The organism is Clostridium sp. DJ247 (assembly GCF_014231265.1).
Map to the genome: position 1 here is coordinate 57,672 of NZ_JABAIW010000006.1, position 57,671 is coordinate 115,342.

Consider the following 57,671-nt stretch of genomic DNA (forward strand, 5'->3'; position numbering starts at 1 on the left):
ATACTTCTTTGTTGAATAATATTATACTATGATATATAATAATAATAAACTAAAAAAACGTTTTCTTGGCTATTTAATGGATTTAACAATATACCAAACCCTATATCCGAGGAGGTTTCGTTATGCCACGCAAAGCAAGAATAATTGCAGGATTATTCTTCATCATATTTACCTTTTTTTTTATATTTACCTATAATTTTGTAACTAATTCTAAATCTTACTCAAAGAGTAACTCCACTAGGAAAAAAACAATTGTTTTTTCTTATGGAGGCAATGACCACTTTAGCATTTTCAAAAGAAATGCAGCTCTTTTTGAACAGGCTAACCCAGATGTTAAAGTGGAACTAAAACAACTTCCTGCATCTACTGACGCCCAACATGATTACTATAAATTCATATTATCTTCTAACACAGACAATATAGATGTTTTTTTTGCTGATGTAATTTGGACCCCTGAATTTGCTTCCTTAGGCTTAGCACTTCCTTTAGATAAGTACTTTACTGAAGATATGCAAAAAGAGTTTCTTGAAAAATCAGTTCAAACCTGCTTGTACAAAGGACAAGCGTATGCAGTTCCAGGCAGAGCTGATATTCCATTGCTTTATTATAGAAAAGATTTAATTCCACATCCACCTAATACTTATGAAGAATTAATAGAAATGTCAAAAAAATACTCAAACAGCCCTGGAATAAAGTATGGTTATTTATTTCAAGGTCATTCATATGAAGGAATAGTCTGCAATGCCTTAGAATTTATATGGAATAACGGTGGGGAAGTTATTAAAGACAGAAAATCTGCAATTAATTCTCCTGAGGCATTAAAAGGACTACAGTCCTTTATAAACGTTGCAAATTTTAATACAAGCTCCTCAGAAACATTAAATTTTCAGGAAGATGACGGTTTAATGGCATTTCAGGATGGCAGTGCCTTATTTATGCGTAATTGTGTTTATATATATCATCAGCTATGTTCTAAAGATTCTAAAGTGAAAAATAAAGTTGGAATTGCTCCTCTTCCCCTAGGTCATAATGAGGAAAATAACATTGTTACCTTAGGAGGATGGAATTATATGATTAATAAAAAATGTAAAAATCCTGAACTTGCATGGCGATTTATACAATGGATGACTAGTTATGATTCTCAACTTGAAGATGCACTTATCGCAGGTGAAGTTCCTACTAGAAAAGATATCTACGATAACACTACTGGGAATAAGGAGGAAGATATTTTACTTAATAAGTGTAAAAATATCTTAAAGTCTTCAAAACTAAGACCAATGTCTCCCTATTATCCTTCTATTACAGAATCCATGCAAAAAAATTTCAAAGATGCTATTATCAATAAGGTTAGTGCTGAAACAGCTCTAAAAAATATTCATGATGATTTAAATTCTATTCTCTCTAAATCTGATAAATAATTTGTTGGGAGTATGTATATCATGTGGAAGACCTATATTTGTAAACCTTTTAAATGTATAAAGGATAGATATTATAACTATTCACTGAATTTACAAATTAATATAATTATTGGTTTAATAACATTAGTTGCTATTATATTTATTATTTCAATATATTACATAAGAACCCTAAATTATGCAGAAAAAACCTTTATTGATAACGGAAATATTATGCTTCAAGAAACTGTAGATAAAGTAAATTCAAGGCTAAAACTTGTTGAAAATACAGTGTATATGCTTTCTACTGATTCAAGAATCCAGGACTACAAAAAAGTAACTGAAAATGATATAAATAGCTATCTTAATAATTGTATTTACTTTAATAATTATGAAATACATCAAAATGGTATAAGTTCTGTAAATAATCTAATTGACGATATTATATTTGTTACAGATAAAAATACATTTATTGCTAAAAGACTTCACTTTACAGTTTATAATATACATAAACAATTAGAAAATCAGTGGTTTAAACAGGCTTTTAATAATAAAGAAACTCTAGTATGGACTAGTTGTTCTTATAATGAATCCACCGAGAGTATTTTGAAAATCAATGAAGGAGAATTAATTGCTAAATTAAATCAATTTATGTTAATACTTTACGTTCAAAATTATAAAACTTTTGAAAACATTGGTTATGTTGCCGCAAGCGTTAACTCTGAGAATATGTGTAAGTTAATTGACAATATAAAGTTTGGTGAAAAGGGTTGTTTATATATTATTGATGATAAAGGCAAAATAATAGCTAGTAAGGATAGAAATAAACTTTTAAAAAATATACACTTTGACTCCTATTCAGTTAACCAAATACTTAAAAATAATAATAATCAAGCCCATTTTAAAGGAAAGATTGATAAAGACAGTTATTTTATATTTGATGCTCCGTTATCTATAAATAATTGGAAACTTATTATTACTATCCCTGTTACTGAAGTTCACAGTTCCACTAAAGTTGTATTACTTTCAATTATCATTATAGGGATTATGTGCTTTCTTGTTATTATAGCTATTAGTACCCTAATTCTCAAGAATCTTTCTTTACCACTGAAAAAAGTGCTAAAATCTATTGAAGAAACAAGAAAAGGGAATTTTACACAAAAATTAGATATAAAGGGATGTTTTGAAGTGAATCAACTAAGTACAGAATTTAACTTTATGTTAGATAAAATTAATAATCTACTTAATCAAATTGTAGATAAGCAGAAGGCTGTTAACAAATCTGAATTAAAAGCTCTAAGAGCACAGATCAATCCTCACTTTTTATATAATACTTTAGATTCAATCAAATGGCTTACAATTTCAAGTGATACAGAAAAGGCATCGGAACTTACAACTGCACTATCAACCTTCTTCAGGATCGGACTAAGTGGTGGTAATGAAGAAGTCTCCATAAGAGATGAAGTAGAACATATAAGACAATATTTATTTATTCAAAAGCTAAGATGCGGTGAAAGGCTAGACTATGTCATAGACGTGGATTCAAATATAGAAAACATGAAGACTCTGAAGCTCATTCTTCAACCAATTGTGGAAAATGCCATTTATCATGGATTAGATAAAAGCGAAACTGGTGGTTTTATAAAAGTATTAATTAAGAAAATAAATAATACTACAATAGTCTATGAAATTTTCGATAACGGAAAAGGAATGAGTCCTCAAGCTCTAGAGTTACTTACAAAAAAGATTCAAGATCCATTAATCGAAAATACTGCTGATCATCATGGATATGCTATTAGGAATGTGAACCAAAGAATAAAGTTAAGTTATGGAGATGAATATGGTATAGTCTACAAGAGTAAATACGAAATAGGAACTAAGGTTATTGTTTCAATTCCACTTATTCAATAAAAATAATAATTGCTATTCAGAAGTATTCCAAGATATTAATAATTTAAAATAAACTAATAAAGACAGAGTTATTTTATAAAATAACTCTGTCTTTATTAGTTTATTTTGAACATTAACATAGGCATTCCAAGTATGGAATGCCTGAATAGTAATTTTTCATTTGCAGTTTTATTTTATATCAATTGAAAACTAATTTTTCCAAAGCTCAACATCATCTATCTGTAGATTTGTATTGCCAGGTGCAGAAATATAAAAGGCTATATTAACTTGTCCATTTGTAACATTTACAGTGCCTTGTATCTGCTGATATGTGCTGCCACTGCTGATATTTGTATATGCAGCTGAACCACCATAATTAGTTAATTCCATCCTACAAAGTGAAGGTGTTCCTGTATTTTGCTTAACCCAAGCACTAACTGTATAAACACCGTTTGAAAGACCAGTTACTGTCTGTTCAAGCTTCTGTGTATAAGAATTGGTATTAAAGAAATAAGCTTTAGAGTTACCACTATGAGCATCGGTTTGATCAACACCATAGGAAGAACCTGTTGCTGTCCATCCTGAACTAGTTCCATTTTCAAAACCAGAGTTTATAATAGTTCCTGTTGGCATTGTTCCGCCAGCTTTATTAATATAAATCATATCCCAGTATTGTAGTGTAGGAACTGTAAATGTAATGTAATTTCCCCCAATATCAGATCCTTTTGTAAATTGTACGTTATAAGTCTTTCCATTGTCGTAATCCGGTGAAGCAAAGGATACACTACCAACTGGATCTGTGTAGTAATACTTAACAGTAAAATTAGATAATGCAGTAGGTACTGGATAATCTGCATTAGTGTCTCTCCAAGAATTATTTGCTTCTCCTTGTAGGTTTATCAAATGGATAATCTCATAGTTTGAGTCCTTTTTAGTAAATGTCCATACTTTATTTGCCTCGCTGGTGGTGCTTGTAGCAATAGCTTGTGAATTTGAATCTTGTAATGAAACTGAATTTGCTGTATTGTATTGTCCATCACGTAGTATGTTTTCATAAGCAGTTAAAAAGTCATAATATCTACGTTCTTTTTGTTTTAAATCATCACTCATAATCATATTGCGATTTGGGAAATATTCACTACATAGCATTCTTGTGTCATCACCTAATTCTATACGGGATCCACCGCTGGCAAAAACTGCGGCATCAGTTAATAGTACTCCAGGTGTGTTCATATATCCAGGACTAGCTTCAGTATGTGTCTTTGCTGCATCATAATTCATATATGCAGGAACAATTAAAGATCTGCCATTTCCTTCATCCCTTGAAGTATCAACTGCACGCTTTAAATCATTGTAGGTTACAAAACCATCCCATGGCCATAGTTCTGCATATAATCCATCCGCATTGCTTGCAGCAACTTGATCATGACCTTTAAATCCAACTGGGTTAAATAAAAGCTTTTTACTACCCATTCTACTTTTTGCATAGTTTATAAAAGGTTTAAATGTATTTGTTATAGAAACTTCCTGACCATCTGTTGTGTATTTTGTTCCAAAATCTCCAACAGAGTCTTGATGCCATCCATCAAAAGGAAAGGCAGTAAATACATCCATTTCTCTGTTCAAAATATAGTTCTGCCAGTCTGGGTTTGAAGAATCAAAGAAGTATAAAGCCGGAGATGACCATCCTGGTGGCATAGCCATATCCCATTGTGAACCTCCTGGACTGTTAAGTAACGCCCAGTTGTAGTCTACTCCGCTTCCATCTTCACCATAACCAGCAGTAGCACCATAAATAAGGTTATATTGCATACCAGCTATGTTACTTGCATGACCAGCATTTAAATAGTCAATAATGGTTTGTCTGTATACGTCTTCGCCAGCAAGATTCTTCCAACTGGAGTCAGGATTTGTTGGACTTCCGCTAATAGGCATATGATGTTTATATTGCCAATCATAATATTGAATTGCATTTATGTGATAATTCTTTAACTGCCATATTACGTTGCTGCTGACATCTGCTGACTGTTGTCCATATTTTGTTATATATCCATAACGAGGGAACTTCAACCAGTCTGAGGATACATCCACAGCTGTATTCATATTATCGATTATGTTTCCTGCGGAATCTTTTGCCCAAGCTTCCACCATATACCCCTGATAGTCTGTGCTAGGAGGAGTCCACGTAAAGGTTAAGGCAGTTGTTGCACCTGGAGCAAGCGTAAACGTTTGTGTAGAAGATGTAGAAATTTCATTTTCAAGGTGTTTAAAATATAAAGATACTGATCCATTGTTTATGGATGCACCAGTGTTATTTTTAAGATCAACATATATTGTAACTACATCTCCCGGATTATACCTTGATTTGTCAGTATTAACATTTGTAACAATATTACCAGTACTAGCAGCTTTTACTACAGCCCTTGGTAAATATGGTACTGAAGAAGTAGCAATAAGCATAAAAGCTAGAAATAACCACATTATTTTATTATTAGTAATTATTCTATTCATAATTTATCTATACCCCCTGTTTAAATATTTACCTTTTTTTATTGTTATTACTTATAGGTGTATACACTATAATTCATGTTATATACATTGAAGAGCTTTGCAATTACCACAAACATAGATGACTCATAGAAAACATTTTCTCTATATACTAAGTTTAAAAATAGATGATGAATCTCTAAGATTTGTTTTAAGTTTTGCTCACTTATAGTAAATAGAAAATTTACTATTGAATGTGGTAATTACAATGTTTTGCAGAAACAATTTTCAATAAGCTTCGTTAACAGATCTAATAGACAACATGCTAAAATACTTAAAACATATATTATATAAAAGTTGGACTAATAACTTTCAGCACTGTATTTTTTCTAATATAAGTAGAGAACGTTTTCTTATAACTTATATTTAGATATCAGTTTGTAAGAAAACTACGTAAAATAAATGCTGACCTTATTCTATGGGAATATAAATTTATCTTGGAAAATGTCACAAATAGGAAGTGAAATATCGAATGAAAGTCTTAAAAATCCAACTGACTCTAATGCAACATATTGTATAAATTATGGTTATGATATAGGCTGTGTTGCTAATAATCTTATTGAAAAATGTTTATTACATACCCTAACGGGTGAAAACAGGTTTTTGTGGTTAACTATACGATTTAATACTACACTCCTTTCTTTTTAAAATATAAATGTATACGTTTCCGCACATCATTTAACATTTTTGGAAACGTATACATTTATTATATTATGAAATAAAAACAATGTAAATATATTTAATTACTATTTTTTGTTAAATACACATGCCGGTGTTTTTTATACTTAACTTTCACTAGTTAACATAATGGACTTTAATAAATATAAATTGAGTATGCATCTTAATAATTTTTTTCTTCAGTGGCCTCTTTTCTCAAACTCTTTATCAATTTAAATAACATGTTTCATTTATTTATAACATGTTATTTTTTTCATTGTAAATGTTTAAATAACGAAATATTTTTAGTAAAATATCAATATAGGTAATGATTATTTTTAAAACATAAACTAATAAAATCAATATTTTAAATAAGCTTACTATTTTTATTATATATAAATAAACTTAAAGTAAGAAATATTAATTTATATTTTTATAGGGGGTATTATAGTGTTAAGAAAGATTAAAGATTTTTTTCTAAATAAACAATCAGAAAAGCAAGTGGAAAACAATAGTTTTTTAATTCCTGTTTCTGGACAACTTATAAATTTAGACGAAGTTCCAGATGAGGTATTTTCTCAAAAAATAATTGGTGATGGTTTTGCCATAAATCCGGAAGATGGTGATGTTTTTTCACCAGTAGATGGTTTAATAACAGGAGTATTTCCAACAAAACATGCTATTTCATTAAAAGATAATTCTGGTGTAGAAATCTTAATTCATTTTGGACTAGATACCGTTACTTTAAATGGTAAAGGTTTTACTACCTATGTGGAGGAAGGAAGTATAGTAAAAGCAGGGGATCTGTTATTAAAGGTGGATATAGATGAAATAAAAGACAAGGTACCCTCTATAGTAATGCCTGTAATTTTCGTAGACCTTAATGGAAAAACATTTAAATATAATATTGGAAAAGTTGTGTCCAAACAGAATGGAATTGTAACTTTGCAATAATATTCATTTGTTCAACAATTATCCAAATATTGATATATATGCGGAACTTTTAAATTTAATTTATATAATATAGCATAATCTTGTAATATGCTACATGGAATAAATTAAATTTAAAAGTTCCGTACCTACATCCTCTTTCAAATAATGCTATTTATGTTTTTACTAATTTCAAGATTTGTTTTCAATTCTTTCTAAATATTCTCCTATCAAAAATTCAAATAACATTAAAATATTTGGATAGAAGGAATTAGACAGCTTACCACGATCATCCATAGTATGCATATCATATATTTTAAAATGTATATCTGACATCTTTGCTAATGTATTTTCTGATTCTCCTGTAAAGGAAACTATTTTTATTCCACTTTTCTTAGCTAATTCAGAAGCTTTTACTACAAAATCAGTTTCTCCAGACTTAGAGACATTTATAAACAACTTAGCTTTTATAGCGTTTACATCATAGCTTTCGTATGCTTCGGAATAAATACAATTGAATCCAAGCACTATTAATTTTCTAGTAAAATATTGTGCAATAGAATATGAAAATCCTAAGCCGCAAGTATATATAACTTCATTTTTATTTTCTATTAATAAATTTATGAAATCATTTATAGTTTTGTATTCTGTAAATGATAACAGTTCATCTATATCTACACTATGATACTTCCTATCTTTTTCTCTTGAAACATAGGATTTTTTATCTTTTAATATAAAATTTAAATTATAATACATATCTAAAAATCCAGAATAACCTAACTTTTTAGCTAGATTCATAATGGTAGTAGTGGAAGTATAATGTTCTTTTGCTATACCTCTTACACCTATTTCTTTAACGTTTTCTATATTGTTAATAATAAAAGTTAATATACTTTCTTCTATTTTACTCAACTGGTATTTGTCTACTAATTTGTAAATATCCAATTCCATAAAATCACCCTAACGTAATTAATCTGTTACTCTATTATTATAAAATAAGTTTTCTGATTTTTCCATAATACTCTTATTAAAATACATAAATAAGAATAGTCAGCAACCTTTATACTAATGTAATTATATGACAAATCATATTAGCATGAAGGTTGATGACTGTTAACATCAATAACTATATTATTTTATTATATATTATTAATGAAATCTTATTTCATTAAATAAACTCTTGCTTCATATGGTTTTAATTCAAGTTTTTCTAAGTCATCAGAATCTACATTATAATTACTTATTAAAAGTTTTTTAGTATTATATACTACATTGTTTGGCAACTGAAATATAGTATTGTTTTCTGTAAAATTACATATTACAAGTAGTTTCTCATTATCTCCAGTTCTAGTATAGGCATAAATATGTGGATGTTCTTCAAGTATTAAATCATAGTTACCATATACTACTACTGAATTTTCCTTACGTATTTTTATAAGTTTTTTATAATAATTAAATATAGAATCTTTATCATTTATCTGCAACTTAGCATTTATATTTTTATAATTTGGATTTACTTTAATCCAGGGAGTTCCTATGGTAAAGCCTGCATTTTCACTATCATCCCACTGCATGGGTGTACGTGCATTATCACGACCTCTATCATATATAGCCTTCATCATCTCTTTTGGATCTTTTCCTTTTTGATTCACTAATTCATCAAAGGCATTTATGATTTCTATATCCCTATAATCCTCTAGGGATTCAAAAGCTACATTAGTCATGCCTATTTCTTCTCCCTGATATACATATGGAGTTCCCTGCATCATGTGAATACAAGTTCCAAGCATTTTAGCTGATTCTTTCCAATATTTTTTATCATTTCCAAACCTAGATACTACACGTGGTTGATCGTGATTATTCCAATATAAACTATTCCACCCTATATTCTCTAATCCTTTTTGCCATTTACTCATTATCTTTTTTAAGTCAATTAAATTATAAGGTAGGTTACTCCACTTTCCATCTTCACCATCACCTAAACCCATGTGTTCAAATTGAAAAACCATGTTTAATTCTTTTCTGTTTTCCCCTACATATTTAATTGCTTCTTCCGGATTTACACAAGGAGTTTCTCCTACGGTCATTATATCATATTTTGAAAGAACATTTTCATTCATCTCTTGTAAAAATTCATGAACCCTTGGACCATTTATTGTAAAAGGTGTTTTATCGCCATATAAATCTTTTTCTCCCCTATACCCATCTGGGAAAGCCTGATCCTTTGAAATCATGTTTATTACGTCCATTCTAAAACCATCTATGCCTTTATCAAGCCACCATTTCATCATATCATAAACTTCAGTTCTTACCTCTTCATTTTCCCAATTTAAATCAGGTTGTTTTTTTGAAAACAAATGTAAATAATACATATCAGTAGAGTTATCATACTGCCAAGTAGAACCACTAAAGAAAGATCCCCAATTATTAGGAGGTTGTCCATCTACTCCATTTCTCCATATATAATAATCTCTATATTTGTTATCAATAGATTTTCTGCTCTCTACAAACCACTTATGTTCATCTGAAGTATGATTTACTACTAAATCCATAACTATCTTTATATTTCTTTTATGGGCTTCACTCAATAGTTCTTCAAAATCTTTCATTGTACCAAAGTCATTCATTATATCTCTATAATCACTTATGTCATAACCATTATCATCATTAGGTGATTTATATATTGGTGATAGCCATACTACATCTATACCTAAATTCTTTAAATAATCTAGCTTTTCAATAATTCCTCTTAAATCCCCAATTCCATCACCATTACTGTCCATAAAACTTCTTGGATATATTTGATATATGACACTTTCTTTCCACCATTTTTTTTTCATTTCTACTCCTCCTCTTATTTAACCTTAAATTTTTCATAATCATATTATTGATCTTTTATTTATTAATTTATTAAAAATTCATATATGTTCAAATTTTATTTAGAAAAATTATTGTTTAACCGCTCCGCTAGTGACACCATTTATAATCCATCTTTGTGCAAATACATATACTATTAATATTGGTAATAATGCCAATAAATATGATGCAAAGGCTAAGTTATAGTTTGTACTAAACTGTGACTTAAATACGTATTGCACTAAAGGTAAAGTTGCCATTTCTTGTTTACTTAAAATAATCAGTGGTAACATAAAATCATTCCATGTCCATAGACAAGTTGTAATAGCCACCGTTGCATTTATAGGTTTTAATAAAGGGAATATTACACGATAAAATACCTGCCAACTAGATGCCCCATCGATTATAGCTGCTTCCTCAAGTGACATGGGAATGGATTTAATGTAACCTGTATATAAAAATATATTAAAAGGCAAACCAAATACCACATATAGGAAAATAATTCCTATGATATTGTCCATATGGAAATCACTTACCTGTTTAACAAGAGGAAGCATTATTATTGGAAATGGTACAAACATAGCGCTTAAAAAATAATAATAAATAATATTAAAAAACTTTTTATTTCTATTTCTAGCTATGGCATATGCTACCAATGAATTTGTCAATATAGTTAAAATCAACACAAAAAATGTTATTATAAAACTATTTTTAAAGGCTCTAAAAAAGTTTGTCATTTTAATTGCTTCACCAAAATTTTCAAAATGTAGTTGTTTTGGAAAAGCTAATGCCGAAGGAATCATTTGATCTGGTGATTTTATTGAAACTAAAACTGTAATATATAGTGGAACTCCAATAGTTATCAACGCAACAATTATTAATATTATAGTTAAGGGCCAATTTATCTTATTTTTATCCATTACATATTAGCCTCCCTTTTCTCAAGAACTTTAAGTTGGAATAAGGATATTGCCACAATTACAATAAAGTAAATTACAGAGTTTGCAGATTGATAAGCAAGTTTTCCATTTTGAAATCCTCCAATATAAATTATATATGATATAGATTGAGTTGCTGTTCCCGGTCCACCTTCAGTCATAGCCATAATTTGATCAAACACCATTAAGAAATTTTTCATACATAGAATCATATTTATTGTAAAAAAAGGAGCTATTAAAGGAAATGTTATATCTTTAAATTTTCTCCACGTATTAGCACCATCTATATCACAGGCTTCATATATATCAGTGTCGATAGTTTGGAGACCTGCCAGATATATTATAGTATTAAAAGCAATAGCCTGCCATGCAGCTACAAACACTATACCAAGCCAAGCAAGATTTTCATCACCCAAAATATTTTTACTCAAAGCAGCAATATGTAAATTTTGTCCAACTTGAGGAAGAATATGGGCAAATACAAAGTTAAATATGAAACCTACTATTAATACGCCTAATATATTAGGCATAAAATATATTGCCTTTAAAGTATTTTTAAATTTTATTTTTGCATTTAAGGCAACAGCTATAAAAAGACTTAATACATTTACAATAATTGTAGTAACAATGGCAAATTTAAAGGTGAAACCATATGCATTTAAAATATTACTATCCTTTACTACTCTTAGGTAATTATGCAAACCTACAATATGCCAATCTCCATATCCTCTCCAATCGGTAAAACTGTAAAATACCCCCTTTATAAGGGCCATTGTATGAAATATAAAGAATAGCAGCACTGCAGGTATTGTCATTAAATAAAATACTTTTTTATTTTTCAATTGATTCACCCTCCCTTAAGTTATTGATCATTAGCTCTGTCATATTCTATATCCATTTTCTTTAAAAATTCCATCTTATTCTTTCTAATAAATAATTCTTGTACTATAGCGGAATTATTAAACCCTGATGGATAATAATGGTCTTGAAATGTTTCAATTTGTTGATTTTTAAAGCTAGCTTGTACACTTTTAACAGTGGCATCTTGTTGAAAAACATCTTTAACAGCAGAGAAAGCAAACTGATCATTTATATATTTTTGAGCATTTTCTTTCTTAATCATATATAATATAAATTTTTTAGCTTCTTCTGGATGTTTAGACTTATTTGATATTGAAAACAACACATCAATACCTGATATTATTTTATTTTTAGATGTATCATTAGAAACTGGTAATGGAAACATATCTAAATTTATTTTAGGATTAGATTTTTTTATATCACTAATAGCCCAATTACCTTGTATATACATTACAGCTTTTCCTTGAGCAAACTTTGAATTACCATCATTATAATTTACACCTAATATATCTTCTTGACCATATTTTATTAATTCCAGTATTTTGTCCACTACCTCATCATGAGTACTTGCAAATGTTGTTTTACCATTTTTTCTATCCTTTGCAAAATCATTTGGCTGCAAATTACCAGCTAATACATTCCAAAAATTAGTAGCAACCCATAACTCTTTAAATGTAAAATAAAATGGTGTTTTACCAGCAGCTTGTATCTTCTTTGAAATATCTATTAATTCATCCCAAGTTTTTGGAATTTGTAGACCTAACTCTTCAAATAAATCCTTATTGTATAGGACACCATCAGCATTTGTAGCATATGGTATTCCATATAACTTGTTATCCTCTACAAGTTCCTTTGTCATATCAATATAAGGCTTTTGAATCTGATCTAAAAAATTTTCATTACTTAAATCAAGAAGTACCTTTGCATTAGACAAATCAGAATAACTAATATCTCCACCAAGACTTAATATATCTGGTATATCATTTTTAACAAGTCTAGTTTTTAATACGGTGCCCGCATTAGGCGGTGAACTAAAGGTAATTTTAATATTAGGATTTTCTTTTTCAAAACCATCAATCATTGATTGTAAAATATTTTGGTTTTCAGGTTTGTTTGAAAATATCTCTAGTTTAACCTTACCGCTGTCAGTTGAATTTTCTGCAGATCCACAACCAGTAAATAACGTAGACATTAATGTTAAAGCAACGGTAGTTATCAGTAATTTTTTTAATCTTTTATTCATTTTCATACCCCCTTAATTTACTAATCTATTGATTTTTAAGTAATTACAAAAGAATCTTAATTATATTTTATTAAAAATCTCATTAATTCAACTAATTGTTTACATTACCTCGCTGATCTTTTTATTTACACTAACCATTATGGAATTGAGTAATCATTTACTCTTATTTTTATTCTAAACAACATTAAATAATGTCATTTATTAACGTTATTTAATACATATTCATCCATTATTTATAAATATAAAATTCAATTTATTTTTAATATTATATGCATTCTTGATAAGCAAATACTTTTTTGAGTAATCGTTTAACCTAAAGTACAAAAAAAAGAGTAAAATAGGCATATAGTTTAGTTTAAAAATCTTTATATCTTTTTTACCGTAGATCTTTCAACAATTTTATGCATCATAATAGTACTTTCTACAGTTTCCCCTGTTTCTATAATACTCAAAAGTTTTTTTGTAGACTTCTCACCCATTTGATACAACGGCTGGGCTACAGTAGTTAAGGCTGGAATTGCCATTTCTGCAATTTGAGTATTGTCATAACCAACTATTGATATTTCATCTGGAACTTTAATTCCCTTACTATGAGCTACAGATAAAGCACCTACTGCCATTTCATCACTAGTTCCAAATACCGCTGTAAAATCCTGCCCCTCATCTAACAATTGTTCCATACACAGCTTTCCACTCTTATATGCAAAATCTCCATATTTTATTAATTTTTTATTTATTTCTAATCCATAATATGATAATGCTTCCATGTATCCATTAACCCTTGGTTCTCCTGCTATAGCATCTCCCCTACTCCCACTTATTATAGCAATTTTTTTATGTCCATTTTCTATAAGATATTGAGTTGCAGTATAAGCAGCCTGTCTATCATCTACCTTTACATAAGGCAATTGATACTTATAGGACATAGTAGAAACCAATACACAAGGTAATCTTAAATCAATAATTGTTTTATAGTATTCTTCTACTAAGGGTAAACTTGTAAGTATAATACCATCTACCTGTTTAGCTGATAAAACTTTTAAATACTCAAGAGTTCTTTTTCCATTTTCACCAGTGTTACAAATTACTACACTATAGTTATTCCTATGTGCAGTATCTTCTATTCCATTTAAAATTTCAGCAAAAAACACTGTTGAAACACTTGGTACTAAAACTCCTATGGTCTTAGTACTCTTAGTTATTAAACCTCTTGCTAAATCATTTCTTTCATATCCTATTTCTTTTATGATACTTAGAACTCTTTCTTTGGTTTCTTCTGAATATCTTCCATTATTATTTAATATTCTGGATACTGTTGCCACAGATACATTTGCTTTTTTTGCCACATGCTTTATAGTAGGTTTCATCATTTACTCCTTTCAAGGTAGGTAAACGTTTAATCTATATTTATAATTTATCACAATTTTTAAACTTTGTCTAGATGTCTTACATCTTTTAGAATTTATTCTTAATTTATTCCAAATACTTATATAGGAAATTCAAATAACATTAAATCATTAGGATAGAAAAAGTTAAACTGTTACTGGTTTCTTTTAGCTTCTACATAAAAACTTAATAACCACATTAAAAATATATTAATGTGGTCATCTTTTCATTATATCTACTCTACAACCTTATTACAATTTCTTCAGCCTTTTTAATGGTAAATTCAACAGTTCCTTCAGCTATTTTAAATTCAACTGACCTTTCATCCTCTAAAATCTCAGAAGGCTGAACATTATTTACTTTAAACTTAAATGCTTCGTAAGGTTTATTGAATCCATTATGAAGCTCCTTATTCTTAATAACAATAGCTTGCCCTTCATCTCCAAGAGTTTCAATTGAAAATTCATAAAGATTATAAGCTCCTTTTTTATACTCAAAGCTTTCTCCATCATCCTGATAATGTACATATATGCTTTCTTCATTTGCCTTTGGAGGATAGATATCTAAAGTTAACTCTTTAATTTCCTTTTCACCTATATAGCTTTGCACAGGATAATTAGGAATGATTGTTCCTTCTTTTACGTATATAGGACATATATCTAGTGGCGCTTCTTTGACAATATACTGTCCACCTTCATAAACTTCTTTTGTCCAGTAGTCCACCCAGTTATCTCCCTTAGGTAAATATACCATTCTACGCGTTTTTCCTTGATCTACAATTGGAGCCACTAGAATATTTTCACCGCATAAGAATTGGTCATTTAACTCATATGTGTTTTCATCTTCCTGATAATGAGTTATTAATGGTCTTATCATTGGAAGTCCAGTGTTTTCTCCCTTCCACATAATATCGTATAAGTAAGGAATCAATTTATATCTAAGTTTAATATATTTTCTATTTATACTTTCTGTTTCTTCATCAAAGGCCCATGGTTCCTGATCTCTTGTAAAAATAGCAGAATGATTTCTAAATAGCGGCGTAAAGCATCCTACTTGCACCCATCTTGACAAAAGTTCCGCAGTACAATCAAATCCAAAACCACCTACGTCAGTACCACAAAAGGATATTCCACTTAACCCTAAATTCATAAGCATTGGAAGAGACATACGCAAATGCTCCCATAAACTTTGATTATCCCCTGTCCAAACAGTGGAATACTTCTGTGTTCCTGCATAACATGCTCTAGTTATTACAAAAGGTCTTTTATTGGTATGCTTTTTAATACCTTGGTATGTTGCCTTTGACATATAATGTCCATAAACATTATGTATTTCTTTATGTTCTGCTATAATACCATCATTATTAAACATAACGTCATCTGGAAGAGGACCATTAAAGCTGGCTGGTTCATTCATATCATTCCATATACCTGCTACCCCATAATCCATCATAATTTTTTGATTTTCAGCCCACCATTGTCGCACAGGTTCATTAGAAAAATCAGGATAAAGTGAATCTCCAGGCCATACTTTATTTACATATGGCACTCCATCTTTATCTGTTGCAAAATAATTATTTTCTATGCCTTTATCATATATGTCATAACCTTTATCCTTCTTTACACCTGGGTCTATAATAGTTACTAGCTTAAAGCCTTTGGATTTTAACTCACTTAAAGTTTCTTTAGGATTCAGAAATTTATCTTTATCCCAAGTAAATACTCTGTAACCATCCATATAATCAATATCTAAGTACAATACATCACAAGGAATATCTTTCTTTCTAAAATTTTCTGCTATTTCCCACAATCTTTCCTCTGGTACATATGACCATCTGCACTGTTGATATCCAAGAGTCCAAAGCTGAGGTAGTGGTGTTTTACCTGTTAAGTAAGTATAACCTGAAAGTACATCTTTAATAGATGGACCATATATAAAATAGTAATCTAAATTTCCATCCACAGCTCCAAAATAATAGTACTCACTATTTTCTTTTCCCATATCAAAATGAGATTCAAAAGTATTATCAAAGAAAATACCAAAAGCTTGTTTTTCTTTTAAAGCAACAAAGAAAGGAATGGATTTATATAAAGCTTCAAAACTTTCTACATGCGGACTTGGATCGTCTGTATTCCACATTTTATAATGATATCCTTTTTTATTTAAATGACCTGTTTTATCACCTAATCCATAGAAGAATATATCCTTTTCCATCTTTTTCACTACTTGAATTTTGCATTTATTAAGTTCTGCTTGGATTTTATGTCCTTCCTCTGCAGCTACTTCCCATCCATCCTCACAACCTCTTCGTACAAAAGGTTCTCTCTCTTTTCTATAATCTTTACAAAGCACATTCCCATTTGAGTCATAAATATCCACCTTAAACTCATCAAAAATATTTACTATTAACTTATCCGTAGTAAGAATAATTTTTTCATCTTCCATTTTTACTTCAAAACTGCATTTTTCAATTTTTAAGTTTTCCACAGCTTTAGATAAGCGCTGCTCTCTTTTTATTGGAGCAAAGAAGTTAATAATAGAAGATGTAATTACTTCCATTATTACTTTTTTGTTTTCAAACTCAATAATTATTTTATTTGCTTCTTGTATATAATTTTTAACTCTACCAAACATTTTATCACCCCATATAATTATTTTTATTAGCCTTGTGAATAATTCACAGGCCTTCATTTTACTAGCACCATAGGGCTAAATTTTTTAATCACTCAAATATATGTAATAGAATTTTTTCGGAATTAATCTACTCTTTTTTAACTTTTATACAACTTTTTCTGCCTTCTATTCATTAATATTACAAATAATTTTATATCATTGTAGCAATATTTTCTTGTCAATAATTGCTTAGTTGTTCTCAAATATTGCTATCCATATATTCGTGGCAAGTATACTTCTACTTCTATAAGTGGAGGAGGAATTGCCATTTGCCCATGACTCGGGGTTTTCTGAAGTTAGTATTGTATTTTCTTTAATTGATTTTAAGATTTCAGAAATTGAATTTATTGTGATGTTTTAATTTTTTATTAAAATTACTTGCTACGAAACACCTGTTATATTATAGTCTTTCGTAGCTTAATTGAATTTTATGATATAATCATTTCTTATTTTATACTTCCTGCTGCTACAGATTTAATAATGTGTTTTTGAGCAAGGAAATAGAATATTATTACTGGTATTATATTTAAGACAAGTCCTGCTAAAGCCAAATTCCATTGTTTTGTATACTCACCAAAGAAGAAGAAAGTTTTTAATGGTATTGTAAGAGTATCTGGTTTATTTATAACTAGTGAAGGTAGCAAATAGTCATTCCAAATGGCTACTGTATTAAGTATAGATACAGTAATAGTAATTGGCTTTAGTAGTGGAAATATAATAAGCCAAAAAGTTTGAAACTTATTACATCCATCTAGCATAGCAGCTTCATCTAATTCCAATGGAATACTTTTTAAAAATCCATGGTATAAAAATATGGATAAAGACCCCATGAAACCAAGATACATAAATATTATTCCGCCCATATTTAGTAAATTTAATTTTCCCATTACTCTTATAAGCGGAAGCATTACAGCTTGAAAAGGAATAATCATAGATGCCACAAATAGCATAAATATAAAAGTACTAGTCTTAGTTTTTGTTCTTTGGAGCATCCAAGCAGCCATAGATGTAAATATAATTATAACACCAACACTTACAACAGTTATAAATAATGAGTGACTTAAAGATCTTATAAAATCTAGTCTATCAAAAGCTTCCTTATAGTTATCAAGAATTGCTTTGATTGGTAAAGCTAATGTGCTTGAAAACAGCTCTTTTTTTGTTTTAAAGGAATTTACTATAATTATATAGAATGGTGATAAAAATAATATTCCTAATAAACAACTAAATAAAATTCCAATTCCTTTTCCTACATTTATTTTTTTGTCGTATTTCATTATGCTTCCACCTCACCTTTCTTAGAAATGTATACTTGTGTTAGTGAAACTACTCCAATTAATAAAAAGAAAATTACTGCTTTTGCCTGGGCTACTCCCATTAAATTAAATTGAAATGCAGTATTATATATATTCATAGCTAACATTTCAGTTGCTTTAGCTGGACCTCCTGCTGTTAAAGATAAGTTTTGATCATAGAGTTTAAATGAGTTTGATAATGTTAAAAATATACTAACTGTAAACGCAGGTCTTACTAATGGTATGATAATACTTTTCATTCTTTGCCATGTATTAGCACCATCAATTTGAGCTGCTTCTAATAATTCAGGTGGAATATTTTGAAGTGAAGAAATATATATAACCATTAAGTATCCTGCCATCTGCCAAGACATTAATATAACAAGGCCATACAGTCCAGTTTGTCCATCAGATAACCATCCCGAAAGCGACTTTATTCCTGTAAGAGTACCTATGCTGGAGAAAACTTGAATAAATATAAACTGCCATATAAAACCTAAAATAAGTCCTCCAATTAAATTTGGCATAAAGAATATGGTTCTTAAAATATTGGCAATTTTTGACTCTTTTGTTACTACTAGTGCTAGTCCAAATCCTATTAAGTTTAATAGTATAATAGATAAAATTGTAAATTTTAGTGTAAATAAAAAGGAGTTAACAAAGGTTTTATCCTTAAACGCTGAAATATAATTATGTAAACCTACCCAATTAAGCTTATTAGTATTAATACCGTTCCAGTCTGTGAAAGAATAATATACTCCAAATATTAATGGTATAATTTGAATCATTATATAAGCAACAAGTATGGGACCTACAAAAGCCCAAAATGTTAGATTTTTCTTTTTCATTTATCTTACCCCCTATTTATAATTTTACTATTTTTAACAAAATCCTGGATTAGTTATTAAGCTTATCCAGGATCGGTTATTTTTTTATAAATAATCTAAAGTTTATTCAAAATTTATAATAATTATTTTCTTGAATCAGCCCAAGTATTTTTAGCATTCTCAACTAATTTATCCCAAGTTATTTCTCCATTAATATATTTTTGTATATCAGTACCTAATTTATTTTGTCCCCAGCCAGTTGGGTATCCCATAAACACCCATGAAATTGTATTCTTATCCTTTGAATATTTTACCATATCTTTTGCTAATGGATCACTAGGTTGTAAGTTTGATGCATCATAACCTTTTAGAGCAGGTATAAATTTAAAGTCATTTACAATAGCATCTTTACCTTTATCAGAAGTATATAACCAATTTAAAAAATCCTTAGCTGCTTTTTTAGTATCTGAATCTTTAGAACTGTTAACAGCCCAGTACATAGGAACTCCTACAGGAATTGCACCTTCTTTAACTCCATCTATTGGCATAGGTAATATTCCTATATTTTCAGCCAAAGTTTTATCTACACCTGCAACTGATCCATAAATCCAATTACCTTGTTGAATTATTGCAACTTTACCTAATGAGAATTTTTGTTCAACTGAAGCTGAATAATCTACGCTGTTTATGGATTTATTTGTTCCATCTGGCTTAAATCCGTATTGTATTTGTATATCTAAAAGCTTTTTAAGTCCATCAGCATATTTAAAATCAATATTTTTAGCTTTAAAAGCAGATACTCCATCTTTTAGTTCAGCTGCTAAAGCAACATTTGAAAGATGTAATCCAGTTATCCATGTTTCTTTTCCTGGTAATGCAAATACTGATTCAAGTCCTAAGTCTTTTTTCTTAGCATCTAAAGTTTCAACTGCTTTCTGTAAATCAGCAAAAGTTTTTATTGAAGCTGCATCAATACCAGCCTTTTTGAATATATCCTTATTGTATATAAATCCATATCCTTCTAAGTCAAATGGCATACCTACTACTTTTCCATCCAGCTTAGCCGCATCTAATACTCCGTCGTATGCCTTAGATATCCAAGGTTCAGATGATAAATCTTCAAGTTTATCTTTCCAGTCAAGTGCATCTTGTGGTCCCCCAATATTATATATAGCTGGTTCTTGTCCTGACGCAAATTTTGATTTTAATGCTGCACCATAATCTTGTCCACCACCAACACTTTGAACATTAATAGTGACATTTTTATGTTCATCCATATAAGCTTTTGAAGCTTTTTCAAGTGCATCTTTAGCTTCAACTTTAAATTGGAAAACGTCTACAGTAACCTTTTTACCTGAATCACTAGAATCTTGTTTTGCTCCACATCCTACTAATAATGTAGAAACTGTCATTGCTGAAATTAGTGCTATAGTAAGTCCTTTTTTAAACTTTAACATATCTTTTCCCCCTCTTAAAATATTATTATATTTTAATTAAATGACAAATCAGTTTTTATTTTGTCAATAATTAATAACTAGAATCATAAACTTACAAGAAGTAATTCTATTCACTTTAATGCAACCGGTTGAATTGATTGCTAAAAAAAAGCCGAAACGTTTCCACAAGCTATGTGTTAATTATACAACTTGAAAATAAATATTTCAAGTAATAAATCCACTTTTTATTCTTATCACACCCAAGATATACCTAATGCTTTAAAGTTTCTATCTTATTTTTTTTAAAATTTTCCATCTTTATACCTTTGTATAATTAGTTGCTTTGGAAATTCCATAAGTATTGATTTATCTAACCTTTTGGCCGTTAGGCTTTTATATTTTTCAATAGGTATCTGATCCTATAATAACAAAGACTATACTTTTTTGTATAGTCTTTGTATGAAATAGTTATAATATGTTATTAATAAACAGTAAATTCAGGTAATTGTATATTAGTTCCATTTACATTCAATTCACCTTGGTAGCTTCCTCTATCTAAAGTAGTTTGGAATTTACAAATTCCATTTTCTAAAATAGATTGATCTATATATTTGTAATTGCTAGTACCTTTTGAATATACTTTTACAGTAACATCACTATTTTGTAAGCTGTTATCTGTATAAGTTATTATTACATATGTTCCTTTAACCTCAACTAGAGGATTAGTACCAAACTTATTAGTTGAACTTCCTGAAGAACTACCTCCGCTGATGCTACCTCCACCACTGCTTCCATTAGTAGTCTTTGAAGGCTGCTGTGAGTTTTGTTTATCACCTATATAGTCTTTAACTGTCTCTTGAAGAGAATCTGGCAATACGGAACTTCCTCCAACTATAATAGCAGCAGTATTACTCTTAACATTTTGTTTAAGATAATCCCCTGTTACTTGAGGCATTGTACTGTAAGTTAATATCATTGGTGCTCCTTTTTGAGCTGCTAGGGCCGCCCCTGAAAGTGCATCTGCAAACTCTTTACCTGTAGGTCCTTCTCCTAAGGCTACAAACACATTATCAAAATTAATATCCTTTATAAATTGTTTTAGAACACTGATATTAGTTTCATATCTGTTACTTCCCCCAAGTCTAGTGGATGGATTAGCTTCTATCTTATTTAATTTATCCTCTACATTGTTACTTATAACTCCCTGAAGTCCAACTATATATGAGTTAGATATCTTTTTCCCTGAAATATATTTTTCCACACTATCAGGTAAGGCATCTTTGTCTGTCAATAGTATTGGTATTCCCTTAATTGCTGCTATAGAAGAGACAGATAATGCATCTGCATAGTTATATCCATAGGTTATAAAAGCTGAATCTACAGCCCCAAGCTCCTCGGCAACCTTAGCAGAAGTTTCAAATCTATCTTTTCCATATATTCTCCTTACATCAGGCTTATTACTTAAAGAGTTTGAAATAGTACTTAATGCCTGTGGCGAAACTACTGTGTCACCACCAACTATTATTACATGTTTACTCTTTAATCTTTCAAGTTCTTGTTTAGTAGCCTGTGATAAATTACCACTCTCTGTCAAAAGTACAGGTGCATTATACTTTTTAGCTAATGGTACTGAGCACAATGCATCCGCAAACTCTTCACCATTAGCAATGATGGCATAGTCTGAACCATCCTTCCATCCAGCTTTTGAAACATTAGCCGCTGTTTCATATCTATTCATTCCACTTAATCTTTCACTTTCAGGCGCTATGCTTTCATTTGCCGATACTATACTGTTCCCACCTACAATAGCTAAAAAGGCACATAATGCAGCTAATTTTTTTATTTTCATATTTCTTATCTCACTCCTTTATATATTAATCACTAAATCCAATTTTATTTAACTGGTATAGTACCTACTTGTGTTAGTGGCTTCATAGTATCTAAACTATCCCAAATGAAATATTTCACTGTATAGTTTCCATTAGAAGGTATATCGAATAATACCTGAAGCTGAACATCTTTTTTGGAATCAATAGCTTGTTGTGATGCTCCATAGTTTACCATATGATTATTGGTATCGAACAATCCTACGATTAGCGCAACGCTCTTGGCTTCTGAAGTAGTATTAGTAAGTTTTACTGTTACTTTTGCATCTTGTCCTAATGTGAAATGATCTACAGCATTTACATTTTCTATAGTAAAATCTGAAGTAGCTGGTACACCTGGATTATCAGTTTTATCTGGAACTACATATGAAGAATCATACGCATCTTTAAGCTTATTCATATTTACAGTTGAAGCTTTATAGTTAGTTAAAAGTACTGCTCCTAATTTTTCTGGAACGTTTAATGTCACTTTTCCACCTGAAACTGTATATTCTTTTCCGCTTATAGCATCTGTAAGTTCTGTACCATCTGCTACAGCACCATTAACATTTACCTCTAAGCTACTTATAGCACTTCCTCTATTTATAACAACCACAGCATGATCTTTAGTGTTATTTCTTGTAAATGCCATAATATCGCCTTTATTATTTGCTTCGCTAACAGAAACAGATTGGATATCTCCAGTTCTTAAAACTTCATTATTATCTCTTAGATTAGCCATTTCTGAGTACCACTCAACTATGTCCTTGTCTCCCTTACCCCAAGTCATTGCTCTTCTGTTGTCTGGATCTTTTGCTCCTACCATTCCAATTTCGTCACCATAGTATATACAAGGGGCTCCTGGATATGTCATTTGGAATAATGGTACAAGTTTTAATAATTTTTTAGCATTATCTGTAGATGGTTTAGCTAAAATGCCATCACTTGAATCCTTTATTACTCCATCTAAATGAGATAGAACTCTTTCTGTATCATGTGAGTCTACAAGATTAAGCATAGCGTCAAAAGCTTCCTTTGGATATTGCTCTCTCATAGCTTCTAGTGCATTAAATGAGTTATCTGCAGTGCTGCTTCCTGAAATATAATCTAAAACAGCACCTCTGAACCTGTAGTTCATTACTGAATCATACATATCTCCTAAGATATATTTTGATGCATCTGTCCAAATTTCTCCTATTATTACATTGTCTCCTTCGCTTTTTACTGCATCTCTAAAGTGTCTCCAGGTTTCATCTGAAACTTCATTAGCTACGTCAAGTCTCCAACCATTTGATCCTTTTTCTAACCACAATCTTGAGTTCGCATCTTTTCCGTCAATTATTTCATCATCCCAAGTTTTAACATTGTATTCTGAACCATTTAGAGCTTGGATTACAGGCATAGAGTCGTATCCATACCAGCCTTCATAATCATAATGTTGTGTTACTGCATTACCATCCTTATCTTTATCAATCTTATTATTTTTTACAATAAACCAATCTTTATAATGTAGATCTGTAATGCCTTGTGCTGCTAAATCGCTAGTTACTTTCTTTTCAGCATCTGCTTGTGACATACCTGAATTAGCATTCATAGCATCATAAACTTTTGACCAATATTGGTATCCACCTATTGGTTTACCTGCCTGAACATACTTTCCATATCTATCAAAGTATATAGAGTCGTCTGATACATGGTTAAACACACCATCTAGTATTACATGCATTCCTCTTTTCTTAGCTTCTGTAGTTAAGCTTACAAAGTTATCCATGTTTCCTAAAAGTGGATCTACAGTTTTATAATCTGTAGTATCATATCTATGATTTGATATAGATTGAGATATTGGATTTAGATACAGTACGTTTACACCTAATGTTTGTAGATAATCTAATTTATCTTGTATTCCTTTTAAATCTCCATCGTACATTTCATTGCACCATATATTGTACTTATATTCATCACCTACAGTTCCACCAGCAGTTAAATAATTAGGGTCTATAACAGGTGTACCATCAGCATTGTATTCTATTTGTCCATTTGCATCCTTTTTGTACTCTAAGCTCGGGTTTTCAGGTATAGCATACCAATTGTTATAGAATTCATAAGGAGCTATTCCTCTTGATGTTAATTGAGCTTTATCATTGGATGGATCCCCATTAAAGAACCTATCTGGGAATATTTGATAAATAACTGCATTTTTCATCCAATCTGGAGTCTTAAAGTCAGCTTTATATACATTTAAGTCATAAGTTTTAACTGCTCCAAGAGCACCAGCTAATCCAGATCCAAAGTATCCGTCGTCATCTCCATAAGACTTTACATCTGAACCATTGGATACTACAAAGTAATATTTATATAAACCTATTGTATCTGGAGTATACTTCACTGTCCATTTGTCATGAGCATCATCAAAAGCTCCATTTTTGTCCATAGGTAAGGTTTTCTTTGTACCATCATTTCCTGTAATTACAAGTTTAGCTGATGTAATATCATCTTTGGCAGCTTTTAAGTTAAAGGTAATTTCAGTGCCTTGTGGTGCAGCACCAAAAGGTGATTTGTACTCATTATCTCTTGAATTAAAGTAAAGTTCATTTAAATTTATGAATTTATTAGATGCATCGTTATATACTGTATCTGACTGAGGATCATAACTTATAGTTATTGTTTTACTATCTTCTGTTATATTCAAATCACCTACAGATAGCTTTTCATCTCCTACTGTAACAACTAAGTCACTATAATTTCCTTTATTTAAGGCTACTTTTGCGCTGTATATACCTGACAGAGTTTCATCTTTCATTACTATTTCATTGATGCCTGTCCCAGAAAGCTTAACATCTAGCACTTTGTATGATGCAGAGTCTAAAACATTGTGACTATCATCATTGTACCAGAAAGTTACATCTTGTGTAGTACCTACAACTAGAGGAATATTAGCTCCCCCTGATACTCCACCTTTTCCATAGTTTTCTGTCCAACTACCCATAGCTATTTTATATTCATAGCCGCCTGCTGGTACAGCTTTTAATGTAAAAGTGTAGTTTCCATTTCCACTGTAAGTAAATGTAGTTTTATCTGAACCTGGAGTCCAGCTAGCTTCTCCTGCAGCAGCTTGTATGGAACCTGCTAGTACTACTTTTCTACCTGTATATTTTGGAAAATCAAAAGTTGAGTTTCCTTCTCCATCTTTCTTGTCATTGGATGGATCTGTAACATAGCTACCATCTACTAAAAATTTATATGTCAAAGTTTGCGCATCGTCTCCTATTCTCTTCGTAATAGACCATATTCCATTCTTATCCTTAGTCATAAGTATCTTATTAGTTTCACCATTTGTCATACTACCAACTAAATAAACTGACTTAGCATCTGCATTTTTATAAGAAAAAGTTACAGTACCATTAGCATTTATAACTGGACTTGCTATTGTTTTTTCAACTACCTGGAAACCAAGGATCTCATCTATTTTATCCTTGTTATTTATAGAATCATAAATAGCTCTTCCTTTAGCATCAGCTATAAATACTACATATTTTCCACCTGCAGGCACTGTTAATGTTGTGTTACTATCAGTAGGTAATCCTTTACTATCCCAGGAATAGTTTTCAACAGCTTTATATTCGTAGCTTCCTTCTTTTAAAAACGCTGAATATATAAATTTACCATCTACTGTTAGAGGACTAAATTCGTATCCTTTAGCTGTTTGATCCCAATTAAGCTTATCATCACCTCTTACAGTTCCTATAACAGATACAGTTTCTGCAATAGTAGGATTAGCAATAGAATCTGTCAAAGCACCTTGTAGAACGTTTGCATTAAAAGTAACTTGTCCATCTTTATCTAATGTAAGTTTAGTATTGCCACCATTTCCATCTCCGATTTCTCCATTGTTCCAATCATGGTTGAAAGCAACCTTGTAGTCTAGGCTTCCTGCCTTTAAGTTAAAACTTTTTTGATAGAAACCACCACCAATGTAGTCCATATCAAAATTGCTATCTGAAGGAGTCCAATCCTTGCCACCTTCTGCAACTGCAGCTAATGATCCAACTAATGTAGCAGATTGTTTGAATTGAGCTGCATCATTTATTGAATCATAAACCTTCTCATTCTTTAAATCAAATCTGAAAGTTACTTTTCTCGGTGCAGCTACAGAAATAGATTTATTTCCATCTTTTCCATTAGGATCACCATAGGCCTTATCCCAGGTTCCATTTAAAACAACCTTGTAATTATAATCTCCTGTAGTCTTAAAATCTACAGTTAACTCATAAATACCATTTAAGTATTCTTTCATTATTGTAGCTTTATTTGTAGGTTGCCAATCATCACCTAAATCATTGGATTTGATAAAATCGCCTACTAAGGTAACCATTGTGTCTGATGTAGGACCATTGTCAGCTTTAACTTTTGTGTTGAGCGCAGGTATTAAACTTATTATGAATACAAAAATCACCACTAAGCTTAATCCCTTATAGTACTTTTTCATACAATATCCTCCTTAAAATGTTTTTGTTTAGCAATCGATTGCATAGATAATATATTCTATATTATTTAAATTTTACCTTCTAGATTTTTTGATTTTTTTTAAAGTTTAGAAACTTTTTATTAACTTAATAGTTTTGCTTTCCCGTTTATTAAATTTCTATAATATTGTAATATGGAATCTGGGTCTTGTATTTGGTTTTTAACATTTAATTGTGTTACGTCATAATTCTTACAAAGGCCATGCTCTCCCATTTCTTTGTTTTCCATCTCCAAAGCATAAGTATTCCTCTGATCCACTCATCACATGCAAAGGCTACCCACATCCCTACAAGTCCAAAGCCTAGCTGAATTCCCAAAACATAAGATAATGTTACACTTATTCCCCACATAGATAGCACTCCCATATAAACTGGAAACTTAACATCTCCAGCTGCTCTCAATGAATTTATAACTACAAGGTTAAAACAACGTCCTGGTTCAAGGAAAGCATCTGTAATAAGTACCATGCTACCTACTGCTAAAATAGATGAATTTTTTGTAAATAAGGACAATACTTGAATTCTAAAAACTGCAAATATAAGTCCCATACTAAAGGAAATAATTATAGCAAGTTTTAAGCTTTTAAGACAGGTTTTGTAGGCCTTCTCCTTTTCATCTGCTCCCACTAAATGCCCAATTAGTATTTCCGTCCCCTGTCCTATAGCTACAGAGAAGAGAAAAGCAAACATTACTATGTTTTGTACATAGGCCTTAGTGCTAAGAGCTTCATTTCCAAGAAAATTAATAAAATACGTAATTACAAGCTGTGAAATATTATAGGAAAGCTGTTCTCCTGCAGTTGGAATACCTATTTTTAAAAGATCTGTTAAAACCTTTTTGGGGAAGGATTTTATATGTTTAATACTAATTCCTCTTTCCACATTTCTAAATACCACATAAAGCATTACTATAAGACCTAAGATTTTACTAATGTTAGTAGAAATAGCAACTCCACTAACTCCTAATACAGGCAGTCCAAATGCCCCAAATATAAAAATATAATCAAGGATTACATGAATAATATTCATTATTAAGGTTACAAACATGGATATCTTAGTAAAACCATGGCTCCTAACTATAGCGGTACAAGTCATAAGTATTGACTGAAAAAATAAAAATCCACCTACAATTTGAAGATACTCCATCCCATATTTCATAAGTTCTGAACGTATGCCCATAGCACTTAAAATCCCATGAGCTGCAAAAAACATTATTAAGCTGAGAACAATCCCAAATAAAAAATTTATAATTAATGATACAGTTGCAACCTTTGAAGCTTCTTCTTTGTTTCCTGCCCCAAGATTTTGAGCTATTAGTATAGAAGTTCCTGTGGATAGAATACCAAACATTATATTCATCATTCCAATAAGCTGATTAGAAACTCCAACAGCAGCTACAGCATTATCAGAGTATCTGCTTAACATCAAGGTATCAACACTACCAAGAAGCATAAAAAGTAAAATTTCAATAAATATTGGCCAGGTCAACTTAAATACCGTCATCTTCCTTACAGAATTACCACTATATATCTTAATAACTATCACTCCTTTTGCTATTCTCAAGGCAGAAAAACTAATGAATCAAACATGCATAAAATTTAAATTACTGTCTTCTCTATGATTAATATACTTAAAAATAAAGCCTTCCTGTAGTAAACCATAAAAAGGAAGGCCAAAATTTATTATAATTTTATAATCATTCCTGATTTTTCAGGAATATCTATTGTAATCTTACCTTTTACTGGAGTGTATGTTTTATTGCTTATTAAATCTATGGCAGTCCTACTTACTTTTATCTCCATAGATTGAGATTTATCTCCATTATTAATATAGCCTTCTATAACCTCTCCATTTAACTCTCTCCTAAAACCGTAAATATTTGTTAACTCATCTGCAAGTACTGTAGTAAAATCACCATGAGTAAAGACTTTATTTTCTTTTCTTATTGAAATTAATTTCTTGTAGTATTCTTTTAAAGATTTATTTTGTTTTTCTTCATTCCAAATCATTCCTTTGCGGCAATCAGGATCAGCTGCTCCAGTCATACCTATTTCATCTCCGTAATAGATCATAGGCATACCAGTAAAAGTAAGCTGGATAAAAGCCGCTAATTTCAATTTTTCAACATCTTCTCCTACAATATGTAAGAAACGAGGAGTATCATGACTACCAATTAGATTCCATAATACATTATAGGCTGGAAGCTTATATAAGCCTCTTATAAACTCTAATCTCTCACCCAATTCTTTAGAACTGATTTTATTAAATACAACAAAGTCTTTTACTGCACTAGTAAATACATAGTTCATTACTGAGTCAAATTCATCTCCTTGAAGCCAAGAACTAGAGTCATACCATACTTCTCCTACTATTAAAGCATCAGGCTTGGCTGCTTTTACTGCCTGACGAAATTCTCTCCAGAAGTGATGATCTATTTCATCAGCTACATCTAATCGCCAACCATCAATATCTGCTTCCTTAATCCAATAAGTGGCAACATCTATAAGGTATTTCTTTGTTGCTTCATTTTTAGTCATTAATTTTGGCATATACCCTTCATAAGCAAAAGTGCTATAATCAGGATCAGCTTTCATTTCTACTGGAAATTTTCTAATATCAAACCAATCTTTATACTCTGATTTTTCTCCTTTCTCTCTTACATCCATAAAAGGCAAAAATTCTGTACCTGAGTGATTGAATACCGCATCCAATATTACTCTTATGTTTCTTCTATGGGCCTTTTTTACAAGTTCCTTTAGAGTTTCTAAGGTACCAAACTGAGGATCTATTTCAAAGTAATCATATGTATTGTACTTATGATTAGATCCTGCTTTAAAAATTGGAGTCATATAAATAACGTTTACCCCTAAATCCTCAATATAATCCAACTTATCAATTATGCCCTGTAAATCTCCTCCAAGCATAATTTCACCATCGACCTTTGAGTACCATGGTTTAACATTTTCAGGATCATTGGACTTATCTCCATTATGGTACCTTTCTGGAAATATTTCATATATAATAGATTCCTTCGCCCATTCAGGAACAATAAAAAGATCCTTTTCCGCCATTACTGGAAAATGAAATAATTCTGATCCATCATCAGGTTGTTCTGTTGAAAACAGATAATTTCCATAATATAAGACTTCCTGATCATCCATTAGTTCAAAGAAATAATTTACACTGATAAAATCATGTTGTATTGCTGCTTCATAGTAGTCAAACAAACTGTCTGAGGCTACCTTTTTCATTTTAGTAGTAAAGGTTTCTTTATTCCTGGAATATTTATATTTATCTAAATATATTAAATTTATCTTTTTTATATCATCTTTTTTTGTTCTTATTTTAATAAGTAAATCCTCCTTTGATAGAGCATAAGCATAGTCTGAATAAACTTTGTGATAAATAGCTTCTTTTAACATAAAATCATCCCTTCTTCATTGCGTTCCTTGTTTCTATTATGCATTTTTAAAAACCTTGCTTAATTCTAATCAATAGTTATAGTTTCTTTCCCTTAATCTCTTGATTTTATATTTGCAGCAAATTTTTCTTTTTCGGAAAGTACTGTTTCATATAAAACCCTCTTTATTAAATTAAGCAACCGGTTGCTTAACAACGCTAAAAAATTAATTATATTGTATCACAAAAATCTTCTTTGTTAATACCTTTGAACATATTTTGTAATACTATACAAAATTTTTGTATTTTGTTCTTTAATGTTATTGATAAGTCATAGTTACAATAGTCTTATACTATTTTCTATGATATAATGTCACTTATATGTATGCAAAAAGCGAGGATGAGGTTAATGAATGTTACAATTCATGATATAGCAAAAATAGCAAAGGTATCAGCATCAACTGTTTCAAGAGTAATAAATGATAATCCTTCTATATCTGAAGAAACCAAAAAAAGAATCCGTGCTATTATGAAGGAATTAAATTATACTCCGAATTCCATAGGAAAACAATTAGCAAAGCAAAGTAGTTTTACCGTAGGATTTTTAATTAATACTGAAAGCAATGATGTTGTTTTAGATCCTTTTTTTTATGATATTATAAACGGTTCCCAAAGTATCATATTACCTAAAAACTTTGATATTACTATCTGCGATATTACTTATTTGAAGCCAGATGAGAACATCTTAAGCAAATTTGTTTATAGTAAGAAAGCAGATGGCCTTATTATTCATGTTTCAATTATAAATAAAAAAATAATTGAACAGTTAAATGAGCTGAACTACCCATATGTTATCATTGGAAAACCTAAAGAAAATGCTAGTATTAGTTGGGTTGATGCTGACAATATCACTGCAGGAGAAATAGCAACAAAGCATTTAATTGAACAAGGATATAGGAAGATAGCATTTATAGGAGGAACGAAGAATGAACCTATATCTTCTAATCGAATTAAAGGATATAAAAATATACTTTCTCAATTAAATGTAAAACAAGATACTAAATACATAAAAGAAACCGTGGGAATTAAGATTGATGGATATGCTGACATGATGTCACTTTTAAATCTGGATAATCCCCCTGATTCAGTAATATGTATAAATAATTATGCTGCTTTTGGTGCATTAGAAGCGCTAAATCAAAAAGGGCTTAATATTCCTAAAGACATTGGTATTGTAACCTTTGATGACTTTCCACTTGCACCATATACAACACCTCAACTTACAGCGCTTCGCATCGATACTTTTGAACTTGGTAAGCTTGCCGGTGAAATTTTAATGAAAAAAATAGAAGATTCGAGAGTGAAATCTGAAATTAAAATTGTTCTTCCACAGCTTATTATACGGGAATCCAGCCTTAAAAATAAAAGTCAGTAAATGTTTTACTGACTTTTATTAAATTTATGGGTTAAATATATTAATATTTAATAATTACTGGTGATGTTGCAAGTCTCATTTCTCCATTTTTAACTTCTATAACTTTTCCATATATAAGATTTGTATAATTTCCATCTTCAATGTCTAAATTATATTGTCCAATTTTTTTCATTGATGTGATTTCTGACATAGACTGAATACATCATTTTATTTCTTAATTCTATTTTAGTATCTTTAGTCACATTTATTCTCCCTAAATAAAAGATTAAAATTATTTACATGATCAATGCGTTTTCATAAAATATTTTTATATGCTGATAATTAGTCTTTCAATTTAAATTAAAGATCACCAACATAATATTTGCTGGTGATCTTTAATTTATTTGTTTGAAGTAATCTTACTTAGTACTTAAGGAACTATTTATGCAGAAATTTCACTGAATCCAACCATTGTATAATCTTTACCATTAACAGATAAAGTTATATTTTTTTCACTTTCGTTAGTAATAACAACTTTATCCTTTTTAATATTTACTTTAAGTAATGCCCCTCTGAACATAACCTTAAAGGAGAATGATTCCCAGTTCTCTGGTATAAACGGATTTAAAGTAAGTTTTCCGTCTTTTACTCTCATACCACCAAAACCTTCAACTATGGACATCCAAGTTCCAGCCATACTAGTGATATGACATCCGTCTTCTGTATCATTATTGTAGTTATCTAAATCCAATCTTGCAGTTCTAAGATACATTTCATAAGCCTTTTCTTGTTCTCCTAATTTTGCTGCAAGAATAGAGTGTACGCATGGAGATAAGGATGACTCATGTACTGTTCTTGGCTCATAAAATTCAAAGTTTCTTCTTATTGTTTCTAAATCGTATCTATCCTGTAAGAAATATAATCCTTGTAATACATCTGCTTGTTTTATAAAGCATGATCTAAGAATTCTATCCCAAGACCAATTTTGATTTAGTGGTAAATGTTTAGGATCTAAATCTTTTACAAGAATTTGCTCTTTGTCCATATAACCATCCTGTTGTAGGAATATGCCTAGTTCTTCGTCTACTGGATAGTACATATTTTCAATGATATGGTTCCACTTAGTAACTTCTTCTTCTTTTAAACCTAACTTATTTACTAATTCTGCATATCTTTCTGCTTCATTATTTTTTAAGTAATCAATTACTTCTAAAGTATATTCCAATGTCCAAACAGCAATTCTGCTTGTATACCAGTTATTATTTACATTATTTTCATATTCATTAGGACCAGTAACCCCTAACATTACGTATTTTCCTTTATTTGAAGCAAAGTTAACTCTTTCTTCCCAAAATCTTGAAATCTCTACTAATACATCTAATCCATACTCTCCTAGATAAGCTTTATCTCCAGTATAGTTAACATAATTATATATAGCATATGCTATAGCACCATTTCTGTGGATTTCTTCAAAAGTAATTTCCCATTCGTTATGGCACTCTTCTCCGTTCATGGTAACCATTGGATATAATGCACCTTTTGTAAAGCCTAGCTTTCTTGCATTTTCCTTAGCCTTTTCTAATTGCTTATATCTATAAATTAAAAGATTTCTAGCAATACTTTGGTCAGCAGTACTTAAGTAAAATGGTAAGCAATATGCTTCTGTATCCCAATAAGTACTTCCACCATACTTCTCCCCTGTAAAGCCTTTTGGTCCTATATTTAATCTGTCATCCTCTCCAGTGTATGTTTGATTTAATTGGAAAATATTGAATCTAATAGCCTGTTGAGCTGAAAGGTCTCCTTCAATAACAATATCGCTTTCTTTCCATTTTTCTTCCCAAGCTGCTGCCTGTTCTTTGAGTAATACTTCAAATCCTTTTTCATAAGCTTTTTCTAAAGCTTCTTTGCCAACAATCAATAATTCTTCTATTTTGTAATCCCTTGAAGTTACATTAGAAACATATTTATAAACTACGATTTCTTCATTTTGTTTTACACTTAAATTAACTACATTACCTGCAAATTTTTCTTTTTCTATACATTCTGCATTGAAGTCTATTTTTTTATTATCCTGTATAATATCAAATTTCATTGAAGAACATACATAAAAATCAAGTTTTTTTGTCTTTACTGTTACAGATGATTGTCCTACATTACTTTCCTTTGAAACTTCATCCCAAAACTTTTCATCATAATTAGAATCTTTATTTTTTATATCACCATCTAAGTAGGGTGATATACTTAATGTACCTTCGGAGTTAAGTGGAGTGATAGAATATCTAATAGCACCTATTTCTCTTTGAACAATACTTACAAATCTTTTTGCATCTACTTTTACTTCCTTTCCACTAGGAAGTTTTGCTATAAAACTTCTATGCAAATATCCTTCTTTCATATTTAAAGTTCTTACAAAATCTCTAACTTCACATTTTGCAAGATCTAAAGCCTCTCCATCAATACTAAAATCTATTCCAATCCAATTAGTAGAATTTAATACTTTCGCAAAATATTCTGGGTATCCATTTTTCCACCAACCAACTCTTGTTTTATCTGGATAGTATACTCCTGCCATATAGCTTCCTTGAAGGGACTTTCCACTGTACTTTTCTTCAAAATTAGCTCTCTGTCCCATATATCCATTTCCTATACTAAAAATACCTTCAGATATTTCATGGTTATCTTCATCAAAACCTTCTTCTATAATATTCCATTCATCTACTTTTAAATATTGTTTCATATTCTAATCTCCTTTATAATAAATTTTAAACTCAACTTTTCTAATATTATAGATACCTATAGCCTAAATTCAACTTATACAGAGGGGTATATTACCAGTTCTGACGGCACATTTAAATACTTTTTTAATGAGTCTTAGCGATGGATTTTGGAAAAGCCTTAGAACTTTAGATATGGTTGAAAGCCTAAATGGCTTTCAACGAGCGACTTATCAATGGTAATTGATAAGTTGGTCCGGACTGAGTGAAACGAGTTTATCAAAGTTCTTAGGCTTTTCCAAAATCCAAGCTTTAGACTCATAAAAAAGTATTTATGGTGCCTAAGAACTGGTAATATACCCCGGTGGTTAAGTCAAGTTTCTGGGTTGGGTATCTATATTTCTATAAATTTAAGAATTTAATTTTTCCAAAGTCATTTCTTTTAAAGAAGAAACAACAATATTTGCTTTATTTAAAACCTTTGGGTCACCAATGCCAACACTATACATTCCAGCACGAATTGCTGCCTCAATACCTGCCTGAGCATCTTCAAAAACCACACATTGCTCTGGTGCTACCCCAAGTTCTTTCGCGCCTAGTAAAAAAACTTCTGGATCAGGCTTTGCATGGGTTACTTTGTTTCCATCCACTATAGCATCAAAATGATCAACTAGTCCTAAATTAGTTAATATAGTCATAGAATTTTTACTTGCAGAACCTAATGCAATCTTAGTACCGTTATTTCTTAAAAGCTCTAAGAATTCCTTTGCACCTGGTAAAATTTCATCTGGAGTCATCTTTGCAATATATTCACAATACCAATTATTCTTTTTTTCTGCTAACTCCATTTTTGCTTTTTCATCTAAGGTTAATCCCCCTACTTCTAAAAGTATTCTAAGAGATTCCATTCTACTTACACCCTTTAGTCTCTCGTTGTGTTCCTCTGTAAAATCGAACCCTAATTCCTTAGCTAACCTGTTCCATGCTAAATAATGATATTTAGCAGTATCTACAATCACACCATCTAAATCAAATAAACATGCCTTAATCTTTGCCATTGCTTCTACCTCCTAAAAATTTATCAATAATATTTATACTAATTCTAACTGCCAAACCATATGTATACTTTTGCTTTCGCCCGGCATTACGTCACTGATACCTCCAAGTATTTCAAGCTCAGTGTAAGGAAGTTTGTCATCCACATAAAATTCCACATTACTGCCGTGTGGGTATACTACTTGTCCTTCATATTCGAATTTTTGTGTAAATAAGAGAGTTTTATGCTTATATGCACTACAGTAATATTGTATTATGCCACTATCTGTCACTAAGCCTACTTTAAACTTTTCTTCATTGTTGCAATTTAATCTTAAAATTTTCCCATCTTCTTTTCTCACAGAATAAGCATTGCTTGAAGGTATATCAAAATCTTGATAAAAGGTTATTCCTCCTGTAAATACGTCAGAATTAAGTTTTATATCTGTATATCCAGGAGATAACGCTTGGGTAATACCCCAAACGGCCCATTGTGCAGGTTCTTCATTGAAGTTCACTATGGTCTCCTTTATATTTATATGATTACACTGATCTTCAATGACAATTTCTCTTATAAATTTAAGACCTATAGTATCTGATACAGGACTACTTAATGTAACTACTATGGACTTTTCCGATTTAAATATTTCATAGGAGAAAACATTTAAATCAATATCGAATATTGGAGGCCATGCCCACTTGGTTTGTGGTGCAGGCCATCCTTTATATCCTCCATAATTAAGCCAATTTTCTGCCTTATATTCAGCGTTCACATCACCTTTAATTCCTATAAATTCAGGATTTCTAAATAATACGTTTAAGTTTTCTGTTGAAAACTCTAAAATTCTTCCACCCTGCTCTGGTACTATAACTACTTTTATTATTCCATTTTCCAATATTATCTCTTCTGTATTTTTACACTTTACTATTGAATAACTTAGCATAATCAAAACCTTTCTATCTTATTATATAGATATCCAACTCCTAAAATTTACTTATGCTGAGGGGTATATTACCAGTTCTGACGGCACATTTAAATACTTTTTTAATGAGTCTTAGCTTGGATTTTGGAAAAGTCTTAGAACTTTAGATTTGTTTGAGTGAAACGAGTTTATCAAAGTTCTTAGACTTTTCCAAAATCCAAGCTTTAGACTCATAAAAAAGTATTTATGGTGCCTAAGAATTGGTAATATATCTCGGTGGTTAAGTCAGGTTTTGAGGTTGTATATCTATATAAGATTATTCAAATTTATACCTACTTCTACTCCATAATGGTCTGATACCACCGGAACATTTTTCCCATTAAAGATTACTTTAGAATATTCAACATCTATATCTTTATTTACTAGAATCAAGTCCAGTCTTAAATCATCTTTATTTAAATCCCATCCAGCTATCTTACCTTTTACAGTTACCCCGCTATCCTTTTCTTTAGCAAGGGTAAAGGTATCCTTTAGGCCTTTTTCCATTAAATAATCATAGCCTTCACCTCTTATAAAAGCATTATTGTTAAAATCCCCCATAAAAAATGTTAGCCTGTCTTTCTTAATATTATTGAGTAACTTATCTACTTGTTCTTTGAAAGGTTCTTCCTCATCCTGCCACCATCCTAGGTGACAAGAATAGAAGTCTATCATCTGTTTGTTTACTTTAATTGAAGCTCCTAAAACCTTTCTAGTTTTCCAAAACTCCCTATCTTTACTATTGCTTAAGAAGAATGAATAAGCACCTTCTTCTACTATTTCATGCTTGGTTATAATGCTTACTCCTTCTTCATAGGTTTCATAACTTAAGTGAGAAAAGTCCCATAACATCTTATATGCTGTACAACTTAGCTTTTCTAATTCTTTTAATAAAACTAATGCAAAGTTATCTTCTTTTATGTTATTAAAGACTATATTTTTCTTTATAGATTGATTTACTTCCTGTAATGAAATTACGTCATAATCCTGTTCTTTTATAGTATTTGCAATTATCTCTATTTTTTCTTCTTGGTTTTCTTCCCACCAAGAATGACAATTTAAAGTTAATAATTTCATTTTAAACTCCTAATATATCTATAATATCTGATTTAATTACATCCGCCTTTGGTCCATATATAGCCTGTACCCCTTTATCTTTAATTATTAAACCTAATGCCTTATTTTGTTTCCATTGCTTTTCTCCTGCAACTAATGAAATATCTTTAACTGTTACACGAAGACGAGTCATACATGCATCTACATCTAAAATATTATCTCTTCCTCCAAGTAATCCAATGATATCCTCAGCTTGACTTCCTTTTTTAGTAGTAGCAACTTCTTGCTTTGCAGAAACAGCTGTTGTACTATTTGAATTCTCTTCCACATCAATTTCATTTCCATTACGGCCTGGAGTTGCTATATTAAATTTCTTAATCATAAATCTACATATAACAAAGTTTATGAAGAAGAATATTGGAGTTGCAAATGCAAATCTTATTAAATCTCCTACAATTCCTGCTCTTACAATCATAGGAATACGTGCTGCAAGCTCTATGATACCAAAAGAGTGAACTCGTAAATTAACTAAATCCGCACACGCAAATGCCAATCCTTGTATAACTGCATAAGTTGCATATAATATTGGCGAAGTAAACATAAACATAAACTCTAATGGTTCAGTAACACCTGTTAAAAAGACTGCAATAGCTGCTGAAAAGAACATTGATTTATATTTTGCTCTTTTTTCTTTTTCTATGCTTGTATACATAGCAAATGCAACACCCATTAATGATCCAGCTCCTCCAATCATTTGTCCAACCTTAAAACGTGCTGGATGGACTGTTTGAAGTAAGTTATTGTATTGTGCCATATCTCCTGCTGCTTTTAAGTTACCTAAATCAGTAGCCCAAGCAAGCCAAAGGGGGTCTTGTCCAAGTATTAATTTGCCTGCATTAGCACCTGTCAATACTTTGTATGATCCACCAAGATCTGTATAGTTTATTGGTATTGTAATCATATGATGAAGACCAAAAGGTAATAATAAACGTTCAAGTGTACCAAATATAAATGGTGAAATAAATGGTGCTGTATTTTGTGATGTTGCAATCCACTTACCAAATCCATTTATAACTGATTGAGCAAATGGCCAAACTATAGCAAATCCAATGGCAGTAATTGTAGAACCTAATATAACAACAAATGGTACAAATCGTTTACCATTAAAGAATGCAAGTGCATTTGGTAATTTATTATAGTTATAATACTTATTGAATAAAACTGCTCCTAGAAAACCTGAAACTATGCCAACAAATACTCCCATATTTAATGCTGGAGAGCCAAGAACAGAAACAAAGTAGTCTTTAACCAAAAGCTGTTGACCTGTTAACGAAGTTACTGTTGCATGTGCATCAGTAAGCATATCATTAGTAATGTTATATATATTACCAGTAATCCTATTTATTAAAATATAAGCAATAAGTGCTGCAAAAGCTCCTCCTGCACGTTCTTTAGCCCAAGATCCACCTATGGCTACAGCAAATAATATTCCCAAATTAACTATTATTGCCCAGCCTATACCTCCCACAACTTGAGATAGCGTTTGCACAAATGAAACATTAGGTGCTAACATTCCTATAACTGATCCCAATGAAATCATTAATCCACCTGCTGGCATAACTGCAACTACTACTAGTAATGCTTTACCAAATTTTTGCCAGAAATCAAATGAACCTATTTTTGATTTACCTTTAAACATATTTCCATTTCCTCCTTTGATTTAGCTGTACGCAATCGATTGCTTAAGATGTAAAACATATTTCTTTTATAAAAACCTCCCACTATGTTTTTATTTGATTTTATTTTGTGCAACCGTTTGTCTCAGTAATTAAATTATATTCCATAATGAAAAGGTTGTCAACATCAATGATAAAATTTATTTTAAAATTTATAAATTTAAAAATAAAAGAGCATTAAGCTATTACTAATGTAAACTTAACACTCCTACGATTAAATTATTCTCCTTTTAATTTTTTAGTTGATTCTCTTTCAATTAAATTAACATCTATAATATAATGATCTTCCTTTATATTATTTTGCAGCTTATCAACTAATAATTTTGCAGCATAATTTCCTAATTTTTTTCAATATTTCTTTTATAGATTTATATCTTTAGAGTCAACATCTATGCGTTTATATCGGCAGTCTTTCTATACTCCATAGGTGTGCAACCTTTTAAACTTTTAAATACTCTATTAAAGGTTTTTACGCTATTAAAACCTGACTTAAACGCAACTTCTATTATAGAATCTTTATTATCCATAAGATACCACTCCGATTTCATTATTCGAAAATTATTTAGATAGTCCAAAAAGGTCATTCCTGTATTTTCTTTGAAAAATCTAGTAAAATGGTATTTGCTAAAACCTGAAACCTTTGAAATTTCCTCTAAATCAATGTGACTTTGATAATTTTTCTCTACATATTGAAAAACTTTATCAAGCTTCTGAAGCCTTTCTTTTTGACGACTTTCATCTCTCATTGAATATTCTTCCTTAGGCATATGTCTGAGTAATATACCGGCTAGATCATATAATCTAGCCTTCAAAATTAATTTATAGCCTTCCTTAGCTTCACTGTACTCATATATAAGCTCCTTTATCTGCCTTTCCATTAAAGCATGAAGTTCACTTCCGCGGGTAAGTAGCTTTGAATGATTAAACATTGGTTTTACAATACTTTTATCTTTCGTTCCAGAGAGAAAGGTATCATATATAGACATTCTAAATTGTATTACTGCCCTGTTGCTAAATTCCTTTTGTTTAAAGAAGTAATGTATCTCCCCTGAACCTATAATGAGTATATCTCCAACTTCAAGATGATATATATCATTATTTATCCCTACCTTAATACTTCCCTCTACAAGATATATAATTTCAATATCTTCGTGCCAGTGATGGGGTGTGTTAGCATATCCTTCATTAAAAAACAATCTAAAAGGAAAATCCGATTCTAATACGGTCTTTTCAAAACTCCCCTGCATAGTCCCCTCCAAAAGTTTAGCTAATTCAGCTAAGTATTTAATATGCAAATAGGTATACAAAGTAATCTTCTATTTTACTCTGTATACCCATATAATATTTTAGCTGTTATAGGCTTATTCTAACTCTTTTTTTACCAGATTCATAGATACTACATATGATTTTTTGTGTTTTTATTGCTTCTTCACCATTTATTTCTGGCTGTTTACCTTCTCTTAAGGCTTCATAGTAATTTTTTATTTGCTTTGCATGGCTCATTCCCCAATAACCCTTTACTCCGTTTCCATAATCAAAGGTATCCTCCGGATTATTGTCCGCGATAAATTCCCTGCCATCTTTTAATTTTATATGTGCTCTGTCTGCTACCATGTTTGCAATACCTTTTTCGCAATGAAGTTCTATTTTCACAGGAGCATCATAACTATAATAGTTAATAGCATAAAAAGCAGTAACTACTCCATTCTTATATTTTATAACCCCTTCTGCTGAGTCTTCCACCTGTATAATTTCATGTGCTCTATTGCTTATATTAGCATCTATATAATCTATTTCACTATCCACAAACCATCTCATTAAATCCATAGTATGAATAGCTTGATCTATTATAACTCCGCCGCCTTCCTTATCCCAAGTACCCTTCCAATCACTACGGCTGTAATACTCATCAGAACGATTCCAAGTAACTTCAAGCTTTCCAGATAATATTTTTCCAAGCTCTCCAGATTCAAGTGTTTTCTTTATAAGCTGTGAACCTGGATTATATCTATTTTGAAATATAACCCCTAGTGTAACATTATTCTTCTTTGCAGTCTGAATCATAGCTTCTGCATCCTCTAATTTAATAGACATAGGCTTTTCTGTAAGTATATTTTTTCCTAAAGTAGCAGCATAGATGGCTACTTCTGCATGAAGATAGTGAGGAAGACAGATATGCACAACATCTATATCTTCTTTACTAAGCATTTCTTTATAATCAGTATAGAAACTACAATCATACTGCTCACCCTTTGCCTTAGCTCTATCTTCTTTTACATCACATACTGCAACGATTTTAGTATTCTCCAGAGCTTTTACCGATTGTGCATGCATAGGGAATATATTTCCACAGCCAATAATGGCCACCTTAAATACTTTCATTATAATCATCTCCTAAATATAAGTCATGAATTTCCTATATAATTTATTCCGGATATCTACGGACTTTTAACCTTAGAACCTTAGGTAGATAAACATAACTTAAATTTAACTTATGCGTAGGAACATGCTACCAATTCTGACGTTAAATTTAAATACTTTTTCAATGAGTCTTGGTGAGGTATTTCATAAAAAGCTTAGAACTTAGATATGTCTGAGCGAAGCGAGTTTATCTAACTTCTTAGCTTTTTATGAAATCCGAACCTTAGACTCATTAAAAAGTATTTAACATGACTAAGAATTGGTATCATGTTCCGGAGTATAAGTTAAATTTCGGGCATGCTTATCTATATAGGGTTCCTAGCTCGAAACTTAACTTATATGGAGGAATATGTTTCCAAAACTGAAGCACATTTAAAAAGTTTTTTATCAGTCTTAGTGAAGTATTTTAGAAAATCTTAGAAGCTTAGATATGTTTGAGGTACGAGTTTATCTAAGGTTCTTAGATTTTCAAAATACGAACTTTAGACTGATTAAAAGTTTTTAACGTGCTGAAGTTTGGCAACATATTCCGGAGTATAAGTTAAGTTTTCACCTTGGAACTCTATACCCCTATACTAGCTCTTTAAGATAACTAATTCCAAGATGCAAACCTTCTTTTACTTTTTCTTCACTACCTTCATAAAGAGGATCTTCATGTTCAATACTTACTACTCCTTCATATCCTACTTCTCTCAGCTCGTCCAAAAAACTTTTCCAATCAATCTGTCCAAGTCCAGGCATCCTATACCTCCAGTATCCACAATCATTAAAACTAACATTTAGCTGCTTGTTATATACGCCATATGTTTTTAATTTATCTTCAAATACTTCAGCATCTTTTGCATGTGTATGGAATATTCTATCTTTGAATTCCTTAATAGGACTAATATAATCCATGAGCATTGAATGTAAATGAGATGGATCATAGTTTAATCCAAAATTCTTATTAGGAACTCTTTTAAACATTTCTCTCCAAAGCTCAGGAGAATATGAAATAGTTCCTGGTATTCCCTTCACCTGCCAACCAGGCATTGCACAATTTTCAATAATTACCTTTATTCCTCTATCCTCAGCGTACTTTACTAAATCACTGAATACTTCTTCAAACTCATCAAAGTTTTCATCTATAGTCTTATTTATATTTCTTCCAATAAAGGTTCCAACTGCTGGAACTCCTAGTAATACCGCAGCATCAACACACTTCTTAAAATGATTATTTATATTAGTTCTTCTGTTAATATCACAGTGTAAATTATTATCATAATAAGCAAGGGATGATATTGTAAGTCCGTACTCTTTAAAGTATGCTTTAATCTCTTCTGCTTCCTTTTCAGTAAAATTATCTACATCTATATCACAACTTGAATAATCTCTATTATTAGATGCTGGCCAACAAGCAATTTCTAATGCTTTGAATCCCTGCTCACTTGCCCACTTTGCTTTTTCCTTAAGTGGCATATTTCCAAGGCTTACTGTTAATAATCCTATATACATATTAAGTTCCTTCCTTTACTAATTATTTAAATATACAGGTTTTCCAGTTTTAGAAGACTCATATATTGCTTCAAGTATTTCTGTAACTATAAGTGCCTGTTCTGGTTTTACTATAGGTTCCTCATCATTTAATATGCAATCAATCCACTGTCTTGCTTCTAATTCTGCTGGATCCTCTGAACTTCCTTCATAAAAAGCAACTCCTCCAGCATTTAAATCAACTTTAGTCTCATATAATCTACTTAAGTTTTCTCCATTTAAACGAAGACCTTCTTTCATATCAGCTCCGCCTTCTGTTCCACATAGAGTTGTTTGTGCTTCACCCACTTCAAGACTATTTAGTGCCCAGCTGGATTCCAGCACAATGGTTGCTCCATTTTCCATAGTAATAAATCCAAAGGCTGAATCCTCTACTGTAAATTTAGCTGGATCCCATGGTCCCCAAGCATTAGCTGCGTTTTCCTTACCACTAAGCTTATGATATACATTTCCAACCACATATTTAGGCTTATAATTATTCATCATCCATAAGGTTAAATCCAAAGCATGGGTACCTATATCTATTAGAGGGCCTCCTCCTTGCTCAAATTCATTAAGAAATACTCCCCAAGTAGGAACAGCCCTCCTTCTTATAGCATGTGCTTTTGCAAAATATATTTCTCCTAGTTCTCCCTTTTCACAAACCTGATGCAGGTATCTTGAGTCTCCTCTAAAACGGTTTTGATAACCTATAGTAAGTTTCTTACCTGTACGCTTTGCAGCCTCAATCATCTTTCTTGCATCTTCCGTTGTCTTTGCCATTGGCTTTTCACACATTACGTGTTTTCCAGCTTCTAGTGCATCTACAGTAATAAAGCTATGTGATCTATTAGGTGTACATACATGAACCACGTCAATACTCTCATCCTTTAAAAGATCCTTGTAGTCCTCATAAATCTTTGCATCTTCTTTACCATATTTTTTTAGGGCCTCTTCTGCTTTATCTTTTATGATGTCACAAAAGGCTACTATTTCAACTTGTGGTATTTTAGCCAAATTTGGCATATGCTTTCCATTTGCAATTCCACCACACCCTATAATACCAACTTTTATTTTCTTTTCATTACATGTGTCTTCCATAATAATTCCTGATTTATGCTGCACAGATAAATACAGCATAAAGTCAGTTTCACACCCCTTCCCCATTTAAGACTTAGTAACAGATATAAAAGACCTTGCTCTTTCTCTGCTTACGTTTACATGTATAATTCTATAATATAATACAATTATTTACTAGCCATGAATTGCTTAGTTATTCTCAAATATTGCTTTTCTAAGAAAGATAGATTTCACCATTATTATAATATTAAAATTAACATTGACTTAATCTATATTTGATTTATGCAATAAACTCAGTGTAAATTCAATGAGTATTAATATTTTACTCTAAATTTTAGAACATTGATTTTGTATGCCTAATGGCACGTTTTTAAGAGGTTGTTTCAGAATATACTTTAATTGAAGGATTTATTAATAATCTTTCATAATTAAAATAAACACTATAAATTTATTGAATTTCAATAAATTTTCATAGTGTTTTTATTATATTGAACATAATTATGAAGGGAATTTAAAAAATCCTGCATGTATTTTGACTTTTGATACAGTCCCTTTTGTTTTATCTATATTAATTTTTTTAGATAATATGAAGAATATATTATTGATCCACTTTTTCTAAAATCTCTTTTCTCGACGATACTAACTTATCTGGCTTATCCTTATACTTAATTTTAAAAATTAGTATTATTGATGCAAATATAAATGTAACAAAATTTGCTAAAATTACAGGTAAATCTTTAATTTGTATTCCATATACCAGCCAACAAAATACTCCTAATACGAACATATTGTACATTACTAATGATATTCCTTTTGTATCTTTTGTTTTAATTACTTTTATAGCTTGAGGTAAAAAAGAAAATGTTGTTAAAAGTGCCGCTAACGTTCCCAAAGTATATTCACTCCTCTATTGATTTTGTATTATATTTATCAAGACCTTAAACCACTAGCAATTCTGCTTCAATTTATAAGGGATTTATCCTTTTATAAGTATATATAACACACTTAATTTTAAAAGATAAATCCCATATTTTTTAATGCCTAAAACCGTTATTTTTACCTAATTTTTTTATTTACTTATGATAACTTTATAGTGATTTTGATTTTAAAATATTACTTTAATTCAGGCCAATAAGCTTTATTAGCTTCAATTAAATCATCTAAAATATTCTTAGCAACTGATGCACTAGGTACTGTCTTAGAAAGAGTAATTGCTTGCCATAACTTTTGGTAAGACTTTTCTGCCCATGCTTCAACTACTAATTTTTCTACTGAAACTTGTTGTTCCATTAATCCCTTTTGGAATTGTGGAATTTTACCTATTACTAATGGCTCTGGACCATTACTGCCAAGGATACAAGGTATTTCAACCATAGCTGTAGGATCAAAGTTTTCAATAGCACCATTGTTTTCCACAATTAATAACATTCTTTCCTTTGTGTTGTATGCTATAGCTCTTGCAAGATCAACTATATATGAAGCATGCTCGTCTATATGTAATCCGCAGCCTTCTGTAGATTGTTTTTCAATAACCTTTCTACATTCTCCAAATACAAACTTTTCTCTTCCATCCATTACTTCATTTGCTCTTGTATATTCTTTATTAGAATGCTTAACAACATAATCTTGGAATAAATAATATTTTAAATAAGTATTAGGTAATGTATCTGGATCAACAGCATATACATCTTTTGCTTTAGCAAAGGTATCATTCCAGCTTGCTTCGGTATGTTGGCTATCTCCATTAGTAACTACATAACCATGCTTAGAAACGTGTTCTTTTATTTTTGGCATTAAATCGTTTCCTTCTTTATCACGTATGTCTGTCCACCAACCAAAGTGATTAAGTCCATAATAACGAACTGACATATCTTTTCTTGACTCTAATCCTAAAATTTCAGCCATACGTACTTCTATACCTATTGGCATATCGCATATGTTTAATATCTTTGAATTAGGTCTTAATTTTCTAGTAGCTTCTGCAACTATTGCTGCAGGATTAGAGTAATTTAGCATCCATGCATTTGGTGAATACTTTTCCATATAGTCAAGTATTTCAATAACTCCACCAATAGATCTCATTCCATAAGCCATTCCTCCTGGACCACAAGTTTCTTGTCCAAGTACATCATACTTTAGTGGAATTTTTTCATCTAATTCACGCATTGCATATTTACCTACTCTTATATGAGCCATAACAAAATCTATATCTGTAAAAGCTTCTTCTGGATCTACTGTTGCTAAAAACTCAATGTCTGGTGCTTTCTCTCTTAAAATAACCTCACATGCTCCAGCAACTATTTCTTGTCTTTCTTTATCATTGTCGTAGAATTTTAATTTTCTTATAGGGAATTTATCTAAGTTATCTAACAGCATTAATATTATTCCTGGTGTAAATGTACTTCCACCACCAGCTATAGTTACTGAGAATTTTTTCATAATTATTCCTTCTTTCTAATTTTATTTTATATTTATTTGCATATTATGAACTATTTTACAGCAAGTAGGTTAACTCTACTTATTTTTATCTTTTTATATCAAATCTTTATGTTTATACTTTAGCAAATTTTTTCATCTACTTAAATACAAAAACTCCATAAAAAAACAGATTAAGTTAAATAGTAATTTGTTTTAAATTCTTTTAATGTTAATTAGCAAGATATTTATCTACTATATTTCTGATTCCATTTACTTTTGGTCCGTATATTACTTGCACATTATTACCCTTCTTTATTACCCCAGCTGCTCCATTTCCTTTTAAAGATGCTTCATCAACTACTTCTATATCTTTAAGCTTTAATCTCAAACGAGTAAAGCAATTATCAACGGTTTCTATATTTTCCTTGCCACCAAGTGCTTCAACTATTATAGCTGCTAAATTTGAATCTACGTCTTTGGCTGCAGCAGTTTCCCCTGAGCCCTTAGCCATTTTTTCCTTAAAATCCTTTTTAGTAAATAACTTCACTGCATTATCTTCTCTACCAGGAGTTTTAAGATTGAATTTTTTAATTAAGAATGTAAATGTAAAGAAATACACTACTAATTGTACTAATCCTACAGCGATAAATATAGGCCATCTAGTTCTACCGATTCCTGCTGGTAAATTATAAGCTATAAAATCTATAAATCCACCTGCTGCATAAGTCCTAACTCCTAATAACACAACTATAGTTTGGAACACACCGTCTAAAACTGAGTGAACTACCCACAAAAATGGTGCTACAAACAAAAATGTAAATTCTAGGGGTTCTGTAATACCAACTAAAATTGATGTTGCTACTGCTGGTATTAAAATAGACTTTAATGTAACTTTATTTTCAGGTTTAGCTGTTTTATAGAATGCTAATGCTGCCCCTACTAATCCAAACATTTTAACTATACCATATTGTAAATATTTTGCTGATGGATCAAAAACCTTTACAGACGGATCAGTTAGTTGTGCTAAAAATATATTATAGGCTCCATAATAGTTCTGTCCATTTACAACTAACTCTCCCCCAATGTTAGAGTAAGAAAATGGTGTCCATATTAAGTGATGTAATCCAGTTGGAATTAAAAATCTATTCAAGAACCCGTATAAAAACATACCTGCAGCACCAGCTGCATTTATAAATCCTGTTAAAGCACTAATACCACTTGCCACCACAGGCCAAACATAACTAAATACTATTGACAGTACTAATAGAATAGGAGTTAGCACTATAAATACCAATTTAGTATTTCCATATAATCCAAAGGCTCCTGGGAACTCTTTATTACAATATTTATTATGTACAAGTGCTATTGCCACCCCAAGAATCATTCCAAGAAAAACTCCCATGTCTATTACTTGAAAGCCTAATTGTATAGTTTGTCCAGTTCCATATAAATCAGATGTAACCTTATATTTTACTAGTTTTCCTGTTAAAGTAAGCCACTGATTATTAGCTCCTAAGAATACTAAGTATGAAAATAACGCTACTAGTGCCGCTTCTGCTTTCTTTTCTCTTGCTATCCCCATAGCTATTCCTACACAGAAAATAATACTTAGATTTGTCATAACAGGCCAAAGACCACTAGCAATAAACTTACCTAGTCCAATTAAAAAACTTCCTTGACCTACAATAGATGGATTACTGAGAATAGAAGCTAAAGCTAAGATTATACCAACAATCGGTAAAAATAATACTGGAACAACTATAGCTTTTGCAAAAATCTGCATTCTATCTACTATTGCATCTTTCATTTAAATTCCCCCTTCACAACTTTAGTTTTAACTCTACAAAAATGTAGTTTCTAAACTTTTTAATCATATCCCGAATTTTCTATTAAAATAAAGATAACTTTGATATATTGATATTTAAATTATGATTTTTTAACTCCTCATCTCCTCTCGATAAAGCATAACTTATTCTGCACCTCCTTTGTATAAACAGAATTCTTGGCTTCAGGTGGAGTTTTGACTCCACCTGAAGCTTAGAAATCGTTATCCAGGGACGTAGCCGCTCTTTACTCCCAATTAAGCAGAGAGCCAAAATCTGTGATTTTATGCGAATCCCTTACTCATCTGACGTAAGGAAGATGAGTTTCATATAAATATGAGAGTATTAGAGCGGGTAGTCATCGGATAAAACATTAATTAAAATGTTTACATTTACACTTTATCAAAATTTTATACTGAATTAAATAGAAAAAGGCTATAAAAAAACAGATTAAGTCAAATAATAACCTGTTTTTTATAACCAAAAATCGGTTTAAGCTTATCTCCGCTAAGGACTTTTATTCTAAGTATCTTTGTATATTTTATAAATTCCTATATACTATAACTAATTCTTATTTTTTTTGTTTCCTATATTATTAGTTCTATTAGGTTTAGCCTTTGGCCTTATAACCACATCGTCTTTTTTGCCGCGTTTACCAGGTACATTATACATTGCTCCTGTTTGCAAATCTATAAACCATAAAAATAATATTATAAATACTCCAGTTTCAGCATACTGCCATATAGTTCCATTTAAATTATATTTATAATATGCGGCTATTATATTTGGTATAAAAAATACTGCTGCTGCTAAAATCAAAATAAGCCACTTATTTGGGTGTAGTTTGCTTAGTAAACGATTTTTCAATTGGGTATAAACAACTAAGTATATAACTACAAAAAATAAAATTTGTAGTATTAAAGTTAACCATTGAGGCATATTGTTAGTTCTCCTTTCAAGTATATGTATTAATTATATTATCATATACTTTTATTTCCTTAGCAATAGTTTTTTTTTTAATTCTTGTCTATAATATAACTATATCCACTAGAAAATATATTAAATAAAATATATACTTATAAATAAACTTATTCTATTATAGGTATATTTATGTATTAACATAAGAGTTTAAAAAATAAAAATATTTAAATTTGTTAAACTAACAATATTTTTTGATATAATATTAGTAAGTTAAAATCTTAAACTTTTACATTTGTAAAATTTAATTATATTATCAAGAATTTTACAGTTTTAAGAAGGAGTGGTTAACAATGCATTTAAAAGTTAATGGTTTAGATGACTTAGATCTACAAATATTAGATATACTAATAAAAGACTCACGGACTCCGTTTCTTGAGATAGCTAGACAATGCCATGTAAGTGGTGGAACTATCCATGTAAGAATGAAGAAAATGGAAGATATGGATATCATAAAGGGTACAAAACTTATCATTGATAACTCAAAATTGGGATATGATGTATGCTGTTTTATAGGTATTTATCTTGATAAGGCAAATTCATTTAATACAGCTCTTGATCAACTAAAACAAATAAAAGAAATTGTGGAGCTCCACTATACTACAGGCCAGTATTCTATTTTTGCAAAGATAATATGTAAAAATATATCTGATCTTCAAAACCTTCTCATGAATAAAATACAGGCTGTAGATGGTATTCAAAGAACAGATACTTTTGTATCACTTTTTCAACCAATTGATAGAAACATAGATATTAACATATCTGAAGAAGATAATGATTAGTTAATACATAGTTATTACTACCTTTTTTAATTTTTTCACTGAAAATAATTATATAATATAATTTCCTATAAAAATACCTTGAGTTAACTTTAGGTATTTTTATTTTATACTTATATTTTTTATAAAGTTGCAAATAATAACTTTGTATCAAAAGAAAAAGGAGATGTATATATGAGAACACTAGATACTATTGCACTATTACTTGTTGTTATAGGCGCCATAAACTGGGGATTAATAGGATTCTTTAATTTTAATTTAGTAGATTCATTATTTGGCACAATGTCAACATTTAGTAGAATTGTATATGCCCTTGTTGGTATAGCTGGATTATATGCCCTTTCATTCTTTGGAAGAGATAGAAATACAAACTCAAGGGAAGCTAAATAAATTATTTTATTTTTAAAACTAATAAAGGTGGAAAACTTATGAAAGCTTTCCACCTTTATTAATTATAGTTATTATATCTAGGCTTATTTTAACATTTGTCCGATGACTACCAACTCTAATACTTCCATCAGATTAAAGTTTCACTTTATTATAAAAGTTCTTTCTTTATTCCTCTATTTAAAGTGTTTTTGTAGTCTATAAAATCATATATATCTTCTCCAAAAAGATTGCTGAAATCTTGCAACTCATTTAAAGAAATATCTTCTATAGCTTTAGAATTTTCTTCACAATAAAGTACTATTTCTCCTATTACCTTATGAGCATCTCTAAAAGGCATACCTTTACCAACTAAATAATCTGCAGCTTCTGTAGCATTAAGGAATCCTTTTTTAACTGCATTATAAGTATTCTCACTTTTAACTTTTAAAGAAGCCAGCATACCGCTCATTATCTTTAAACAGCTTAATACAGTATCTAAGGAATTAAAGAACTGTTCTTTGTCTTCCTGCATATCCTTATTATAAGCAAGTGGAATACCCTTCATGGTAGTTAGCAGAGACACCAGTGAACCGTATACTCTCCCTGTCTTACCTCTTATAAGTTCTGCTGCATCTGGATTTTTCTTTTGAGGCATAATACTGCTTCCTGTTGAAAATTCATCATCTATTTGTATAAAATCAAATTCCTTACTGCTCCATAATATTAATTCTTCACTTAAACGACTTAAATGCATCATTATTATAGAGAAAGAAGATAAAAGCTCTATGACATAATCTCTATCACTTACACCGTCTAAGAAATTATCTACAGGCTTTTTAAAGCCTAATTCCTTAGCTGTAAAGTTTCTATCTATATTGTAAGTAGTACCCGCTAATGCGCAGCAGCCTAATGGGCTTTCATCTAATATATCTATAGCATTAAGAATTCTTTTTTTATCTCTTTTAAGCATGTTATAATATGCCATAACATGATGCTTAAAAGTGACCACTTGAGCTCTCTGGAGATGGGTATATCCTGGCATTAAAACATTATTTTCTTCACCAAGTTTTACTATTACATCTTGAAGAGTTTCTATATTCTCAACTACTTCATAAGCTTTTTTCTTAGCGTAAAGTCTTAAATCTACGGCTACCTGATCATTTCTACTTCTAGAAGTATGAAGTTTTTTTCCTAACTGTCCTATTCTGCTTATTAGATTCATTTCAACAAAACTATGAATATCTTCGTGTTCACCTTCAATAAGAAGCTTTCCTTCTTCTATATCTTCAAGTATTTCTGTTAAAGTATTTACTATTTTTTCGCATTCTTCCGTTGTTAAAATTCCAGACTTTGCAAGCATTTTAACATGGGCTTTACTTCCTTGGATATCTTCATAATATAAAGTTCTATCAAAGCTTAGGGAGCTATTAAAGTCCTCCATAAGCTTACTTTCTGCTTTTTTAAATCTTCCACCCCAAAGCTTCATAATTAAACTTCCTTTTTCTTGTCTATTAAAGCTTTAATTTTATATGGAAGACCAAATAGCTTTATAAAGCCTTCTGAATCTTTATGACTATATAAATCACTTGCACCAAAGGAAGAAATGCTTTCATCATAAAGGGCATATGGTGCATCTACTCCAGCTACCATTATGTTTCCTTTATATAGTTTTAATTTAACTGTTCCTGTTACGTTTTGTTGTGTAGTCTCTATAAATGCATCTAAAGCTTCTTTTAAAGGAGTAAACCATAAACCATCATAAACTAACTCTGCATACTTTTGAGAAATACCTTGTTTATAATGATATGTGCTTTTATCTAATGTTAATCTTTCTAACTCTTTGTGCGCTGCATAAAGTATTGCTCCACCTGGAGTTTCATATACACCTCTAGATTTCATTCCTACAAGTCTGTTTTCCACAATGTCAATAACACCTATTCCGTTTTCTCCACCAATTTTATTTAATGTTTCAATAAGCTCTACTGGATCTATTGCTGACCCATTTAATTTTTCAGGCACACCTTTTTCGAAGGATAACTCTACATAAGTTACTTCATCCTTTGCTTTTTCTGGTGGAACAGTCATCATATAAATGTCAGTTTTATGTTCATTTTTAGGATCTTCTAGATCTCCACCTTCATGACTTAAGTGCCATAAATTTTTATCTCTTGAATATATTTTTTCTTTTGTTACAGGTACCTCTACACCTTTAGCAGTAGCGTAGTCTATAGCATCTTCTCTTGATTGAATATCCCATATTCTCCAAGGAGCAATTATTTGTATAGATGGATCAAAGCAAGCTATTCCTACTTCAAAACGCACTTGATCATTTCCTTTTCCAGTACATCCGTGAGCTATGTATTTAGCACCTTCTTCATGAGCTATTTCTACAAGCTTCTTTGCCATTAAAGGTCTTGCAAGTGATGTTCCAAGCATATATTTATCTTCATATAAAGCCCCAGCTTTTACTGCTTTAAATAAATAATCTGTTACAAACTCTTTTGTTACATTTGCTACATATGCTTTAGAAGCTCCCGTTCTTATAGCTTTAGCTTTAACTTCTTCCATGTCATCGCCTTGTCCTACATCTACACATACAGCTATAACATCTAAATCATAGTTCTCCTTAAGCCAAGGTATAATTATGGATGTATCCAATCCACCCGAATATGCTAATACTACTTTATCTTTCATAATAAATCCTCCAATCGCACTTCTCTGTTTTAAATTATTATACACTATTTTTGAATATTAATAAAACTTTAATGCTATATATATGAATAAAAATCATCTATCAATAGCTACCTATATAAATAAAAACTTTTGAGTATATATATTTTGTTTAGTCCTCAATCTTATTATAATTATACATAAATTATAATAATTATGCAATACTCTTTTATTTTTTTATTCATAGGGATTCAAAAGTGAAAACTTAATTTTTAGCAATATATATAATAAAATACCTTAGACTAATCTAAGATATTCCATTTTACTCTTCAGTTGTATTCCTATATCTATCCATGCTATGCCTAAATAGCTCAGCACTACTAGGTGGACTATATGTGATTGAATTAGCTCCTGCTTCAATAGTAGCTTTTATACCTTCTTCATACTTACCTCCTGTAGCTATTATAGGGAAATTAGGATGTTCTTCTCTAATTTTTTTAACCACATCTATTGTCTTTTTTCCAGCAGCTACATTGAAAATAGTAGTTCCTGCTTCTATTCTAGCCTGAAAATCTTCTTTATCTGTAACTACTGTAACTATAATAGGTATATCTATAGTATCCCTCATAGCTCTTATAACCTCGTTAGATGTAGGACTATTAACAACAACACCCATGGCTCCTTTAAACTCCGCATCTAGAGCTAAATTCACTACTCTTTTTCCCATGGTAAGCCCACCGCCAACGCCACAAAATACTGGTACATCTGAAGCTGACACTAAAACTTCAGTAATTACTGGTTGAGGAGTAAATGGGTATACAGCCATAATAGCATCTGCATTATTATTTTTTATAACTGCAATATCTGTAGTAAATACAAAAGATTTTAATCTTTTACCAAAAACTTTTATACCACTGGCTGTTCTTATAATATCAGGTACATCTATCATATGACTCCTAAGAGTTCCTTTTATCTCAGGTACATATTTGCTTGATTTCTGATTCATATACGACCTCCATAACATATAATTACTATATTATTTTATCCTAGTAATGAAAAATATTCTATAGAAACTTTATTTAAAATAAGTTATTTATTTGTTTATGCATAAACTTACATAATTTATTATAAAATATTGATTTTTTATTACAATTTTGATAGTATAATTTTATATAATTGAATAATATTTTCCGGTTGGACAAGTTTTAAAGTTGTTTTCAAGAGAGTTTAACTTCTAGGGTGGGAAGTTCCTTTTAAGAATTTTTCTGCTCTTTTTGTCGTTTAAAATGTAAATTTAATATCCAAGCATATTTTTTCATATTTTTTTAAAATTATAAATTAAAGGAGTTGATTTTTATGGAAAAAATATTATTAGATTTAGCTTTAATTCTCATATGTACAAAAATAGGAGGACTTATAAGCAAACACTTTAAAATGCCCGAAGTATTGGGAGCTCTAGTTGCTGGCGTAATACTTGGTCCATCTGTACTTAACTTAATTCATGAAAACAGTAATATAGAGCTGCTATCAACACTCGGTGTAGTAGTACTTATGTTCCTTGCAGGTCTTGAAACAAATTTAGAAGAATTTAAAAAGGCTGGACTTAGTTCTTTGGTAATTGCTTGCGGTGGTATTTTAATTCCACTAATCTTTGGTACTTTGTCTGCATACTTCTTTTTTAATAACCTTTGGGAGAATTTATTTCTAGGAGTTATACTTACAGCTACTAGTGTTACTATCTCAGTACAAACCTTAACTGAACTTGGAAAACTTAATACACGAGCAGGTATAAATATACTTGGTGCTGCAGTTATAGACGATATTTTAGGACTTATTTTAGTATCTGTGATCTTAGCCATAGCTCCAAGTTCTACTGCAGCAGCAACTTCAGCTAATCCTTCTTTACTTTTGACCTTTATAAAAATAATAGTATTCTGTGTGGTTTCAATAATTGCTATAGTATATTTACCTAAACATTTGGATAAATATACAAAGAATATTCAACCTCAACATAGCCTTGTGCTTTTCTCTGTTGCTATTGCCTTAATATTTGCATTTATAGCTGAAAGCTTAGGCATTGCAGCTATAACTGGAGCCTATATATTTGGTCTTCTTCTTTCATCTTTAACTCATAAGGAATATATACAGAAAAGAGTAAATGTACTTTCAGCAGTTTTGTTATCGCCTATATTCTTTGCTAATGTAGGGATATCTGCAAATATACAAGGGTTAAACTTAGAAGTTATATTTATAACCTTAGCTATGTTCCTAGTAGCCGTACTTGGAAAATTACTCGGCTGTTCCCTACCTGCTAGATTAATGAAAATGAAAAAAAGTGAAGCCATACAAATAGGAATTGGGATGATTTCAAGAGGGGAAGTTGCTTTAATAACAGCAAATATAGGACTTCAGAAAGGCATAATATCAGAGGAAATATTTTTACCTACCATTATAGTTGTAATCCTTACTACTATAATAACACCTGTATTATTAAAAATATCCTTTTCTCATAAACTTGAAAAATCAGTTAATGTGGACAATTAAATAATTATCTATATGTGATTTTATAGTAAAAATTTAACTTATACGTAGGGATATGTTGACAATACTGAAGACACATTTAAATATTTTTAATTAGTCTTAGCTGGAATTTGAGAAAAACTTAGAACCTAGATATGTTTGAGCGAAGCGAGTTTATCTAGGTTCTTTTATATTATTATGAAACTCCTCTTCCTTTGGTCAGATGAGTACTCACAGAGGCGGGTAAGTCGAGTTTTAAGGTTGTTTAGCTAAAACTACTGTACCTTTACTTTCTATAACTATCGATGTTCTCCATAATTTTCAACGCAACCTCTGGTTTATTCATAGTGTATATGTGGACTCCCTTAACTCCATTATTAATTAAGTTATTTATCTGTTCTATAGCATATCCTATAGCATACTCCTTAAAAGCTTGTTGGTCATGCTCATATTTTGATATAATTTCTTTTAGCATTTCTGGAATTACGGCTCCTGAGAGTGACACTATTCGTTCTATCTGTTTCACACTAGTAATTGGCATGATTCCTGCAATTACAGGTATATTTATGTTATTTTTGTGAATCTTGTCTGCAAACTTATTAAAAATATTGTTATCAAAGAAAAGTTGAGTAATTAAGAAATCTACACCTTCTGATACCTTTTCTTTTAGATGCTTTATATCTTCATCAATATCCGTACATTCTATATGTCCTTCTGGATATGCAGCTGCTGCAATAGAAAATTCACCTATATCCCATATATCTCTAATTAAATCCTTTGCATATTTATAATTTAAGTCCTCTTTACCAGCAAAATCCTTAGGGATATCACCTCTTAAAGCAAGTACATTATTTACATTGTGATTTTTTAATTCACTTAAGATTTCTTTTATTTCATCTTTAGTAGAACTTACACAAGTTAGATGTGCTAATGCCTCTATTCCAAACTCATTTTTTATCTTAGATGATATTTCAACTGTTCTATCTTTACTGCTTCCACCAGCCCCATAAGTTACACTAATAAAATCTGGCTTCAACTTGCTTAGCTCCGCAATGGTTTTATATATACTATCTAAATTTTGATCCTTTTTAGGTGGGAATATTTCAAATGAAACAGTTTGTTTTTTTTCTGAAAGTATATCTTTTATAAACATGTATAATTCTCCTTTATCTATTTACAATTTAAGACATGGTTATCTATAATTATTTTAAAATAAAAAGCTACCTTTCCACAAGAAAAGTAGCTTACATGAAAATTACATAATCACTTCTAGCTCTCTTCTTATCTATCAGAATAAAAGCATTCTGCAGGAATTGACACCGATACATTTATATAAAAATGCCGGTTGTCGGGTTTCACAGGGCCAGTCCCTCCACCTCTCTTGATAAGAAACGTTTTTATAATAACATTTATTGCTAATAATAATATTTTTTTTTGTTATTGTCAATACTATTTTTGTGT

The 57,671-nt window shown here is 30.6% G+C and carries 40 protein-coding genes, 1 riboswitch and 1 other annotated feature; of the genes, 7 read left to right on the forward strand and 33 right to left on the reverse strand.

What is annotated here, in order from left to right; all coding sequences use genetic code 11:
* Positions 1-122 precede the first annotated feature (122 nt).
* Both HGI79_RS04090 and HGI79_RS04095 read left to right on the forward strand, forming a co-directional pair.
* Positions 123-1,418 carry an ABC transporter substrate-binding protein gene (locus HGI79_RS04090; protein WP_185649388.1) on the forward strand — a complete coding sequence of 432 codons (1,296 nt, stop codon included), beginning with the start codon at positions 123-125 and terminating at the stop codon, positions 1,416-1,418.
* 21 nt (positions 1,419-1,439) lie between these two features.
* Positions 1,440-3,305 carry a sensor histidine kinase gene (locus HGI79_RS04095; RefSeq protein ID WP_185649389.1) on the forward strand — a complete coding sequence of 622 codons (1,866 nt, stop codon included), beginning with the start codon at positions 1,440-1,442 and terminating at the stop codon, positions 3,303-3,305.
* A gap of 189 nt (positions 3,306-3,494) precedes the next feature.
* On the opposite strand, the gene HGI79_RS04100 is transcribed toward HGI79_RS04095, so the two are convergent.
* On the reverse strand, positions 3,495-5,795 hold the full coding sequence (locus HGI79_RS04100) for a glycoside hydrolase family 66 protein (RefSeq protein WP_185649390.1): 2,301 nt from the start codon (positions 5,793-5,795) through the stop codon (positions 3,495-3,497).
* Between the two features lie 1,143 nt (positions 5,796-6,938).
* On the opposite strand from HGI79_RS04100, the gene HGI79_RS04105 reads away from it, so the two are divergent.
* The gene (locus tag HGI79_RS04105; RefSeq protein ID WP_185649391.1) at positions 6,939-7,442 is read left to right on the forward strand and encodes a PTS glucose transporter subunit IIA; all 504 of its coding nucleotides are present in this window, start codon (positions 6,939-6,941) and stop codon (positions 7,440-7,442) included.
* A 168-nt stretch (positions 7,443-7,610) separates the two neighbouring features.
* Here the strand turns inward: HGI79_RS04105 and HGI79_RS04110 are convergent, their stop codons facing one another.
* From HGI79_RS04110 to HGI79_RS04175, 14 genes are all read right to left on the reverse strand, one after another.
* The gene (locus HGI79_RS04110) at positions 7,611-8,369 is read right to left on the reverse strand and encodes a MurR/RpiR family transcriptional regulator (protein WP_185649392.1); all 759 of its coding nucleotides are present in this window, start codon (positions 8,367-8,369) and stop codon (positions 7,611-7,613) included.
* A gap of 209 nt (positions 8,370-8,578) precedes the next feature.
* A complete protein-coding gene (locus HGI79_RS04115; RefSeq protein WP_185649393.1) occupies positions 8,579-10,258 on the reverse strand; it encodes an alpha-glucosidase in 1,680 nt (559 codons plus the stop codon).
* 108 nt (positions 10,259-10,366) lie between these two features.
* Positions 10,367-11,194 carry a carbohydrate ABC transporter permease gene (locus HGI79_RS04120; RefSeq protein ID WP_185649394.1) on the reverse strand — a complete coding sequence of 276 codons (828 nt, stop codon included), beginning with the start codon at positions 11,192-11,194 and terminating at the stop codon, positions 10,367-10,369.
* A complete protein-coding gene (locus tag HGI79_RS04125; RefSeq protein WP_185649395.1) occupies positions 11,194-12,054 on the reverse strand; it encodes a carbohydrate ABC transporter permease in 861 nt (286 codons plus the stop codon). The genes HGI79_RS04120 and HGI79_RS04125 overlap by 1 nt, the downstream gene beginning before the upstream one ends.
* 20 nt (positions 12,055-12,074) lie before the next feature.
* Positions 12,075-13,316 (reverse strand): ABC transporter substrate-binding protein, encoded by a 1,242-nt coding sequence (locus HGI79_RS04130; protein WP_185649396.1) that lies wholly within the window; start codon positions 13,314-13,316, stop codon positions 12,075-12,077.
* 365 nt (positions 13,317-13,681) lie between these two features.
* Positions 13,682-14,683, reverse strand: coding sequence for a LacI family DNA-binding transcriptional regulator (locus HGI79_RS04135; RefSeq protein ID WP_185649397.1), 1,002 nt, complete (start codon positions 14,681-14,683; stop codon positions 13,682-13,684).
* Positions 14,684-14,942: 259 nt separating this feature from the next.
* Complete coding sequence (locus tag HGI79_RS04140) at positions 14,943-17,336, reverse strand: glycoside hydrolase family 31 protein (RefSeq protein WP_185649398.1); 2,394 nt, start codon at positions 17,334-17,336, stop codon at positions 14,943-14,945.
* 485 nt (positions 17,337-17,821) lie between these two features.
* Complete coding sequence (locus tag HGI79_RS04145) at positions 17,822-18,652, reverse strand: carbohydrate ABC transporter permease (protein ID WP_185649399.1); 831 nt, start codon at positions 18,650-18,652, stop codon at positions 17,822-17,824.
* Positions 18,652-19,518: a carbohydrate ABC transporter permease gene (locus HGI79_RS04150; protein ID WP_185649400.1), complete on the reverse strand. Its 867-nt coding sequence runs from the start codon at positions 19,516-19,518 to the stop codon at positions 18,652-18,654. The genes HGI79_RS04145 and HGI79_RS04150 overlap by 1 nt, the downstream gene beginning before the upstream one ends.
* A gap of 122 nt (positions 19,519-19,640) precedes the next feature.
* On the reverse strand, positions 19,641-20,954 hold the full coding sequence (locus HGI79_RS04155) for an ABC transporter substrate-binding protein (RefSeq protein ID WP_185649401.1): 1,314 nt from the start codon (positions 20,952-20,954) through the stop codon (positions 19,641-19,643).
* Between the two features lie 460 nt (positions 20,955-21,414).
* Positions 21,415-22,782 carry a cell wall-binding repeat-containing protein gene (locus tag HGI79_RS04160; protein WP_185649402.1) on the reverse strand — a complete coding sequence of 456 codons (1,368 nt, stop codon included), beginning with the start codon at positions 22,780-22,782 and terminating at the stop codon, positions 21,415-21,417.
* 44 nt (positions 22,783-22,826) lie between these two features.
* Positions 22,827-27,284: an alpha-amylase family glycosyl hydrolase gene (locus tag HGI79_RS04165; RefSeq protein ID WP_185649403.1), complete on the reverse strand. Its 4,458-nt coding sequence runs from the start codon at positions 27,282-27,284 to the stop codon at positions 22,827-22,829.
* 214 nt (positions 27,285-27,498) lie between these two features.
* Entirely contained in the window at positions 27,499-28,884 is a 1,386-nt protein-coding gene (locus HGI79_RS04170; RefSeq protein WP_241428139.1) for an MATE family efflux transporter, read from the reverse strand.
* 119 nt (positions 28,885-29,003) lie between these two features.
* Positions 29,004-30,743, reverse strand: coding sequence for a glycoside hydrolase family 13 protein (locus HGI79_RS04175; RefSeq protein WP_185649404.1), 1,740 nt, complete (start codon positions 30,741-30,743; stop codon positions 29,004-29,006).
* A gap of 386 nt (positions 30,744-31,129) precedes the next feature.
* On the opposite strand from HGI79_RS04175, the gene HGI79_RS04180 reads away from it, so the two are divergent.
* Positions 31,130-32,155 (forward strand): LacI family DNA-binding transcriptional regulator, encoded by a 1,026-nt coding sequence (locus tag HGI79_RS04180; protein ID WP_185649405.1) that lies wholly within the window; start codon positions 31,130-31,132, stop codon positions 32,153-32,155.
* 40 nt (positions 32,156-32,195) lie between these two features.
* Here the strand turns inward: HGI79_RS04180 and HGI79_RS04185 are convergent, their stop codons facing one another.
* The 14 genes from HGI79_RS04185 to HGI79_RS04250 form a co-directional block, all read right to left on the reverse strand.
* Positions 32,196-32,345 (reverse strand): hypothetical protein, encoded by a 150-nt coding sequence (locus HGI79_RS04185; RefSeq protein WP_185649406.1) that lies wholly within the window; start codon positions 32,343-32,345, stop codon positions 32,196-32,198.
* Between the two features lie 231 nt (positions 32,346-32,576).
* Positions 32,577-34,874 carry a glycoside hydrolase family 65 protein gene (locus HGI79_RS04190; RefSeq protein ID WP_185649407.1) on the reverse strand — a complete coding sequence of 766 codons (2,298 nt, stop codon included), beginning with the start codon at positions 34,872-34,874 and terminating at the stop codon, positions 32,577-32,579.
* A 387-nt stretch (positions 34,875-35,261) separates the two neighbouring features.
* Positions 35,262-35,909, reverse strand: a complete 648-nt coding sequence (gene pgmB / locus HGI79_RS04195) for a beta-phosphoglucomutase (RefSeq protein WP_185649408.1) — start codon at positions 35,907-35,909, stop codon at positions 35,262-35,264.
* A gap of 33 nt (positions 35,910-35,942) precedes the next feature.
* The gene (locus tag HGI79_RS04200; RefSeq protein ID WP_185649409.1) at positions 35,943-36,830 is read right to left on the reverse strand and encodes a DUF4380 domain-containing protein; all 888 of its coding nucleotides are present in this window, start codon (positions 36,828-36,830) and stop codon (positions 35,943-35,945) included.
* Between the two features lie 285 nt (positions 36,831-37,115).
* A complete protein-coding gene (locus HGI79_RS04205) occupies positions 37,116-37,925 on the reverse strand; it encodes an endonuclease/exonuclease/phosphatase family protein (protein ID WP_185649410.1) in 810 nt (269 codons plus the stop codon).
* A gap of 1 nt (position 37,926) precedes the next feature.
* On the reverse strand, positions 37,927-39,603 hold the full coding sequence (locus HGI79_RS04210) for a PTS transporter subunit IIBC (protein WP_185649411.1): 1,677 nt from the start codon (positions 39,601-39,603) through the stop codon (positions 37,927-37,929).
* A gap of 426 nt (positions 39,604-40,029) precedes the next feature.
* Positions 40,030-40,887: an AraC family transcriptional regulator gene (locus HGI79_RS04215; RefSeq protein WP_185649412.1), complete on the reverse strand. Its 858-nt coding sequence runs from the start codon at positions 40,885-40,887 to the stop codon at positions 40,030-40,032.
* Positions 40,888-40,993: 106 nt separating this feature from the next.
* Positions 40,994-42,022: a Gfo/Idh/MocA family protein gene (locus tag HGI79_RS04220; RefSeq protein ID WP_185649413.1), complete on the reverse strand. Its 1,029-nt coding sequence runs from the start codon at positions 42,020-42,022 to the stop codon at positions 40,994-40,996.
* A 609-nt stretch (positions 42,023-42,631) separates the two neighbouring features.
* Positions 42,632-43,555 (reverse strand): sugar phosphate isomerase/epimerase, encoded by a 924-nt coding sequence (locus HGI79_RS04225; protein ID WP_185649414.1) that lies wholly within the window; start codon positions 43,553-43,555, stop codon positions 42,632-42,634.
* A gap of 18 nt (positions 43,556-43,573) precedes the next feature.
* The gene (locus HGI79_RS04230; protein WP_185649437.1) at positions 43,574-44,674 is read right to left on the reverse strand and encodes a Gfo/Idh/MocA family protein; all 1,101 of its coding nucleotides are present in this window, start codon (positions 44,672-44,674) and stop codon (positions 43,574-43,576) included.
* A gap of 577 nt (positions 44,675-45,251) precedes the next feature.
* On the reverse strand, positions 45,252-45,545 hold the full coding sequence (locus tag HGI79_RS04235) for a SemiSWEET transporter (protein WP_185649415.1): 294 nt from the start codon (positions 45,543-45,545) through the stop codon (positions 45,252-45,254).
* A gap of 221 nt (positions 45,546-45,766) precedes the next feature.
* Positions 45,767-47,092, reverse strand: a complete 1,326-nt coding sequence (locus tag HGI79_RS04240; protein ID WP_185649416.1) for a 6-phospho-alpha-glucosidase — start codon at positions 47,090-47,092, stop codon at positions 45,767-45,769.
* A 208-nt stretch (positions 47,093-47,300) separates the two neighbouring features.
* Positions 47,301-48,878, reverse strand: a complete 1,578-nt coding sequence (locus tag HGI79_RS04245; protein ID WP_185649417.1) for a PTS transporter subunit EIIC — start codon at positions 48,876-48,878, stop codon at positions 47,301-47,303.
* 580 nt (positions 48,879-49,458) lie between these two features.
* A complete protein-coding gene (locus HGI79_RS04250; RefSeq protein ID WP_185649418.1) occupies positions 49,459-49,833 on the reverse strand; it encodes a hypothetical protein in 375 nt (124 codons plus the stop codon).
* A gap of 332 nt (positions 49,834-50,165) precedes the next feature.
* Between HGI79_RS04250 and HGI79_RS04255 the strand changes: the two genes are divergently transcribed.
* Positions 50,166-50,654, forward strand: coding sequence for an Lrp/AsnC ligand binding domain-containing protein (locus HGI79_RS04255; protein ID WP_185649419.1), 489 nt, complete (start codon positions 50,166-50,168; stop codon positions 50,652-50,654).
* 171 nt (positions 50,655-50,825) lie between these two features.
* The gene (locus tag HGI79_RS04260) at positions 50,826-51,041 is read left to right on the forward strand and encodes a DUF378 domain-containing protein (protein WP_185649420.1); all 216 of its coding nucleotides are present in this window, start codon (positions 50,826-50,828) and stop codon (positions 51,039-51,041) included.
* A gap of 148 nt (positions 51,042-51,189) precedes the next feature.
* Here HGI79_RS04260 and argH read toward each other — a convergent pair whose 3' ends face one another.
* The 3 genes from argH to HGI79_RS04275 all read right to left on the reverse strand — a co-directional run bounded on the left by argH (position 51,190) and on the right by HGI79_RS04275 (position 54,696).
* Positions 51,190-52,506: an argininosuccinate lyase gene (gene argH / locus HGI79_RS04265; RefSeq protein ID WP_185649421.1), complete on the reverse strand. Its 1,317-nt coding sequence runs from the start codon at positions 52,504-52,506 to the stop codon at positions 51,190-51,192.
* Positions 52,507-52,508: 2 nt separating this feature from the next.
* Positions 52,509-53,714, reverse strand: a complete 1,206-nt coding sequence (locus HGI79_RS04270; RefSeq protein WP_185649422.1) for an argininosuccinate synthase — start codon at positions 53,712-53,714, stop codon at positions 52,509-52,511.
* 298 nt (positions 53,715-54,012) lie between these two features.
* A complete protein-coding gene (locus tag HGI79_RS04275; protein WP_185649423.1) occupies positions 54,013-54,696 on the reverse strand; it encodes a hydrolase in 684 nt (227 codons plus the stop codon).
* Positions 54,697-54,882: 186 nt separating this feature from the next.
* Positions 54,883-54,939, forward strand: a sequence feature (sodium ion sensor (DUF1646 type); this cis-regulatory element may regulate processes involved in with the transportation of sodium ions).
* 107 nt (positions 54,940-55,046) lie between these two features.
* On the opposite strand from HGI79_RS04275, the gene HGI79_RS04280 reads away from it, so the two are divergent.
* Positions 55,047-56,234 (forward strand): cation:proton antiporter, encoded by a 1,188-nt coding sequence (locus HGI79_RS04280; RefSeq protein ID WP_185649424.1) that lies wholly within the window; start codon positions 55,047-55,049, stop codon positions 56,232-56,234.
* Between the two features lie 262 nt (positions 56,235-56,496).
* On the opposite strand, the gene metF is transcribed toward HGI79_RS04280, so the two are convergent.
* Entirely contained in the window at positions 56,497-57,363 is an 867-nt protein-coding gene (gene metF / locus HGI79_RS04285; protein ID WP_185649425.1) for a methylenetetrahydrofolate reductase [NAD(P)H], read from the reverse strand.
* Between the two features lie 125 nt (positions 57,364-57,488).
* Positions 57,489-57,601: riboswitch (SAM riboswitch) on the reverse strand.
* Between the last annotated feature and the right edge of the window lie 70 nt (positions 57,602-57,671).

What these genes read in the sequence shown, in the direction of transcription:
- HGI79_RS04090 (WP_185649388.1), top strand. Translation starts at nt 123, where the DNA reads ATGCCACGCAAAGCAAGAATAATTGCAGGATTATTCTTCATCATATTT.
- HGI79_RS04095 (WP_185649389.1), top strand. Translation starts at nt 1,440, where the DNA reads ATGTGGAAGACCTATATTTGTAAACCTTTTAAATGTATAAAGGATAGA.
- HGI79_RS04100 (WP_185649390.1), bottom strand. Translation starts at nt 5,795, where the DNA reads ATGAATAGAATAATTACTAATAATAAAATAATGTGGTTATTTCTAGCT.
- HGI79_RS04110 (WP_185649392.1), bottom strand. Translation starts at nt 8,369, where the DNA reads ATGGAATTGGATATTTACAAATTAGTAGACAAATACCAGTTGAGTAAA.
- HGI79_RS04115 (WP_185649393.1), bottom strand. Translation starts at nt 10,258, where the DNA reads ATGAAAAAAAAATGGTGGAAAGAAAGTGTCATATATCAAATATATCCA.
- HGI79_RS04120 (WP_185649394.1), bottom strand. Translation starts at nt 11,194, where the DNA reads ATGGATAAAAATAAGATAAATTGGCCCTTAACTATAATATTAATAATT.
- HGI79_RS04130 (WP_185649396.1), bottom strand. Translation starts at nt 13,316, where the DNA reads ATGAATAAAAGATTAAAAAAATTACTGATAACTACCGTTGCTTTAACA.
- HGI79_RS04135 (WP_185649397.1), bottom strand. Translation starts at nt 14,683, where the DNA reads ATGAAACCTACTATAAAGCATGTGGCAAAAAAAGCAAATGTATCTGTG.
- HGI79_RS04140 (WP_185649398.1), bottom strand. Translation starts at nt 17,336, where the DNA reads ATGTTTGGTAGAGTTAAAAATTATATACAAGAAGCAAATAAAATAATT.
- HGI79_RS04145 (WP_185649399.1), bottom strand. Translation starts at nt 18,652, where the DNA reads ATGAAATACGACAAAAAAATAAATGTAGGAAAAGGAATTGGAATTTTA.
- HGI79_RS04150 (WP_185649400.1), bottom strand. Translation starts at nt 19,518, where the DNA reads ATGAAAAAGAAAAATCTAACATTTTGGGCTTTTGTAGGTCCCATACTT.
- HGI79_RS04155 (WP_185649401.1), bottom strand. Translation starts at nt 20,954, where the DNA reads ATGTTAAAGTTTAAAAAAGGACTTACTATAGCACTAATTTCAGCAATG.
- HGI79_RS04160 (WP_185649402.1), bottom strand. Translation starts at nt 22,782, where the DNA reads ATGAAAATAAAAAAATTAGCTGCATTATGTGCCTTTTTAGCTATTGTA.
- HGI79_RS04165 (WP_185649403.1), bottom strand. Translation starts at nt 27,284, where the DNA reads ATGAAAAAGTACTATAAGGGATTAAGCTTAGTGGTGATTTTTGTATTC.
- HGI79_RS04175 (WP_185649404.1), bottom strand. Translation starts at nt 30,743, where the DNA reads ATGTTAAAAGAAGCTATTTATCACAAAGTTTATTCAGACTATGCTTAT.
- HGI79_RS04180 (WP_185649405.1), top strand. Translation starts at nt 31,130, where the DNA reads ATGAATGTTACAATTCATGATATAGCAAAAATAGCAAAGGTATCAGCA.
- HGI79_RS04185 (WP_185649406.1), bottom strand. Translation starts at nt 32,345, where the DNA reads ATGTCAGAAATCACATCAATGAAAAAAATTGGACAATATAATTTAGAC.
- HGI79_RS04190 (WP_185649407.1), bottom strand. Translation starts at nt 34,874, where the DNA reads ATGAAACAATATTTAAAAGTAGATGAATGGAATATTATAGAAGAAGGT.
- pgmB (WP_185649408.1), bottom strand. Translation starts at nt 35,909, where the DNA reads ATGGCAAAGATTAAGGCATGTTTATTTGATTTAGATGGTGTGATTGTA.
- HGI79_RS04200 (WP_185649409.1), bottom strand. Translation starts at nt 36,830, where the DNA reads ATGCTAAGTTATTCAATAGTAAAGTGTAAAAATACAGAAGAGATAATA.
- HGI79_RS04205 (WP_185649410.1), bottom strand. Translation starts at nt 37,925, where the DNA reads ATGAAATTATTAACTTTAAATTGTCATTCTTGGTGGGAAGAAAACCAA.
- HGI79_RS04210 (WP_185649411.1), bottom strand. Translation starts at nt 39,603, where the DNA reads ATGTTTAAAGGTAAATCAAAAATAGGTTCATTTGATTTCTGGCAAAAA.
- HGI79_RS04215 (WP_185649412.1), bottom strand. Translation starts at nt 40,887, where the DNA reads ATGCAGGGGAGTTTTGAAAAGACCGTATTAGAATCGGATTTTCCTTTT.
- HGI79_RS04220 (WP_185649413.1), bottom strand. Translation starts at nt 42,022, where the DNA reads ATGAAAGTATTTAAGGTGGCCATTATTGGCTGTGGAAATATATTCCCT.
- HGI79_RS04225 (WP_185649414.1), bottom strand. Translation starts at nt 43,555, where the DNA reads ATGTATATAGGATTATTAACAGTAAGCCTTGGAAATATGCCACTTAAG.
- HGI79_RS04230 (WP_185649437.1), bottom strand. Translation starts at nt 44,674, where the DNA reads ATGGAAGACACATGTAATGAAAAGAAAATAAAAGTTGGTATTATAGGG.
- HGI79_RS04240 (WP_185649416.1), bottom strand. Translation starts at nt 47,092, where the DNA reads ATGAAAAAATTCTCAGTAACTATAGCTGGTGGTGGAAGTACATTTACA.
- HGI79_RS04245 (WP_185649417.1), bottom strand. Translation starts at nt 48,878, where the DNA reads ATGAAAGATGCAATAGTAGATAGAATGCAGATTTTTGCAAAAGCTATA.
- HGI79_RS04250 (WP_185649418.1), bottom strand. Translation starts at nt 49,833, where the DNA reads ATGCCTCAATGGTTAACTTTAATACTACAAATTTTATTTTTTGTAGTT.
- HGI79_RS04255 (WP_185649419.1), top strand. Translation starts at nt 50,166, where the DNA reads ATGCATTTAAAAGTTAATGGTTTAGATGACTTAGATCTACAAATATTA.
- HGI79_RS04260 (WP_185649420.1), top strand. Translation starts at nt 50,826, where the DNA reads ATGAGAACACTAGATACTATTGCACTATTACTTGTTGTTATAGGCGCC.
- argH (WP_185649421.1), bottom strand. Translation starts at nt 52,506, where the DNA reads ATGAAGCTTTGGGGTGGAAGATTTAAAAAAGCAGAAAGTAAGCTTATG.
- HGI79_RS04270 (WP_185649422.1), bottom strand. Translation starts at nt 53,714, where the DNA reads ATGAAAGATAAAGTAGTATTAGCATATTCGGGTGGATTGGATACATCC.
- HGI79_RS04275 (WP_185649423.1), bottom strand. Translation starts at nt 54,696, where the DNA reads ATGAATCAGAAATCAAGCAAATATGTACCTGAGATAAAAGGAACTCTT.
- HGI79_RS04280 (WP_185649424.1), top strand. Translation starts at nt 55,047, where the DNA reads ATGGAAAAAATATTATTAGATTTAGCTTTAATTCTCATATGTACAAAA.
- metF (WP_185649425.1), bottom strand. Translation starts at nt 57,363, where the DNA reads ATGTTTATAAAAGATATACTTTCAGAAAAAAAACAAACTGTTTCATTT.